Origin of the sequence: Corynebacterium sp. (assembly GCF_030152825.1) — a bacterium.
Classification (GTDB): domain Bacteria; phylum Actinomycetota; class Actinomycetes; order Mycobacteriales; family Mycobacteriaceae; genus Corynebacterium.
In genome coordinates this window covers 1-41,893 of the sequence record NZ_JASLIP010000079.1, presented here as the reverse complement: position 1 = coordinate 41,893, position 41,893 = coordinate 1, and the positions used below count along the sequence as shown (strand labels likewise).

The 41,893-nt window shown below is 66.5% G+C and carries 39 protein-coding genes and 1 tRNA gene; 22 read left to right on the top strand and 18 right to left on the bottom strand.

The annotated features are described in order from the left end of the window. The 3 genes from Q1V78_RS08395 to purD form a co-directional block, all read right to left on the bottom strand. Positions 1–845: lyase family protein (locus tag Q1V78_RS08395; RefSeq protein ID WP_300613545.1), on the bottom strand; the 845-nt coding region annotated here is incomplete at its 3' end. Between the two features lie 49 nt (positions 846–894). Further along, a complete protein-coding gene (locus Q1V78_RS08390; RefSeq protein ID WP_300613543.1) occupies positions 895–1,803 on the bottom strand; it encodes a DNA-formamidopyrimidine glycosylase family protein in 909 nt (302 codons plus the stop codon). Positions 1,804–1,827: 24 nt separating this feature from the next. Then, entirely contained in the window at positions 1,828–3,105 is a 1,278-nt protein-coding gene (gene purD / locus Q1V78_RS08385) for a phosphoribosylamine--glycine ligase (protein ID WP_300613541.1), read from the bottom strand. A 94-nt stretch (positions 3,106–3,199) separates the two neighbouring features. Between purD and Q1V78_RS08380 the strand changes: the two genes are divergently transcribed. Both Q1V78_RS08380 and Q1V78_RS08375 read left to right on the top strand, forming a co-directional pair. Next, positions 3,200–3,637 carry an HIT family protein gene (locus Q1V78_RS08380; RefSeq protein WP_300613539.1) on the top strand — a complete coding sequence of 146 codons (438 nt, stop codon included), beginning with the start codon at positions 3,200–3,202 and terminating at the stop codon, positions 3,635–3,637. Positions 3,638–3,659: 22 nt separating this feature from the next. Further along, entirely contained in the window at positions 3,660–4,523 is an 864-nt protein-coding gene (locus Q1V78_RS08375; protein ID WP_300613537.1) for an alpha/beta fold hydrolase, read from the top strand. Here the strand turns inward: Q1V78_RS08375 and Q1V78_RS08370 are convergent. Together Q1V78_RS08370 and Q1V78_RS08365 are read right to left on the bottom strand one after the other, a co-directional pair. Then, positions 4,462–6,051, bottom strand: a complete 1,590-nt coding sequence (locus Q1V78_RS08370; RefSeq protein ID WP_300613535.1) for a cell wall metabolism sensor histidine kinase WalK — start codon at positions 6,049–6,051, stop codon at positions 4,462–4,464. The two genes, Q1V78_RS08375 and Q1V78_RS08370, sit on opposite strands and share 62 nt — an antisense overlap. Before the next feature lie 13 nt (positions 6,052–6,064). Continuing rightward, positions 6,065–6,772 (bottom strand): response regulator transcription factor, encoded by a 708-nt coding sequence (locus Q1V78_RS08365; protein ID WP_300613532.1) that lies wholly within the window; start codon positions 6,770–6,772, stop codon positions 6,065–6,067. A gap of 284 nt (positions 6,773–7,056) precedes the next feature. Between Q1V78_RS08365 and Q1V78_RS08360 the strand changes: the two genes are divergently transcribed. After that, positions 7,057–7,851: a L,D-transpeptidase family protein gene (locus Q1V78_RS08360; RefSeq protein ID WP_300613530.1), complete on the top strand. Its 795-nt coding sequence runs from the start codon at positions 7,057–7,059 to the stop codon at positions 7,849–7,851. Positions 7,852–7,950: 99 nt separating this feature from the next. Beyond that, positions 7,951–8,481, top strand: coding sequence for a GNAT family N-acetyltransferase (locus Q1V78_RS08355; protein WP_300613527.1), 531 nt, complete (start codon positions 7,951–7,953; stop codon positions 8,479–8,481). A gap of 41 nt (positions 8,482–8,522) precedes the next feature. On the opposite strand, the gene Q1V78_RS08350 is transcribed toward Q1V78_RS08355, so the two are convergent. The 3 genes from Q1V78_RS08350 to Q1V78_RS08340 all read right to left on the bottom strand — a co-directional run bounded on the left by Q1V78_RS08350 (position 8,523) and on the right by Q1V78_RS08340 (position 12,101). Then, complete coding sequence (locus Q1V78_RS08350) at positions 8,523–10,286, bottom strand: alkaline phosphatase D family protein (protein ID WP_300613525.1); 1,764 nt, start codon at positions 10,284–10,286, stop codon at positions 8,523–8,525. Then, positions 10,286–11,626: a phosphatase PAP2 family protein gene (locus tag Q1V78_RS08345; RefSeq protein ID WP_300613522.1), complete on the bottom strand. Its 1,341-nt coding sequence runs from the start codon at positions 11,624–11,626 to the stop codon at positions 10,286–10,288. Before Q1V78_RS08345 ends, Q1V78_RS08350 begins: the two co-directional genes overlap by 1 nt. A 402-nt stretch (positions 11,627–12,028) precedes the next feature. Further along, positions 12,029–12,101: transfer RNA gene (locus Q1V78_RS08340), tRNA-Thr, on the bottom strand. Positions 12,102–12,207: 106 nt separating this feature from the next. Between Q1V78_RS08340 and Q1V78_RS08335 the strand changes: the two genes are divergently transcribed. The 5 genes from Q1V78_RS08335 (at position 12,208) to otsB (ending at position 17,505) form a co-directional block, all read left to right on the top strand. Continuing rightward, entirely contained in the window at positions 12,208–13,929 is a 1,722-nt protein-coding gene (locus Q1V78_RS08335) for a threonine/serine exporter family protein (protein ID WP_300613520.1), read from the top strand. Positions 13,930–14,023: 94 nt separating this feature from the next. Continuing rightward, positions 14,024–14,383, top strand: a complete 360-nt coding sequence (locus Q1V78_RS08330; RefSeq protein WP_300613550.1) for a hypothetical protein — start codon at positions 14,024–14,026, stop codon at positions 14,381–14,383. 54 nt (positions 14,384–14,437) lie between these two features. Continuing rightward, positions 14,438–16,000, top strand: coding sequence for a trehalose-6-phosphate synthase (locus tag Q1V78_RS08325; protein WP_300613518.1), 1,563 nt, complete (start codon positions 14,438–14,440; stop codon positions 15,998–16,000). Next, positions 16,000–16,512 carry a hypothetical protein gene (locus Q1V78_RS08320; protein ID WP_300613516.1) on the top strand — a complete coding sequence of 171 codons (513 nt, stop codon included), beginning with the start codon at positions 16,000–16,002 and terminating at the stop codon, positions 16,510–16,512. Before Q1V78_RS08325 ends, Q1V78_RS08320 begins: the two co-directional genes overlap by 1 nt. Before the next feature lie 63 nt (positions 16,513–16,575). Further along, complete coding sequence (gene otsB, locus Q1V78_RS08315; RefSeq protein ID WP_300613514.1) at positions 16,576–17,505, top strand: trehalose-phosphatase; 930 nt, start codon at positions 16,576–16,578, stop codon at positions 17,503–17,505. Positions 17,506–17,556: 51 nt separating this feature from the next. Here the strand turns inward: otsB and Q1V78_RS08310 are convergent, their stop codons facing one another. Continuing rightward, the gene (locus tag Q1V78_RS08310) at positions 17,557–18,687 is read right to left on the bottom strand and encodes a LacI family DNA-binding transcriptional regulator (RefSeq protein ID WP_300613512.1); all 1,131 of its coding nucleotides are present in this window, start codon (positions 18,685–18,687) and stop codon (positions 17,557–17,559) included. A gap of 106 nt (positions 18,688–18,793) precedes the next feature. Here Q1V78_RS08310 and Q1V78_RS08305 point away from each other — a divergent pair, with 106 nt between their 5' ends. From Q1V78_RS08305 to Q1V78_RS08295, 3 genes are read left to right on the top strand one after another with little or no spacing between them, the layout of a single operon-like run. Continuing rightward, on the top strand, positions 18,794–19,807 hold the full coding sequence (locus Q1V78_RS08305) for a zinc ABC transporter substrate-binding protein (protein ID WP_300613510.1): 1,014 nt from the start codon (positions 18,794–18,796) through the stop codon (positions 19,805–19,807). Then, positions 19,804–20,505, top strand: coding sequence for a metal ABC transporter ATP-binding protein (locus Q1V78_RS08300; protein WP_300613508.1), 702 nt, complete (start codon positions 19,804–19,806; stop codon positions 20,503–20,505). The genes Q1V78_RS08305 and Q1V78_RS08300 overlap by 4 nt, the downstream gene beginning before the upstream one ends. Beyond that, positions 20,502–21,509 (top strand): metal ABC transporter permease, encoded by a 1,008-nt coding sequence (locus tag Q1V78_RS08295; protein WP_300613506.1) that lies wholly within the window; start codon positions 20,502–20,504, stop codon positions 21,507–21,509. Before Q1V78_RS08300 ends, Q1V78_RS08295 begins: the two co-directional genes overlap by 4 nt. Before the next feature lie 88 nt (positions 21,510–21,597). Here Q1V78_RS08295 and rlmB read toward each other — a convergent pair whose 3' ends face one another. Further along, positions 21,598–22,551 (bottom strand): 23S rRNA (guanosine(2251)-2'-O)-methyltransferase RlmB, encoded by a 954-nt coding sequence (gene rlmB / locus Q1V78_RS08290; protein ID WP_300613504.1) that lies wholly within the window; start codon positions 22,549–22,551, stop codon positions 21,598–21,600. Positions 22,552–22,645: 94 nt separating this feature from the next. Next, positions 22,646–23,233 (bottom strand): neocarzinostatin apoprotein domain-containing protein, encoded by a 588-nt coding sequence (locus tag Q1V78_RS08285; RefSeq protein WP_300613502.1) that lies wholly within the window; start codon positions 23,231–23,233, stop codon positions 22,646–22,648. A 99-nt stretch (positions 23,234–23,332) separates the two neighbouring features. Between Q1V78_RS08285 and Q1V78_RS08280 the strand changes: the two genes are divergently transcribed. The 4 genes from Q1V78_RS08280 to Q1V78_RS08265 are packed head-to-tail and all read left to right on the top strand — an operon-like array spanning position 23,333 to position 27,022. Continuing rightward, positions 23,333–24,376 carry a hemin ABC transporter substrate-binding protein gene (locus Q1V78_RS08280; RefSeq protein WP_300613500.1) on the top strand — a complete coding sequence of 348 codons (1,044 nt, stop codon included), beginning with the start codon at positions 23,333–23,335 and terminating at the stop codon, positions 24,374–24,376. Further along, positions 24,366–25,553 carry an iron ABC transporter permease gene (locus tag Q1V78_RS08275; protein WP_300613498.1) on the top strand — a complete coding sequence of 396 codons (1,188 nt, stop codon included), beginning with the start codon at positions 24,366–24,368 and terminating at the stop codon, positions 25,551–25,553. The genes Q1V78_RS08280 and Q1V78_RS08275 overlap by 11 nt, the downstream gene beginning before the upstream one ends. Continuing rightward, entirely contained in the window at positions 25,553–26,329 is a 777-nt protein-coding gene (locus Q1V78_RS08270) for a heme ABC transporter ATP-binding protein (protein ID WP_300613496.1), read from the top strand. The genes Q1V78_RS08275 and Q1V78_RS08270 overlap by 1 nt, the downstream gene beginning before the upstream one ends. Positions 26,330–26,350: 21 nt before the next feature. After that, positions 26,351–27,022: a heme oxygenase (biliverdin-producing) gene (locus Q1V78_RS08265; protein ID WP_300613494.1), complete on the top strand. Its 672-nt coding sequence runs from the start codon at positions 26,351–26,353 to the stop codon at positions 27,020–27,022. Positions 27,023–27,077: 55 nt separating this feature from the next. Here the strand turns inward: Q1V78_RS08265 and cysS are convergent, their stop codons facing one another. Further along, positions 27,078–28,532 carry a cysteine--tRNA ligase gene (gene cysS, locus Q1V78_RS08260; RefSeq protein WP_300613547.1) on the bottom strand — a complete coding sequence of 485 codons (1,455 nt, stop codon included), beginning with the start codon at positions 28,530–28,532 and terminating at the stop codon, positions 27,078–27,080. Positions 28,533–28,729: 197 nt separating this feature from the next. Here cysS and Q1V78_RS08255 point away from each other — a divergent pair, with 197 nt between their 5' ends. Then, entirely contained in the window at positions 28,730–29,560 is an 831-nt protein-coding gene (locus Q1V78_RS08255; RefSeq protein ID WP_300613491.1) for a fumarylacetoacetate hydrolase family protein, read from the top strand. Positions 29,561–29,563: 3 nt separating this feature from the next. Here the strand turns inward: Q1V78_RS08255 and ispF are convergent, their stop codons facing one another. From ispF to Q1V78_RS08240, 3 genes are all read right to left on the bottom strand, one after another. Next, on the bottom strand, positions 29,564–30,052 hold the full coding sequence (gene ispF / locus Q1V78_RS08250; RefSeq protein ID WP_300613489.1) for a 2-C-methyl-D-erythritol 2,4-cyclodiphosphate synthase: 489 nt from the start codon (positions 30,050–30,052) through the stop codon (positions 29,564–29,566). A gap of 42 nt (positions 30,053–30,094) precedes the next feature. Beyond that, the gene (locus Q1V78_RS08245; RefSeq protein ID WP_300613487.1) at positions 30,095–30,895 is read right to left on the bottom strand and encodes a 2-C-methyl-D-erythritol 4-phosphate cytidylyltransferase; all 801 of its coding nucleotides are present in this window, start codon (positions 30,893–30,895) and stop codon (positions 30,095–30,097) included. 64 nt (positions 30,896–30,959) lie between these two features. Continuing rightward, positions 30,960–31,532 (bottom strand): CarD family transcriptional regulator, encoded by a 573-nt coding sequence (locus Q1V78_RS08240; RefSeq protein ID WP_300613485.1) that lies wholly within the window; start codon positions 31,530–31,532, stop codon positions 30,960–30,962. Positions 31,533–31,868: 336 nt separating this feature from the next. On the opposite strand from Q1V78_RS08240, the gene Q1V78_RS08235 reads away from it, so the two are divergent. Continuing rightward, positions 31,869–32,426 (top strand): hypothetical protein, encoded by a 558-nt coding sequence (locus Q1V78_RS08235; RefSeq protein WP_300613483.1) that lies wholly within the window; start codon positions 31,869–31,871, stop codon positions 32,424–32,426. A gap of 131 nt (positions 32,427–32,557) precedes the next feature. After that, positions 32,558–33,958: a DNA repair protein RadA gene (gene radA, locus Q1V78_RS08230; RefSeq protein WP_300613480.1), complete on the top strand. Its 1,401-nt coding sequence runs from the start codon at positions 32,558–32,560 to the stop codon at positions 33,956–33,958. A 105-nt stretch (positions 33,959–34,063) separates the two neighbouring features. On the opposite strand, the gene Q1V78_RS08225 is transcribed toward radA, so the two are convergent. Both Q1V78_RS08225 and Q1V78_RS08220 read right to left on the bottom strand, forming a co-directional pair. Beyond that, on the bottom strand, positions 34,064–34,831 hold the full coding sequence (locus Q1V78_RS08225) for a hypothetical protein (protein ID WP_300613478.1): 768 nt from the start codon (positions 34,829–34,831) through the stop codon (positions 34,064–34,066). A gap of 120 nt (positions 34,832–34,951) precedes the next feature. After that, on the bottom strand, positions 34,952–35,539 hold the full coding sequence (locus tag Q1V78_RS08220) for a carbonic anhydrase (protein WP_284758569.1): 588 nt from the start codon (positions 35,537–35,539) through the stop codon (positions 34,952–34,954). A gap of 302 nt (positions 35,540–35,841) precedes the next feature. On the opposite strand from Q1V78_RS08220, the gene Q1V78_RS08215 reads away from it, so the two are divergent. The 3 genes from Q1V78_RS08215 to Q1V78_RS08205 all read left to right on the top strand — a co-directional run bounded on the left by Q1V78_RS08215 (position 35,842) and on the right by Q1V78_RS08205 (position 39,864). Further along, the gene (locus tag Q1V78_RS08215) at positions 35,842–36,825 is read left to right on the top strand and encodes an A/G-specific adenine glycosylase (protein ID WP_300613476.1); all 984 of its coding nucleotides are present in this window, start codon (positions 35,842–35,844) and stop codon (positions 36,823–36,825) included. A 189-nt stretch (positions 36,826–37,014) separates the two neighbouring features. Continuing rightward, a complete protein-coding gene (gene brnQ / locus Q1V78_RS08210) occupies positions 37,015–38,406 on the top strand; it encodes a branched-chain amino acid transport system II carrier protein (RefSeq protein ID WP_300613474.1) in 1,392 nt (463 codons plus the stop codon). A gap of 84 nt (positions 38,407–38,490) precedes the next feature. Then, complete coding sequence (locus tag Q1V78_RS08205; RefSeq protein WP_300613472.1) at positions 38,491–39,864, top strand: lipase family protein; 1,374 nt, start codon at positions 38,491–38,493, stop codon at positions 39,862–39,864. Between the two features lie 192 nt (positions 39,865–40,056). On the opposite strand, the gene Q1V78_RS08200 is transcribed toward Q1V78_RS08205, so the two are convergent. Further along, positions 40,057–41,893 (bottom strand): ATP-dependent Clp protease ATP-binding subunit (locus Q1V78_RS08200; RefSeq protein ID WP_300613470.1); only part of this gene is annotated, 1,837 nt, incomplete at its 5' end.

The following is a 41,893-nucleotide window of genomic DNA, read 5'->3' as shown; positions in this document are numbered from 1 at the left end:
TGGCCCTCGGCGAACCCCTCGGTCACCAGCTCGTGGCCGGCCATCAGCCGGATCGTCGTGGCGAGGTTGGACGGCGCCGCAACCAGCTGGACCAGCGCGGAGACGACGTCGAAGTCGAGCGAGCGGGGATAGACCTGGCCGACGCTGGTCAGCACGTGGTCGAAGCCGAGGTGTCCGGCGACCCGCCGCTCGAGCTCGGCCAGCCCGGCGTCGTCGCCGTCGAGCAGGTCGAGCATGTCCTGGCTGGTGCCCATCGGGCCCTTGATGCCGCGCAGCGGGTAGCGGGCCAGCAGCTCGTCGGCGCGCGCCAGGCCCAGCAGCAGCTCATCGGCCGCGGAGGCGAAGCGCTTGCCCAGGGTGGTGGCCTGCGCTGCAACGTTGTGGGAGCGGCCTGCCATCACGAGACCCTGGTACTCGCCAGCCAGGCGGCCGATCCGGTTCAGGACGGCGATGGCCTTGTCGCGGGCCAGCACGAGGGAGCGGTAGATCTGCAGCTGCTCCACGTTCTCCGTGAGATCGCGGGAGGTCATGCCCTTGTGGATCTCCTCGAAGCCGGCGAGGTCGTTGAACTCCTCGATGCGAGCCTTCACGTCGTGGCGGGTGACCTTCTCCCGCTCGGCGATGGAGTTCAGGTCCACCTGGTCGAGGACCTTCTCATAGGCGGCCGGGGCCTCAGCCGGGATCTCGATGCCGAGGTCCTTCTGGGCCTTCATCACGGAGAGCCAGAGCTGGCGCTCCATCTTGATTTTCTCCTCCGGGGACCACAGATTGGTCATCTCCGGGGAGGCGTAGCGGGTGGCGAGGACGTTGGAAATATTCTTCTTTGCAGCAGTCACGCCCCTCATTATCCCACAGCGGCACGGGGCTGTGCCGCGGGGCTGGTGACCAGCGGTTTCACGGCCATGCCACGGGTTGGCAGCTAGGGCACCAGAAGAGGTTCCGGCCTTCCACCACGCGGTGGCTGATCTCCTCGCCGCAGACGTAGCAGGGCTGCCCGGCGCGCCGGTAGACGTAGACCTCGCCACCGTGGTCGTCCTTGCGGGGAGCCCGGCCCATCGCCTCCGGGGTGTGCTCGGGGCGCACGGTGTCGATCCGCCCGGTGGCCTCACCCTCGGCCATGAGTTCTACGAGGTCCTGCCAAATATTCTCGCGTTCCTCCGCCGCCAGGTCGCAGGCCCGGATGTCCGGGTGGATGCCCAGGCGGAAGAGGGTTTCGGCCCGGTAGATGTTTCCCACCCCGGCGTAGCGGGCCTGGTCCATGAGGATCGAGCCGATGGTGCGCCGGGATCGGGAGAGGAACTCATCGAGTTCCGCCAGCTTCGCAGCGTTCTCCGGGTCCACCTCCGGGTCGGTGGAGCGCAGCGGGTCGGCGCCGAGCTTGGCGACCGCGGCGTCCATCTCCTTGTCGGTGATGAGTCGGCACCACTGGGGGCCGCGCAGGTTCACCTCCACGGCGTTGCCCCAGGTGCACATGTCCTCCCCGCCCTCGGCGTCGATGCGGTGCAGGTGCAGGCGCACCTGGCCGCGGGGCTGGCCGCCGGCGAAGGGCTCGACGGCCATGGTGCCGATCAGCCCCAGGTGGATGTGGATGATGTGATCGGCCCGCCGGTGCGGGTTGCGGGGGTTGCCGAAGCTCAAGAACAGGTGCTTGCCCCAAGCCTCCGCCCGGTCCAGCATGTCGCCGGTCAGGGCGCCGGCCTCCTCGGCGAAGCGCCCCTGCGGGCTGGTTACGCGCAGGGCGTGGCCGGCGAACAGCTGGTTGAGCTGGGTCGCCAGCCGGTGAATCACGTGTCCTTCGGGCATCGGTTTTTAGCCTTTCATTAAGGCTTAGGCCTGCCCCTCGCCCGGGACGGTGATCGTGCCTTCGACGGCGGCCAGGGCGATGTCCTTGCGGAAGTGCCCGCCCGGCAGGTCGATGGTGGCAAGGGTGGCGTAGGCCTTCTCGCGAGCCTCCTCGAGGGTCGCGCCCTCGCCGACCACGTTGAGCACGCGGCCGCCAGAAGCGACGAGCGCACCGTCCTTCTCTGCCACACCAGCGGCGCGGACACCGCGTGCCTCGCTGCCCGCCTCGGCGCCCGTGATGACCGCGCCCTTCTTCGCGGACTCCGGGTAGCCCTCCGCAGCGAGCACGACGGTCAGCGCGTAGCCGTCCTTCCACTGGAGCGGTGGCAGCTCCGCGAGCGTGCCGGTAGCGACAGCGTTCAGCACACCCGCCAGCGGGGTTTCGAGCAGCTGCAGCACCGGCTGAGTTTCCGGATCACCGAAACGGCAGTTGAACTCGATGACCTCAGGGCCATTGGAGGTCCAGGCCAGACCCGCGTAAAGCAAACCGGAGTACGGCACCCCGTCCTCGGCCATCTGCTTGGCCACCGGGATGCAGACCTCGTCGACGATGCGCTGCACGCCGCCCTCCGGCAGCCACGGCAGCGGGGTGTAAGCACCCATGCCGCCGGTGTTCGGGCCGGTATCGCCCTCGCCGACGCGCTTGAAGTCCTGCGCCGGGATCAGCGGGACAACAGTCTCGCCGTCCACCAGGCAGAACAGGGAGACCTCTGGACCGTCCAGGAAGCTCTCCAGCAGCACCGGGTTGCCGGCGGCGTGGACGTCGTCGATGTGGGCGCGGGCGGCAGCAGGGTCGTCGGTGACCACAACGCCCTTACCGGCGGCCAGACCGTCGTCCTTCACGACGAAGCGGGGGCCGAAGCGGTCCAGAGTGGCCTCAATTTCGGCATCCGACGTACCCGGCTGCAGAGACTCCGCCGAGGCGGTGCGGACCCCGGCGCGCGCCATGACATCCTTCGCGAAAGCCTTGGAACCCTCGATCTGGGCCGCGGCCTTGGACGGGCCGAAGACCGCGAAGCCAGCCTCGCGCAGATCGTCGCCCACGCCCGCGACCAGCGGGATCTCCGGGCCGATCACGACCAGATCCACCCCGAGTTCCTGGGCCAGACCCACCGGATTCGAGTCATCCGGGTGGAGCGTGGCGATGGCCTTCATGCCCGGGTTGCCGGGACTGACGTGGACCTCAGAGACGGACTCACCGCGGGACAGGGAATAAGCCAATGCGTGCTCGCGGGCACCGCTGCCAAGTACAAGAATGCGCATAGTGTCCCAGTCTAGCGAGCCAGCCAGACAGCGCGGCGTGACGCTGCCCCAAAGCCGGTGTTCGTCGATGGTTTCGCGGGTAACATCGCGAGGTATGGCTACCGTTTTCACCAAAATCATGAACGGCGAACTTCCAGGTCGCTTCGTCTACCGCGACGCCGAGGTCGCCGCATTCCTCACCATCGAGCCGGTTGCTTACGGCCACGTGCTGGTCGTCCCGACCCAGGAGATCGACCGCTGGACCGACGTGCCGGCGGAGCTGTGGGGCAAGCTCAACGAGGTCGCCCAGGTGATCGGCAAGGCCATCTGCGAGGTCTTCGATGCCCCGCGGTGCGGCTACATGATCGCTGGTTTCGAGGTGCCACACACCCACATTCACTTGTTCCCGGCCTCCGACATGTCCGGCTATAGCTTGCAGAACATCATCCCGATGGACCAGACGGACCCGGAAAAAATGGACGATGCGGCGACGCGGATCCGCGCGGAGCTGCGCAGCCATGGTGTTGCTGGCGTACCGGAGGACGAGGCCTAAAACACCAGCGCTCTAGAACGATATGTCCCCCTCTACGCCCCGGGCCCCAGGCCGCAGCCCCATCCTGCACTCCGGTCTGGGCCAGGAGGCTACCCCGCGACGTTCGCTGCTGGCCCACATCCCGGATCTGGGAGAATGGGATGAATCCCCCACCTCCCGGGTGCTGCCTTCCGAGCCCCGCCCCATCGTGGTGGTCCACGGCACCGTGGGTGGCCGCGGGAACTTCGCGCGCATGGTTCCCTACCTGCGCAGCACCTTCGACGGGCGGGACCGGCGGGTGTTCTCCGTCAGCTATGGGGACAACGGAACCACGCCGCTGGCGCAATCCATCGCCCAAACGCGGGCGCAGATCGCCGCTCTCCAGGAGGCCACCGGTGCGGAGTCCTTCGACCTGGTCGCGCACTCCCAGGGAGGGCTGATCTCCCTGGCCGTGGCGAGCCGCGCCGGCGGGGATGCGATCAACCACATCGTGGGCCTGGGCGCGGACTTCCGCGGCGTGCACATGCCATGGTCCGGGACTACGCGGGAGGCCCTGGTCAACCGGGTGATCAGCACCGTCATGGCGCCCGCTTTCGCGGAGCAGGTCGTGGGCTCCCCCGCACTGGCCGACGCGCTCGCGCCAGCCGGGGAGTGCACCGTGCCGATCACGCAGATCGCCTCCGATTACGACCGCATGGTCCCCCTCAACGCGGCCTTCGCCCTGGGCGATGCTGAACCCACCGGTGGTATCCCGCAGCACCCGGGCCCGCTGCGGCTGGTGCGGGTGCAGGACTTCTACCCGCAGCTGCAGGTGGCGCACAATATGCTGCCCCGCAACCAAAAGGTCAGTCTTCTGGTGAAGTTCGCTCTGGAGAATCCTCCGGCGCCACGGGCAGCTGCACCCTGAACGTGGTGCCCTCCCCCACCGTGGAGTCCACGGTGATCGCCCCGCCGTGCGCCTTGACCAGGGACTGCACGATGGATAGGCCCAGCCCGGAGCCACCCGAGGCGCGGGAGCGGGAGCCGTCCGGACGGTAGAAACGCTCGAAGAGGTGCGGCAGCGCGTCGGCAGGAATGCCCTCACCGTCGTCCTGAACGTCGATGGTGACCAGCTCAGGGCTCGTCTTGAGCAGGCTGATCTTCACGTTGGCGTCCTCGCCCGCGTGCTTCAGCGCGTTCGTGAGCAGGTTGCTGATCACCTGGTGCAGGCGGTTGGAGTCGCCAGTCACGACCGGGATGGAGCCGTAGTGATTCTCGACGCTGATGTTGCGCCCTGGGAAGCCCGCCCGGGCACCGTCGGCGGCGCGCAGCGCCAGCTCCAGCACATCCACCCGCTGGTTTTGCAGCGGGCGGCCCTCATCCATGCGGACCAGAGCCAAAAGGTCCTCCACCAGCAGCCCCATCCGCTCGGCCTCGTCGGAGATTCGGCCGATGACCATGTCCGCATCGTCGGTGGCCCCGGAGCGGTAGAGCTCCGCGTAGCCACGCACGGAGGTCAGCGGGGTGCGCAGCTCGTGGGAGGCGTCCCCGATGAAGCGACGCATCGTGGCCTCGGACTTGCGGGCCTGGCGCTCGGAGGCACCCACCGCGAGGAACGCACCCTGGATCTGCGCGAGCATCCGGTTGAAGGCCTGCGCCAGGCGACCGACCTCGGTATCCGGCTCCCAGTTCGGGACGCGCTGGTCTAGGTGCCCCTGGGAAATCAGGGAGGCGGTCTCCTCCACCTGGTTCAGCGGTCGCAGCGCGCGGCGCACTAGGTACTGGGAGACGATCATGATGGACGCCACCACCAGGAAACCGATGATGATCTGCAGGTACACCAGCCTGCGGATGGTGTGCTCCTCACCCTCCAGGGGCAGGGCGACGATGGTGACGGTGCCGTCCTGGTTCTCGACGGAGGCCGCCCGCCACGGGGCGTGGGACGCGCTACCCGCGCGGGCGGGCACCGTCACGGGCTCCCTCGGCTGCTCCAATCCCCGCAGCTCCGGGGCGGAATCGAAGACCGAGTTCAGCGGTTCGATGGAGATCTCCCCGTCCACCACGCGGACGAAGAAATCCGTGGGCGGACGGTTGGGCTGCGGGATGCTGCTACCGGGCCTGTCCTGGTAGGAGCGTTCGTCGTCGGTGGTCCGGTAGGCCCAGCCATTGATCGCACTGTTGAGCTGGTCGTCCACGCGCGAGACCATGAAGTGCTGCAGCGTGGAGGTCGTCACCGCGCCGGAAAAGGACAGGCCGAGCGCGGCGAGGAAGGTCATGACGACGACGAGGCTGACGCGCAGCGGGAAGTTCGACAGGAAGCGCCCGGGACGCTGGAACTCACCGTGCTCGTCATCTACCGGCCAGCCAGCGGTGCCGGCATCGTCCGCGCCGGGGGAACCAGCGGGGTTCGCTGTACCGGCTGCGGAGACGTCCGAATGCTCAGAGAGGGAAACCATCGACCAGGGAAACCTAGGAGCGTGGCTTACGCAGCACGTAACCCACGCCGCGGACGGTGTGGATCAGGCGGGGCTCCTTCGTGTCGATCTTCCGGCGCAGGTAGGAGACGTAGGACTCGACGACGTTGCCGTCCCCGCCGAAGTCGTAGTTCCACACGTGATCCAGGATCTTGGACTTGGAGAGGACAACTTCTGCGTTGACCATCAGGTAGCGCAGCAGCTGGAACTCCGTCGGGGACAGGTCTACGACCTCCCCGGCCTTGGTGACCTCGTGCATGTCGTCGTCCAGGGTGATGTCCTCGTAGGTGATGAGGCTGGATTCCTCGGAGTCATCCTTTGCCACGCGGCGCAGGATCACACGCAGTCGGGTGATGACCTCCTCCAGAGAGAAGGGCTTGGTGACGTAGTCGTCCGCGCCGATGGTCAGGCCGTGGATGCGGTCCTCCACGCCGTCCTTGGCGGTAAGGAACAGTACCGGGGCGTCGTGGCCGGCCTCGCGGAGCTTGTTGAGCAGGGTGAAGCCGTCCATGCCGGGCATCATGACGTCCAGGATGAAGGCGTCGGGGCGGTAGGTATCCGCGATCTCCAGCGCGGTCTGCCCGTTGTCAGCGGTCTCCACGTCGAAGCCCTGGAACTTCAGGCTGACCTTGATCAGATCGGAGATGTTGTCCTCATCGTCGACGACGAGAACCTTAACGGGCTGCGTGTTTGGGGTAGTCATGGCTCTATCTTCACCGATCTGCTTCCACCGAGACTGGGAGCTTGCTGAATGCTTGCTGTACATATTTTAGCGCTTGACCGCTGGAGAATATTCCCGGCGCGAACGGTGCGGGCACCCGGAAACGTTGAGACGCGTTAGCGGCGGATCCGGGGACTGGCTCGCCCGCTGCCACCCCACGGGCAGCGTTGCCCGCTGAACGCAGCCAGCTAAACGCAGCATTAACAGGCGACTCACCCGGCGCGTTCAGCTTTCTCTCACGTACAAATGGGTTTATTCTGAAACGCATGACTCGTTACACCGGCAAGCACCGCAAGGCGTCCAACACCTCCAAGAAGCAGTTCGCGGGCGCTGCTGCCCTCGCGCTCGGCGCCTCCACCCTCGGCATCGGAGCATCCGTCGCCACCGCCTCCGAGGCCAGCGCTGCCCCGCAGCTCGGCTCCCCCGTGGCAGCCCCCTCCCTGCCGCCGCAGATCGCCCAGCTGCAGGCCGACTTCGACGCCCAGCTGCGCCAGGCTCAGGCCAACGGCGTGACCGCTCTGCTGAACGCCCGCGACGCGCTGGTAGCCCAGGCCAAGAACCTGCCGCCGCAGTTCCGCACCCCGGTGATCCAGGGCATCGATAACTTCGTCAACGCCGTCGCACCGGGTGCCCTGCAGCAGCGCGAGGTGGCCCGTGCACCGAAGCCAGCGCCAAAGAAGCAGGCCCCGAAGAAGCAGGCCCGCCCGGCGTCCAACCCGTGCCCGGCCTCCGCACACGCATGCGTGGACATCAAGGGACAGCGCGCCTGGCTGCAGAAGGGCGGCAAGCGCTCCTACGGCCCGGTCATCGTCTCCACCGGCCGCCCAGGCCAGGAGACCCCGCGTGGCATGTTCACGGTGACCCGCAAGGTCAAGGACGAGATCAGCTACGAGTTCGGTAACGCACCGATGCCGTACGCCGTTTACTTCACGAACAACGGTCACGCCTTCCACCAGGGCACGACCAATGTGCATTCCGCCGGCTGCGTTCGCATGAACGGCGAGGCTGCTCGGACTTTCTTCAACTACCTGCAGCCGGGCGACAAGGTCTACATCTACTAATTCCCGAGCTGTTGAGAGCTCCTTAAATATTTGAGCGCACCGGCGCCGCGCGCGGATCCCCGATCCCGCGGCTCGGCGCCGGTGTTCTATATTTGTGGCATGAGCGAGGATATTCAGGCAGAGTCAGCAGCCGAGCGCCCGTCCACCGGCGCGCTTACTTTTCGCGTCGCGAGCGAGGGCGACCGCGGATTCATCACGGAAATGTTCCGCGAAACTGATACCTGGGGTGATCCTGGAAAGGACGTCTCCGAGCACTTCCAGGACGATCTGGTCCGTTACGTGGACATGTGGACCGCGGAGCAGGGCGGAATCATCGCTGAGTACGAGGGCGCACCCGCGGGCGCTGCGTGGCTGCGTAACTTCACCGAATCCGAGCCCGGCGCGGGCTATATCTCCGATGACATCCCGGAGCTGGCCATCGCGCTCCGCCCGACGATGACCGGCCTTGGGCTGGGCCGCAGGCTACTGGCCGCGACCCTGGATCACGCCCGTGCGAAGGGCTACCACTCCGTCAGCCTGGCGGTGGACTTCGGCAATGACCGCGCCCGCCGCATGTACTCCAAGTTCGGCTTCGTCGACCATGTCGTGGCACCCCACGAGGAGTGCTACGTCATGGTCTACCGCTTCTAGCAGCACCCCAGCCCAGCTGCCCCGCCCCGCTCCCAGTCCGGTCAGTAGACCCGCTGGGCGCGATTCAGCCCCGCGGCAACGCTCCGGGCACCAGGAGACCCCACATCGGACCGGAAACTATTGCCCAGGCGGAATGGGGTGTCCTTACTCATCACGTGATCAACGAAGTGCCAGTCGCAGTGCGTCGCCTCCTGGCCGACCTCCACCGCCATGTAGCCGTGGTGGGTGAAGTTGATCCACTTGAACCACCGGTTAACTCCGGAGAGCAGGTTCTCACCTGTGTAGAGCAACTGCCGGGTGGCGGCGTCGAGGCTGCGGATGACGGCAATTGAGTCAAAGGCCCCGTTCGCCGTCACCGACGGGGTCACAAACTCGGTGGCCACCGCCTTCGTGTTCTGGCCCGTGCGGTAGCCGAAGACATCCCTCGGGATATCGTTCGCCCAGGAGCTGTGGATATCCCCGGTCAGGAAGACCACGTTCTTATCCGGCAGCCCGGCGATCATGTCAATGATCTTCTGTCGCTCCACCATGTAGCCGTCCCATTGGTCAGGGTTCAGCGGGATACCCTGCTCCGGCAAGCCGATCTTCTCCACCAGCCAGGTCTGCAGCCTCGGGTCCAGGGTCGCCGGGAGTGTCATCGGCGCGAACATCACAGAGTTTGCGATGACCTGCCACTTCGCGGTGGAGGACTTGACGGCGTTACCGAACCACTCGAACTGGCTGCGCCCCATCATGGTGCGCCCCTCACGACCAGCGGCGCGAATGAAGTCAGGGTCAGAGTCCAGCAAGTGGTCACCGGACTGGATCAGTTGTGCATCGCGGTAAGAGCGCAGGTCCGGAATGATGATCTCCATCAACGGCCCGTACTGCAGGGTACGGTAAAGGTGCTGGGCGCGCGCATCGGGACGCACCCGCACTGGCATCCACTCGAAGTACGCGCGAGAGGCAGCTGCCTTGAGGGCCTGGTAGTCGTCCCCCTTCTTAAAACTCGTTCCGGTCGCACCCTCGCGCCAGTTGTTATCCGCGAACTCGTGATCATCCCACACGCACACCATTGGCTTGGCGGCGTGCAGGTCGGCGAGGTCGTCGTCCTGGCGGTAGCAGCCCTGGCGAATGCGAAAGTCCGCGAGCGTCTTGGTGACGTGCGCAGGCTCCACGGTGCGAGCCTGCTGGCCGTACATCCCGGTGTAACCGCCCGTCTCGTATTCATAGGTGTAATCCCCCAGATGCAGGACGAACTCCAGGTCGTCGCGTTCGGCCATGTCCCGGTAGCTGCGGAAAAATCCGGCCTCGTAGTTCGAGCAGCTGCACACGCCGAAGCGGATCGCGCTGACATTATCGCCCGAGCCCGGGGCGGTTCGGGTGCGCCCCACCCGGGAGGTCGCCTTCCGATCACCCAGGTCGGCCGTGAAGCGATAAAAGTATGTGGTGGCCGACCCCAGGCCGGTGGCGTCGACCTTGACAGTGTGGTCGAACTCGGCGCTGGCGGTGACCTTCCCGGACGCAGCGACGTCCTTAAATTCGGGGTCGGTGGCGACCTCCCACGTCACGGGAACGTCCGGCCCCTTCCCCGATCCGGGCTGCGCCTCCTTCGTTGGGGTCACGCGGGTCCAGATAATGACGGAGCTGGCGGTCGGGTCCCCGGAGGCCACGGAATGAGCGAAAACCTCGCGGTCCCAGTTCTCCGCGCCCAGCACGGTGCGGGCGGGGGCCGCGTGAACGGCCGGCAGTAGGCTTCCAGCGGCGGCCACCCCACCGGTGGCCGCCATGCTCTGCAGGACGCGGCGACGAGTAAGCGTTGCCATTAGCCAACCACCTCCACGGAGCCGTCCTCGGAAACGGTGACCTTCGTGGCAAGCGCCTTGGCCAGGTTGAGTCGTTGCCAGGAGCCCTCAGCACCCTGCTTATCCAGCGGATAGCCGGCAGGGCCGGCGGTCTGGCGAAGGATCTCGGCGCGCTGCGCGTAGGAGAGGTTCGGGTACTTACCCAGCAGTAAGGCTGGCGCAGCCTGCGGGACCACCATCGGGGCAGACTCGGAGTAGACCGGGGTAAAGCCGTAGTTCATCAGCTCAGTGTAGCGATCCACGGCGGCCGGGTTGTATCCCTTGCCCGCCTCGGCCTGCTTCTGTGCGCAGTTGGCAAGGGTGTCCCCGCAGCGCCACTCGAGCTCGGCGCGGATCTCCTGGGCGGCGGCATCCAGGTTGGCGCGCATGCGGGGGTCATTTAGTCGGTCCGCAGCCGCGGCGGTACCGACCATGCGGCCACCAATGACATCCAGTGGGTAGTGAACGCCCAGAACCACGCGAGAGTAGCCGCCCTCGGCACCGCGGGCGAGCAGCTGTGGGGCGAACTCGGGGAGCATGTAGGACAGCAGTGTGGTGGTCCAGGTGGACTGGTTCGTGTGCCCTGAGGGGAAGGCCTTCGAGGTGCTGTAGAAGTCCTTGCCCGGCAGGTTGTGCTTTGTGATTTGCTCCGGGGCGACGACGAATGGGCGGTCGAAGTTGTAGTACTGCTTCTCGATGAAGGTGGAGGAGGCCACTCCCCCGGCGCGCGCGGTGGCGCCGCCGAAGAGCATCTGGGTCTTGGGAAGACGGTGCTCCTTCAGGGCCTGGCGGAAGTGCTCGCCGAGCTCCTCGCCGAAGGCGTCGGCGAAGATGCGGAGCACGCCCTCCTTGGAGGTCGCGGCATCCTCCTGAGCCTGAGCGATGCGGTCGGCGGGGGCGTTGTTGTTGATCTCGGCGACCTGGTCAAGGTTTGACTTCATGACGTCCGGGTGTTTGGCCCGCAGGTCATTGAAGCCGTCGATGAGGGTGACGTAGTTGCCATAAGGGTGGGAGCTGAGGTCCGACAGGTACCAGCCGTATTCGGAGGCCGGGAAGGCCTGTGGCTGCGGGGCACCGTTGTGGGGAACGGGGTCGTAGAGGCCGGGAAGTTGGACAGATCCGGTGGCGGAGCTTTCCGGCAGCAGGTTGCCGCGCGGTGCGGCGCCGGCCTGGGAGGGGCCGGCCGGGGCGGCGAGCGCCGCGGTGTTGGCTGCCGGGCTCGCGACGATGCCGCCGGCGAGGGTGGCGGCGAGGGCTGCTGCAGCCGCGCGGGCAGCCATCTTATTCGAGCGCGACGGGCGAATTGCGGTCAATTGAGGCATGAAAAGACTTTCACATTACGCGTGGGGTGAATTATTACTTCTGAAGAGAAGGCCGCGCCGGAAAAGTATCTAACGCCATTTCGCGACGCGAACACACAGCAGAAGAATAGCGCAAAAACAGCCTCGTGCCAGCGGAGATATAAATATCCCCCCATTTGGGCCTAATTAGAGAAACCCTTATCCAACCGCAGTTATATTTCGGGTTAATAGAGGACGAATCTGGAGTTAATTTTTATTTCGTCTGAAAAGTCACTATTCCCGATAATCCCCTCTTGCTCCGTCACCGAATACGCCGACTATCGCCACGATTCATACTCTCCACCCGCACGGCCTCCCGGGCGCACCCCGGAGCAAGAGTCAAGGCATAAAGAAAAGGCCCCAGTTTCCCGGGGCCTTTCACTGAGCCGAAGACGAGACTCGAACTCGCAACCTACGCATTACAAGTGCGTTGCGCTGCCAATTGCGCCACTTCGGCACACCCAACACCCCATACGAGGCATGAGCGCTTAAAGAGTAGCAGCCCACCACGAGAGCCCACGAATTTTAGACCCACCATCACCTCCAGTGCGGGAGGGGGCCTTGTGTACGGTGTGGTTGTGGCAAATTATCTAGCTCGGTTCGCCCGACGCGCCAGCGACATGCTCTTTACCGGCAATCGCGCGACCATCGACGGGATTCGGTTAGCGCCGCCGCCGACGCCGCTGGCCCCGGTGAACCTCACGGACCCGGAGGAAATCCACCGCGTACTGAACCTTGCCGCACGCATCGGGGATCAACTGCTGGCCGCCGGCACAGGCAACTCGGACGCGAAGGCGGAGATCAAGGCGATCGCCGCCGCGTATGGCCTGCACTACACGCACGTGGACATCACGCTGAACACCATCACCGTGTACGCCCACAACGACGAGTCCCGCAGCCCCGTGTCCGCCTTCCGAGTCGTGAAGACCCTGAGCACGAATTTCTCCCGCCTCACGGAGATCGACCGGCTGGTGCGTTCCATCATCGCGGGCGCCACCCCGCTGGATACCGCGGAACAGATTCTCGCCGAGATCGAGCGCAGCCCGCTGCCGTTCCGCACCCGCTGGGCTCTGCTCTCCTGGGGTGGATTCGCTTTCTCCATTGCCCTGCTGCTGGGCGGTGGCTATGCCGTCGCTTTCGTCGCGACGATCACGACCCTGTTCATCATGTTTTCGACGGCGTGGTTGGCGTCGAAGTCGCTGCCGGAGTTCTACCAGAACTTCCTGGGCGGCTTCATCGCGGTCTTGCCCGCCGCGGTGGTCACGCAATTCGCGACGGAGCGTGGCTGGTACTTCCCTCCCTCGCTGGTGGTGGCGTCCTGTATCGTCGCGCAGCTCGCGGGATTGACGCTGGTCCAGGCGCTCCAGGACGCGGTGACGGGGGCTCCGGTCACGGCCTCTGCTCGCTTCTTCGAGACCGTGTTGAATACGGGCGCGATCATCGCGGGCATCGGCGCGGCTCTGCAGTTCGTTCACATGGTGGGCATCGACATGACTCCACTGGACGTGTCCACCACCTCGGGCGTTCTCGGCGGGACGACGGTGCGCGTGCTCTCGGGCGCGGCGGCGACGGTCTTCTTCTGCCTGGCCTGTTTTACCGAGCGGCGCGCGACGGTGGTCGCCGCGGCCACGGCACTGGTCGCCTCCATCGCGCACAACATCGTCCAGGCGCTGGCCGAGAGCTCGACGATGATGCCGGCTGCGGCCGCCGCGATTCTGGTGGGCATGACCGGTGGTCTGCTCTCCCGCCGGTACATGGTGCCGCCGCAGATCACCGCCGCTGCCGGCATTACCCCGTTCCTGCCCGGCCTGGCCCTCTACCGGGGGATGTCCTCGATCCTGCAGGACAAGCTGGTCATCGGTATGTCGAACCTGGCGTTGGCTGCGGCGACGGCAACGACGCTGGCTGCCGGCGTGGTCTTCGGCGAGTGGGTGGCCCGCCGCCTGCGCCGCCCCCGCATCCTGCACCGGGAGTACGGCCTGCGCCGCCCCCGCATCGCGGTGCGCGAGCGCCGTCCGCGCCGCCGGCACGGCAACCATGCGGCACATCCCTTGGACCAGCACCCGATGGACCGCTCGGTGCCGCGGATGAGCCGCAAGCGGGAGGGCACCCGGTCCCTGTGGAGCATCGACTCCCTGCTGCGGACGAGGCAACGCCGCAAGCTCGCGAAGATCCGGGAGAGCGAGAAGCAGGCGCAGCAGCAGGAACAGGCCGACTCCCCGGCTCAGCAGGACCTCACCGGCGACGGCGGTCCAGCTGCGGGCTCCGAACACGGCCGGGACTGATTAGCGTAGAATAGGCCCGTTACCAGGCAACGAGTTTTTGATTCACCGTCAAAGCCCACCGCCAGTTCAAGAGTTTTCGTGAAAGAGGATGCCAGTGCCCCCAAAGGTCACAGACAATCGTCCAGCTAGCGCCGAGTCTCTGCACGCCGTACCGGTGGAAACCGCTCTCGCCGCCCAGCGGATCGTTGCCACCTATGCCGAGGACTTCCTGGACGGCGTGACCCTGATGAGCATGCTCGGCGTCGAGCCGGAGGGCCTGATCCACCGCAAGGTCGTCGAGGAGCTGGAGGCCAACGAGGCCGCGACGAAGAAGGCTAGCCGGAAGACCACGAAGAAGGCTGCGAAAAAGGCGACCAAGAAGGCTGCGAAAAAGGCGACCAAGAAGGCTGCGAAGAAGAGCACCAAGAAGGCCGCTAAGAAGGCGACGAAAAAGGCCACGAAGAAGGCCCAGTAGTCCGCGTACACTTGGTGCCATAACCGGCACTTAGGAAGCGCTTCAGGAGGCACGATGGCCACCGACGGTGGTTCGGATTTTCTTGTTATCGCCAACCGTCTGCCCGTCGACCGGATCGGCGATAAGTGGGTGGCCTCCCCGGGCGGGCTCGTCACGGCGCTCAAGCCAGTACTGCAGCACAATAACGGCGCGTGGATCGGCTGGCCGGGGACGACCAAGAAGGTCAAGGCCAAGGAGATGCCTCCGCGCAAGAAGACCGGCATCGACCTGATCCCGGTGAACCTCTCCGAGGCGGATTACGAGGAGTTCTACGAGGGCTTCTCCAATGCGGGACTGTGGCCGCTGTACCACGACCTGATTGTGCATCCGCGCTATAAGCGCTCCTGGTGGGCGAGCTACCACGCCGTCAACCGCCGCTTTGCGGATAAGGCGATCAAGGAGGCCACGCCCGGCGCGACGGTGTGGGTGCAGGATTATCAGCTGCACCTGGTGCCCGGCATGATCCGCGAGGCGCGCCCGGACCTGAGGATCGGCTTCTTCCTCCACATCCCCTTCCCCGCCCCGGAGTTGTTCCGCCAGCTCCCGTGGCGCCGCGAGGTGCTGGCCGGCACGCTCGGCGCGGACCTCATCGGTTTCCAGACCCAGGACAGCGCCCGGAACTTCCTGCATACGCTCCGCGCACTGGATTTCGACGTTCATTACGACGACCCCACGGACGCCGAGTTCGTCAATGGTGCCCGCCTTCCGGAGGAGAACTCCGTCATCGGCTGGTGCACCACGAATCCCGCGGCGACCAGTGCTGCCGCAGCCGATGCGCAGGCCGAGGTCGATGGGAAGGCTCAGCAGGCCCGAGAGCACGTCACCCGCATCGGGGTGTTCCCGATCTCCCTGGACTCCGCCGCCGTCGAACTACAGGCCCAGCAGCCGGAGACGCTGGCCAAGGCGCAGCACCTGAGCCAACAGCTGGGCTCGCCGAAGGTACTGATGGCCGGGGTGGACCGGCTGGATTATACGAAGGGCATCGTGCAGCGCTTGCTGGCTCTTGAGGAGCTGCTGGACTCCGGTGAGCTGAAGAAGCACGGGCTCAAGGCCAAGGACATCTCCATGGTGCAGGTGGCCACTCCCTCGCGGGAGCGGCTGGAGGACTACCAGGCCACCCGCAAGGACGTGGAGCGCATCGTCTCCCGGATCAACGGCAAGCACGGATCCATGGGCCGGCCGGTGGTCAGCTATGTGCACAGCCACCAGTCCTTCAAGAAGCTGGTGGCACTGTACCTGGCGGCGGACATCATGCTGGTCACCGCGCTGAAGGATGGGATGAACCTGGTGGCCAAGGAGTACGTGGCCTGCCACTCGGATGGCACCGGCGCCCTTGTGCTCTCGGAGTTCACGGGCGCGGCCACTCAGCTAACCAGCGCGTTCATGTGCAATCCTTACGATAAGACGCAGCTTTCGCAGATCATCCTCGCGGCGGCGACGTCCAAGCCTTCGGATCGCCGGGCGCGGATGCGGAAGATGTGGGAGAACGTCCGCGAGTTCGACGTCGACCACTGGGCGGACAGCTTCCTGGCCGAACTGCGCGCGGACGTGGCGTCCCCGGGTGGGGAGGAACGTTGATGGAACTCAGAAACCTGCGCGGAACTCACCGGGGCCGAACTGCGGCCCGGGCGGGTGCCGCCATCCTCGCTGCCGCCGGCCTGCTGGGGCTCAGTGCCTGCGGCGAGTCCGAATCCCCGGTGGGTTGGACGCAGTGGCAGGTCACCCGCATCTACCAGGACCCGGAGACTCCGGCGGATCTGCCGGAGACCCAGGAGGGCCGCGTGTTTCTGGTCATCGGCGAGGACTCCCTGACCGGGGCGAGCGGCTGCCTGAATCTCACGGCCGACGTGCAGTGGCGAGAGCAGGAATCCCAGCTTGAGGTCGGTCAGCTGAGCGTCGAGGAGATCGGCGGCGAGGCCCAGTGCGCGCCGAGCGATGAGCGCAACGCTGAGCGCCTTCGCGACGTCCTAGAGAACCAGACGCTGACCTATACCCGCGACGGTGGGCGCTCGCTGCGGCTGCAGCAATTCCACCCGGACGCCCCGGAGTGGGAGACCCCGAAGGCGCTGAGCATGGTCTCCCGCGCCTAGGCAGTACCCGTCCCCAGGGGCTGCCACGGGCCCCGCGAAGAGAACACTTTAAGGAGCTCGCCAATGCCCGCTAGCCTGCCCCCGAACCCGCAGGATCCCAAAAAGCTGGATCCTAATGCTCTGAGTCCTGACACTCTGGGCCCCGAAACGCTGGGCGCGCAGGACCTCTCCTACCTCGCGGCGTCGGAGAAGCTGCTGCTCGCGGTGGACTTCGACGGCACGCTGGCGGAGTTCTCAGACTCCCCCACCGACGTGCGCGCGGTCCCCGGCGCGCTGGAGGCGCTGCGTGAGCTCGCCGGACTCCCGGGGGTGACGGTACTCATCATCTCCGGCCGCCAGCTGCGCGAGCTCTCCGCGGTCACCGGCCTGCCGGTGCTCGAGAATCCAGGCCCGGATGACATCCGCCTGGTCGGTTCCCATGGCGCGGAGGACTCGCTCTCGGGCAGCGCGGGCACCGTGGACGAGGACGCCGCCGGCAGCGCCGCAGACGGAATCGTGAGCCCCTCCCCCTCGGCTCGGGCGCAGGTGTTGCAGAAGCTGGGCGAGCACGCCGAGCAGATCGCGGCCGAGGACCCCGGCATGTGGGTGGAGTACAAGCCATACTCGGTGGGGCTGCACACCCGGCAGGCCGCCAGCCGCGAGGCCGCGGAGCAGGCGAATCAGCGCTTGGCGGAGTTCGCTGCTACCTGCAGCAACCCGGCGGTTCCGGTGCAGGTCACCTGGGGCCGCGACATCCTGGAACTCAGCGTGGCCACCGCAACCAAGGGCAGCTACGTTGCGGGCCTACGCCCCCGGCTGCCGGAGCACGTGGTCTTCTTCCTGGGCGACGACGTCACCGACGAAACCGTCCTTTCCACCCTCACCCAGCCACGACCAGACGTCGGCGTCCACGTGGGCGGCCGACTCGCGGACACCACCGCGGCGACCCGTAGCCTGGGCAGCCCCTTCGACGTTCGGGACGCGCTCCAGCGGCTCGCAGCGCTGCGTAGGTAGTGCCCGCGGCGCAGTTGCCCGCGGAGCTGGTTTTTTTGGTCCACGGGCGTCCTAAGCCCGGGGTGGGGCGATGGAGGTGCCCTCCAGCACCGTGGTCTCCAGGTAGACCGCCGGCGGGGTCTCCGAGTGCGCCCGCGACGGCGCGGACTTCCGGTTCTTCGCCGCCTTCCGGCGCTCCCGGATCTCCTCTGCGAGGTGCTCACCGCTCAGCCGCCCCTTGGTGCGGGAGGGTTGGCGCACCGTGACCACGCCTGCGGCCTCCGCCTGCGGGATGCCGTCGAAACCGGTCACCGAGAGCTCGCCGGGCACGTCGATGCCCGCCGATTCGGCGTAGCGCAGCAGACCGAGCGCCATCGAGTCGGTCGTGCACACCACGGCGGTGAGATCCGGGTTATTTTTCAGCAGTTCGCGGGCCGCATCCTCGGTGGTTTCGGCGTCGTTGATGTGGCGCTCCACGAGGGGCACGCTGGCGGTGTCGATGCCCGCCTCGGCGAGGATCTCCAGCGCACCGGTCACGCGATCACGCTGCACGTTCATGCGCGCCCCGGCGAGCCGCTCCTGGCTGACGGGCCCGTTGTTGGGCTCCCGATCGAGCCGGATGCACAGAATGCCGATCTTGCGGTGACCTGCGTCGACGAGACGGCGGACGACCGGTTTGATGGCCTCGCGGTCGTCGATACCGACGAAGCGCACCCCCTCCCGGCCGGCGGGCTGGTCGCAGATGACGACCGGACGCCCCCGGCTGATGGCGGCCTCCAGGTAGGGGTCCTCGTCGGCGACGGAGTAGACGATGAAACCGTCGACGGCGGCCTGGTTGATCAGGGCGGTGGCGTCCTTCCCATCGGACTGCACCCCGGCGGGGATGAGCAGCATGGACACTCCCATCTCCCCGCAGGCCTGCGAGACGCCGGACATGAATTCGACGGAGGCCTGGTCGTCGAAGGCGTAGGTCAGCTCCTCGGTGAGGAGGACGCCGACGGCCCCCGTCCGCTGGATGCGCAGGGAGCGCGCGATGGGGTCGGGCCCCGGGTAGCCCATCTTCTCCGCGGTCTGCAGGATCTTGGTGCGCAGTTCCTCGGAGAGCTGCCCGGGCCGGTTATAGGCGTTGGAGACGGTGGTTCGGGATACGCCCAACTCGGCGGCGATGGAGGCGAGGGTGCCTCGGCGGGCGGGTTGATTCATGACTCTTACCGTAGGCGGTTGGCCAAAAAATTGCTGGGCGGAGGGGTGCTGCACTACATTGCTTATTGCAACCAGTTCCCATTACCAACAACCGTGAGAAGTTTTTATGAACTTTAGTGCAACCACCCGCAAGCGTGGCGCCGCCATCTTCGGCGCCCTCACCCTCACCACAGGCCTCGCCGCCTGCGCCGAGGGCGGCTCGCAGGACAACCCGGCCGAGAACACGGAGTTCAAGGTCGTCGCCTCCACCCCAGTCTGGGGAGACATCGCCAAGGCGGTCATCGAGAGCGTCGACGGCGCGGAGAAGACCTTCTCCGTCGAGACCATCATGGAAAACAAGGACGACGACCCGCACGGCTACGAGGCTACCGCCGCCGACATCGCGAAGGCGAAGAGCGCGGACCTCATCGCCGCCAATGGTGCGGGCTACGACAACTGGCTCACCGATAATGCGGACGATGCCCCGATCGTTTCCGCTCTCCCGCTGGCCGCGGCCCACACGCACGACCACGGCGAGGACGACCACGGCCGCGACCACGATCATGAGGGCCACGATCACGAGCATGATCATGAGGGGCACGATCACGGCGATGACGAGCACGCCCACGACCGCGGCAGCGGCCAGAACCCGCACGCCTGGCTGGACATGGACATCGTCAACGCCTTCGCCGATAACCTCGCAGCCCAGCTCCACGAGCTCGACGAGGACTTCACCGCCGAGCTGGACGAGGACGCCGAGATCAAGGAGAAGACCGCGTCCTACACCGAGCGCATGAAGAAGTTGCCGGCCAAGAAGGTCATGCTGACCGAGTCCGTCGCCGAGGCCATCGTCGAGGACTCCAGCCTCGGAAACATCACCCCAGAGTCCTTCGCCAAGGCCGTAGCCCGCGAGGCAGAGCCCTCCGCAGCAGACCTCGCCGCCGCGAAGAAGCTGATCACGGACGGCAAGCTGGACGTCCTGATCACCAACGAGCAGGCCCAGACCCCGGCCACCGAAGAACTGACGAAGGCCGCGAAGGATAAGAACGTTGCTACTGTAAACGTGAACGAAACCCCGGACCGGGGCACCACGTACTTCGACTACGTGGATGACATCCTCAAGCAGCTAGAGAACGCATGAGATTAGCGTTTCACAACGCCGCGATTGAACCCCTGTGGCGCGACCTCAATCTCGAGGTCGCCCCGGGGGAATTTCTCGCTATTTTGGGATCAAACGGGGTGGGCAAGTCCACCCTCTTCCAGACAGTCCTGGGGCAGCGCGCACTGACCCGCGGCACCGTCGAGGTAGCGGGCAGGATCGGCTACATCCCGCAGCAGCGGATGTTCCCCGCGAACCTGCCGATCAGGGCGCGCGACCTCGTGGGGCTTTCCACGGCCCACGGCGTGTTCCGCAACCGCCGCCCCCGCCGTGAGCAGGTCGACGCCGCGCTCGCCGAGGTGGGCGCGGCCGGGCTCGCGAACCGCCGCGTCGGGGAGATGTCCGGTGGCCAGCAGCAGCTGATCCGCCAGGCCCAGGCGCTCGCAGGGGACCCGGAGATCCTGCTGTGCGACGAGCCGCTGCTCTCCATGGACCTGCGCGCCCAGCGGGCCACCGTCGAGCTGCTGGAGCGCCAGCGGCGGGAACGCAATACAGCGGTGCTGTTCATCACGCACAACATCAACCCGATCCTCGAGGTCACCGACCGGGTTCTCTACATCACCCCGCACGGGCACCGGCAGGGCACGGTCGCGGAGGTCATGAACACCGAGACCCTCTCGGAGCTGTACCAAACCGAGGTGAAGGTCATCGAGGTAGATGGGAAGGTGATCGTTCTATGAGCGAGTTTCACACCGGCCAGTGGTGGGCGGACACCCTCGCCCTGCTGAACGTGGATTTCGTGCAGCAGTCCATCCTCGCGGCCCTGTTGCTGGGGGTGCTCTCCGGGGCGATCGCGCCGATCATCGTGATGCGCAACATGAGCTTCGCGGCACACAGCACCGGCGAGCTCGCGCTGATGGGCGCGGCCGCCGCCCTGCTCTTCGGCTTCAGCGTCTCCTGGGGCGCGCTCCTCGGCGCGGTCTGCGCGGCGGTGATTTTGGGGGTGGTGGGAGCCCGGGAGCAGGACTCCATCGTCGCCGTGGTCTTGAGCTTCGGCATGGGCCTTTCCGTGCTGTTTATCTACCTCTACCCGGGGCGCTCGTCGACCGCCTTTAGCCTGCTCACCGGGCAGATCGTGGGCGTGAGCTCGTCGAATATGAAGATGCTTGCGATCATGACGGTGATCGTGGTCGCGGTCATCGCCCTGCTGTGGCGACCCCTGCTCTTCGCCACCGCCGACCCGACGATGGCGGCGGCCAGCGGGGTGAAGGTGCGGTTGCTCTCCGTCCTCTTCGCCGCCGTGTTGGGCGCGGTGGCCAGCCAGGGTGTGCAGATCGTGGGCGCCCTGCTGCTGCTCGCCCTACTCATCACCCCGGGCGCGGCAGCGGTGAAGGTCACCGCCAATCCCCTGGTCGCCGTGGTCCTTTCCGCGGTGTTCTCGGTGACGGCCGCAGTGGGTGGCCTGGTGCTCTCCCTGGCTCCCGGCCTGCCGGTCTCCGTCTTCGTGACGACGCTGAGCTTCCTGATCTACCTGGTCTGCTGGTTCATCGAGTGGCTGCGGGGTCGCCGGATGGACGCCGACGAGGTGCGCGCCGCCTCTTATGCTGCGGGCCAGGGCTTAAGCGGGGTCGCCGGCCGTGCCGGCCAGTCGGGCGCGGCGGGCCTGAGCTCTCAGCCGGGTGCCGATAGTTCCGTGCCGCTGTGCGAGGCTGACTCCTGCGCTAACTCGGAGAACCACCACTAGACCCTCTTAACGGGCCACCCCTCCCGCTGAATCTCATAAATAGGCCGAGCTAGCGAGTGCTAGCGCGGCCTTTCGCTGTTGCCTGGCTCTACTTCTTCGCCACGCGACGCTGGCGGGCGAACTCGCTCAGCACCACGCCCGCAGCCACGGAGGCGTTGAGGGACTCGACCTTGTCGGCCATCGGGATCGAGAGGATCGTATCCGCGGTCTCCCCGACCAGGCGGGACAGCCCCTTGCCCTCGCTGCCGACGACGACCACCGTCGGCGTCGTGCCGTCGTAGGTATCCAGCGTGTGCTCCCCACCGGCGTCGAGACCGACGACCTGGTATCCGTTCTGCTGGAACTGCTTCAGCGCGCGCACCATGTTCGTTGCCTTCGCGACCGGCAGGCGCGCCGCCGTCCCCGCGGAGGTCCGCCAGGTCACGGCGGTGACAGACGCGCTGCGGCGCTCCGGGATCACCACGCCGTGGCCACCGAAGGCCGCCACGGAGCGGATCACCGCACCCAGGTTGCGCGGGTCGGTGATGTTATCCAGCGCCACGACCAGGCCGGGGGTCGCGGAGTCCGCGGCGCGCTCGATGAGGTCGTGCACATCCGCGTACTTATACGGCGGGATCTGCAGGCCAATGCCCTGGTGCAGCCCGTTGCCGGTCATGCGGTCCAGCTCCTGGCGGCTGACCTCCAGGACCGAGATGCCGCGGCTGGAGCAGATGTGGACGGCCTCGGAGAGGCGGTCGTCGTTGCCGGTGCCCTCCGCGACGTACAGGGCGGACGCCGGGACGTTGGCGTGCAGGCACTCCACCACGGGGTTGCGGCCGACGACCAGCTCGTTGCCACCGAAGGCATCGCGGCGGTCGTGCGCTCCGGATGCCCGGCGCTGCGCGGCCTTCTTGCGCTTGTGCGCCTGGTGGTAGACGCGGTCCTCCGCCTTCGGGGTCGGCCCCTTACCACGCAGGCCGCGGCGCTTCTCCCCGGCCGAACCCTTCGACGGGCCCTTCTTGTTCTTGCGTGCGCCGCCGTGGCGTCGCGAGTTGCCAGCCATCGTGCTCCCTAGTTTTGCGTGAATTATCGAGCACCAAGTCTATCGCCCCAGCGCCGATTCACACTATTGCTCGACCGTTGCGTCGCCGCTGTGGCTAGCTTGCGAAGGTGACTGGGATGTCCGCGACGTCCTCGAAGCCCTCGGTGTGGTCACCGAAAATCTTCAGAACGCATTCCTGCGTGGCGCAGTCGACGGCCTGACCCTTCTGCTTTGCGGTCAGCTCGAATTCAGTCTCGCCTGCCGGGGAGAGGCTCGCGGTGCCACCATCCTTCTGGGTGATCCACTGCTGGGTTCCGGCCTCGCCACGCTCGCCGGTGCAGTCTGGCATCGGCTTACCAGGGGTGCTTTCCGCAGCGCAGATGGCGCCGTAGTAGCCCGCCTCTGGGTCCAGGCCGGTGGCCTTGACGGAGATCTTCTGCCCATCTGCGAGGTTTTCAGCTGGGTCTGCGGTGATCTTCACATCGCCGTCGCCTGCAGCCTCTGCGTCATCGCTGGACTCGGTAGCAGACGTGCTCGGAGCCCCGCTCGCTGCCTCGCTGGCTGGCGCTTCTGTCGTGGAGCTGGCCGATGCCTGCTCCTCTGATCCATCGTCTGAGCAGGCTGCGAGCAGGGGCAGGCTCAGTGCCATGAGTGCGGCGATAGCGGTTGTTGCTCGGGGGCGTGCGGTGCGGATTGTCTTCATTCTGGAACCTCTTCCTGGGATATAGCTAGGTTATGCTAGCCTCACCGAGGTTAACCTAACCTATGTTCTTATAGTCAAGAACCCCTAAGGACACTCACCATGCGGACACCCCAACGGCGCGCACTTCTGCCGCTTTCCCTCGTGGCAGCGCTTGCCCTGAGCAGCTGCGGGGCACCAAATTCGGGACCTACCCCCGAGGCCGAACAGTCACAGGCAGCCCCGGCAGAAAAGACAGCAACTACTCGCCACGCCGAGGGTTCACACGTCCCTACCGGCCACGTCTCTGCGCACCTCCCCAGCCGCGACCCCGACGTCCTCGTCGACCGGAAAATGGTGGAGCATTCCCCGGCCCGCGACGCCCGCATCCTCACGCTGGACCGCGCCGGCGCGCTATCCCGGACGGTATGGGCGCTGGGCATGGGTGAAAACCTCATCGGGCGAGACACCGCATCTGATTTCCCCGGGGTCAAAGACCTCCCCCTGGTCACCCCCGGCGGCCACTCGATCAACGCCGAAACGGTGCTGAGCCTGCGCCCCGACATCGTCCTCACCGATGGTTCGATCGGCCCGAGCCGGGTCATGAAGAAGCTGCGGGCAACCGGGGTGAAGGTCATCGACATCACGGCGGAGCGCACCCCGGAGACCATCGGCACCCTCATCGAGGAAGTCGCCGCCGGGATCGGCCTGGAGCAAGCAGCGGAGCAGGTCACAGACCAGATCAACGAAAAGCTCGACGGGGCCACCGCATCCGCAAAGTCCCGCGCAGATGGCCGCGGAATGATGATTCTCTACGTGCGAGGTACCGGTGTGGCGATGATCGCCGGGCCGGAATCCGGTGGCCGGAGCGTCATCCAACGGCTCGGCGGTACGGACGCCGGCGAGAAGCTGGGCATCAACGGCAGCTTCACCCCGCTGACCCCCGAAGCGCTCATCGAGGCCGCCCCAGACACGCTCATCATCATGAGCAGTGGCTTGGAATCGGTCGGCGGGGTCGATGGCCTGCTGGAGGTTCCGGGCGTATCGCAGACCCCAGCGGGAAAGAACCGTTCCGTGCTCGATGTTCCCGATTCCGAACTACTCTCCTTCGGGCCGAACACCCCGGTTGTCATCGACGCGATGGCGGAGGCGCTTTATGGCGACTAGCTTGCTCAAAAAGCAATCGAAAGACCGCCGATCCGCTGCGGCCAAGGGCGGCCAACCCACCGGGCTCGTCTTCCAACGCGACCCGCGGCGGGCCATCCGGAGCCGATGGAACCGCCTGCGTGCCGCCAAAACCCCAGCGGTGATCACCGCCCTCGCGGTTGGGCTGGTTGCGGCCATCCTGTGGTCCGTCGCGGTCGGCCAATTCGGGGCCAGCGCTGGGCAGTCCCTCCGCTCCCTTGCGCACATCGTCACCGGCTTTGGGGAAGCAACATCCCTTGATGTGGTGCTGTGGGAGGTCCGCCTGCCCCGGGTATCCCTAGCCGCCATCGTCGGTGCGGGGCTAGCGATCTCCGGGTTGGCGCTGCAGGCCGTGTTCTCCAACCCGCTGGCCGAACCCGGATTGATCGGTGTTTCCTCTGGTGCCGCCGTCGGGGCGTCGCTGGCCACCGTGCTCAGCACAGCGAGCGCTGCCGGCGCTCTTGGGTTGAGCAGCGCAGGGCTGGCGGCGATCCTGGCTTCGAACTGGACCATCGCCGTCGCAGCCTTCGTCGGCGGAATCGCGGCCACCGCCGTCGTCGCAGCCAGCGCGCGTGGAAGCCGGGATATTGCGCGCATCATCCTCGTCGGCGTGGCCGTCAACGCCGTCTGTGGAGGCATCGTCGCTTTCCTGACCTACATCGCCAGCACCACGGCGCGGGATCGCATCGTCTTCTGGCAGATGGGCAGCTTCGCGAGCGCCGACTGGTCCCAGGTGGGGATCATCCTGGTGCTCACCACCCCAGCCGCCGCCCTGCTCTGGGCGCTGGCCCCCAAGCTCGACACCCTGAGCCTGGGGGAATCCCAGGCCCAGCACCTCGGAATCAACGTGGTCGCGCTCCGCCGCGTGGTCATCGCTATCGCAGCGCTTGTCGTGGCTGCAGGTGTGGCATTCTCCGGGATCATCGTGTTCATCGGGCTCGTGGTTCCGCATGCCCTGCGGCTACTCATCGGCCCCGGCCACCGCGCACTCGTTCCCGCGTGTTTCCTCGGCGGCGCGCTCGCGGCCACACTGGCGGATCTCGCTGCCCGCGCCCTCATCACCGGCACCGATCTGCCGCTGGGCATGCTGACTTCCATCGTGGGCGGCCCGATCTTCTTCTGGCTGCTGATTCGTTCCGATAGGTCGGTGAAGCACTAATGAGCATCACAGTAGAAAATCTGCATTTCAGCGTCGACGAGCACGAACTGTTGGACGCCGTCAGCTTCACCGCTGCCGCCGGCCAGGTCACCGCGTTGGTCGGGCCGAACGGTGCCGGAAAGTCCACCTTGCTCGCCGCGATCGCCGGCGACCTCGATATCGACTCCGGGCAGATCCTCATCTCGGGCGAGGACGTCAGCCAACTGAACAGCAAGCAGCTCGCGCGTCGGCGAGCGGTGCTCACCCAGCACCACCCCATCGGTGTGCCCTTCACGGCGGAGGAAGTCCTCGACTTCGGCCGGCACCCCTGGTCCACGCCGGATCCACAGCTTCGCCAGGAGGTCATCGCCACCTGCGAGATCGAGCATCTCCTCCCCCGGGCAGTCCCCACACTTTCCGGCGGCGAGCGCGCCCGAGTGCACTGCGCCCGGGTATTCTACCAGGACACTCCCGTGGTCCTGCTGGATGAGCCCACTGCGGCTTTGGACCTGGCGCACGCCGAGGACGTCCTCAAAGCGATGCGCCGCCTCGCCGACGAGGGAAAGACGGTCGTGGTGGTTCTCCATGACCTCGCAGCCGCGGCGGCCTACGCCGACCACATCGTGGTTCTCAGCAGTGGCTGTGTGATCGCCCAAGGCACCCCCACGGAGGTGCTCAGCTCGGGGCTCATCAGCGCCATTTACGACGCCGATGTGGAAATACTCCAAGACTCGGCGGGCAACCCGGTTGCGCTCCCCCGGCGCAGAACAAACCCCAGTTCACTCAAGAATCTTTAATCCCGTTACGGAAGGAAAACCATGACTACCGCCACTCAGAACACCTTCTACGCCGAAGGCCAACTCTCCGCCCTACTCAAGAGCGAAACCGCCCAGGCGCACCACGACGCTGAAAACTCGGTGTTCATGACCCAGCTGCTCGACGGGAAGCTGGATATCAACGCGGTTGCTGCCCTGACCGGCCAGCTCTACTTCGTCTACGAGGCCCTCGAGTCCGCGGTCCGGGCGAACCAGGACACAGCGGAGCTGGCGTCGATCTACGACCCGCGCCTGGAGCGGCTTTCTGCGCTGGAGTCCGACCTGGAGCAGCTTTACGGCGGCCAGTGGCGCGAGCACATTGCACCGCTGCCAGCGACCCAGAACTATGTCGAGGCCCTGCGGCAGATCGGCGCGGGGCAGGACGGCGCGGCAGCGCTGGCCCACCACTATGTCCGTTACCTGGGTGATATGTCGGGCGGTCAGGTCATCGCCCGCATGTTTGAGAAGTACTACGGCCTGGATGAGCGCAGCACGTCCTTCTATGATTTCGACGCCATCGGCCGGATCAAGCCCTACCGCGACCGCTACCGCATCACGCTCAACCAGCTCGAGCTCAGTGCCGAGGCCAAGGAAAAGATCATCGACTGCGCCAGCGCGGCCTTCGCTATGAACCAGGCAGTGTTCCAGTCCCTGGCCGAACAGCACGTCCGTTAAACCGCCCACCCCAGCCGGGGTGCCGCCGCCACGGGCGTGCCTCGGCGCAGAGGCGCTACTCCTTCAGGCTCCACTGGGCCCCATCAGGGGTATCGGTGACCTCGATACCGGCTGCCGTGAGCCGGTCGCGGACCTCATCCGCCACCGCCCAGTTCTTCTCCGCGCGAGCCTCCGCCCGGCGCTGCAGATCGTCCTGCACCAGGGAATCCAGGGCGGTCATCGCCGCCGAGGAACCCTGCCCGGCCATCGTCTGCTCCAGCCAGTGCTCGTCGAACGGGTCCACACCCAGGACGCCCATCATCGCCCGGATCTGCCCGGCGACCCGCATGACCGTCTCGGTGTCCTTAACCTCGAGGGCCTTATTTCCCTCGCGGACCGTGTCGTGGATGACGGCCAGGGCCTGCGGCACCGCGAGGTCATCGTTCATCTTCTCCGCGAAGGCTTCCGGCCACTGCCCCACGGCCACCAGCTGCTCCGGGCCGCGGGCAGCCTGCTCATCGGCCGCGTCGTCCTCAATGGCAGCGAGGTAGGCGGCCGCGCGCAGCAGGAACTTCTCAATCCTGCGGTAACCGGCGGCGGCCTCGGCCACCGCGGACTCGGAGTACTCCAGCATGGAGCGGTAGTGCCCGCTGCCCAGGTAGTAGCGCAGCTCCACCGGGCGGACCTTCTCCAGGATGTTCGGCACGCTCAGTACGTTGCCGAGCGACTTGGACATCTTCTCCCCACTCATGGTCACCCAGCCGTTGTGCATCCAGTACTGGGCGAAGCCATCGCCGGCGGCCGTGGCCTGAGCGGCCTCATTCTCGTGGTGCGGGAATTGCAGGTCCAGCCCGCCGGCGTGGATGTCGAACTCCCCGCCCAGGTAGTTCGTTGCCATCGCGGAGCACTCGATGTGCCAGCCCGGGCGTCCCCGGCCCCACGGCGTATCCCACGCGGGCTCGCCCGGCTTGGCGGCCTTCCACATCGTGAAGTCGCGGGGATCCTTCTTGCCCGTGCCCGCGGACTCGCCCTGGTCCAGCTCGTCGAGCTTCTGACCGGACAGGAAGCCGTAGTTCTCGATCGAGGCGGGCTGGGCGTAGACGTTGCCGTCGGCGGCGTAGCCGTGGCCGTTATCGATGATGCGCTGCATGTACTCGATCATCTGCGGGACGTGCCCGGTCGCCCGCGGCTCCACGGACGGCGGCAGCACGCCCAGCTGGTCATAAGCCCAGGTGAAGGCCCGCTCGTGGGTGGCTGCCCACTCCCACCAAGGGCGGTTGTTCTCCGCGGCCTTGGTGAGGATCTTGTCGTCGATGTCGGTGACGTTACGGACGAACGCGACGTCGTAGCCCTGGGCGAGCAACCAGCGGCGCAGGACATCGAAGGCCACACCGGAACGCACGTGCCCGATGTGCGGGATGGACTGCACGGTGGCGCCACACAGGTAGATGGAAACCTTGCCTTCGCGCAGCGGGGTGAACTCGCGGACCTTGCGGCTCGCGGTGTCGTAAATGCGCAGCTGGAGCGGCATCGGCTCCGAAGCGTCGGTGGGCAAAGAATCAACCATGGTTGGCCGCCTTCTTTTCTCTCGCAGGTTCTATTCTGGCGGGCCAGGGCGGATGCGCCCCGCGCCCCTCGTCACCGCAATTGTACTTCGGTGGCCGGTGGCTGCCGAGGGGAAGGCTATCCTCGGTAGGCAGTCACTAAAAGACCTGCCCGAGGAGGATCATGGCCCACCGCCTAGCAACCATCGAAACCGCCGGCCACCTGCGCACCATCCGCGTCGAGAGCTTCGACGGCACGCACGGCACCGGGACCGTCCTGGCCGACGGGGATCTCGGGGGTTTTCTTCAGGACGTCACCCTCTCGGCCTCCGCGGACGCCGAGGAGAGCATTGAGTTTTCGGCCCGTCAGTTGGCTCCGGTGATCCCGAACCCGCGGAAGGTGCTGTGCACCGGGTTGAACTTCCGGGAGCACATCGTAGAGATGGGGCATCCGGTGCCGGACCACCCCACGCTGTTCGCGAAGTTCGCCACGGCGCTGACCACGCCTTATGGGAACGTGCGGGTGCCACGTGCGATGGCGCAGAAGCTGGATTATGAGGGCGAGCTGGCGATCGTGATGGGCCACGGTGGCCAGATCGCGGGGTATGCGGTGATGAATGACTTCTCCCAGCGGGATTGGCAGTACCGCACCCAGCAGTGGCTGCAGGGTAAGAATCTGGACGAGTCCAGCGCGCTTGGGCCGTGGCTGACGATGGCCACGGATGAAAAGGGCCAGCCCTTCGACCCGGTGGCGGAAGGGGCGATGCTGCGGACCTGGGTGAATGGGGAGCTGCGCCAGGAGCACAGCCTCGCCGACCTGGTGTTCAAGCCGCAGGAGCTGGTGGAGTACGTGGAGAACTTCGCCACACTGGAGGCTGGCGACGTCATCGCTCTCGGCACGCCGGCGGGTGTTGGCCACGGGATGACACCGCCTCGCTACCTGGGGCACGGGGACACCGTCGAGGTTGAGATTGAGGGCCTGGGCCGGATCTCCAGCACCATCGACGTGCGCTAGCTCTTAGGCCTCGGCCTGCCACACAACCGCGGTAGCGAGAGCAGCCACACCCTCCCCGCGGCCGGTAAAGCCCATCTTGTCGGTGGTCGTCGCAGAAACGGACACCGGCGCCCCGACGAGCTCGGTAAGGCGGCTCTCGGCTTCCTCCCGGCGCGGCCCCATCTTCGGCCTGTTGCCGATCATCTGGGCGGCGACGTTGCCGATCGTGAAGCCGTTCTCTGCCAGCAGCTGGCGGCACTCTATGATGAGCCGCTCCCCCGAGACCCCGTCATACTCCTTTTGCCCCACTCCAACGAAGCTGCCCAGGTCCCCCAGTCCGGAGGCGCTCAGCAGGGCGTCGACGATGACGTGGCTGACCACGTCGCCGTCGGAGTGTCCCTCGCAGCCATCAGCGTCCTCGAAGAACAGCCCGGCCATCCAGCAGGGCTTGCCGGGCTCGACCTGGTGGGCGTCGGAGGCGATACCGACGCGGGGGATAATCGGCTGGGTCATGGGTGCTCTTTCCTTCCTTGGTCGACCATCATCGGTCGATCATCATCGCTCAACCATCATTTCAGCGATGGCGAAGTCCCGAGGGGTGGTGATTTTCATCGCCCGGTCGTCGCCGGCGGTGATTGCTACCGGATAGTCGGCGAGCTCCATGATGGAGGCATCGTCCGTGGCCAGCCGGGCGTGCCCCCGGCCGAGCTCCAGGCCGGCCTGGTACTTCCGGTTAGCGTCCATCAACGCGGAGAAGAGGAAGCCCTGCGGGGTCTGCACCGCCACCAGACCATCGCGGGCCGGGGTGCCCGTGACCATCCCGTCCTCGACGGTCTTGATCGTGTCCGTCACCGGCAGGGTGGGAACCACGCCTGCCGCGGTGCCCGCCTCCCCGTGGGCGCGAACCTGCTCGACGACCTGGGCGATCATCGCGGGCGGGGTGAGGCAGCGGGCGGCATCGTGCACCAGCACAATCGCCTCATCCACCTGCGCGCACTCCACGCAGTCCACGGGCGATCCGAGCTCGCCCTCCACGAGCTGTAGGCCGGCAAAAACGCTATCGGAGCGCTCGGAGCCCCCGGTGCCGGTGCTCACGCGCATTCCCGCCCATGCGGCCTGGTTGGCGGGGTCGTCGAGGATCTCCGCCATGCGCCCCTGCAAATCCGGGCTGATCATCACGAAGGTTCGCCCCACTACCCCGGAGCTGGCCAGCCCGTCCAGGGCTCGCTCCACGAGGGTGCGCCCCGCCAGCTCCACGAAGGCCTTGGGCTGATCGGCCCCCAACCGGGTTCCGCTGCCCGCCGCCGCGATAACGGCCACCACGGGCAGCGCTGCAGTATCAGTCTTGGAAAACACGTCTCACCCGGCGCTCTCTACTCGGCAGACCACCCCGCAAGGAGGCGGCTGGCAACCGTGGCTGTTACTTGTTGAGCTCGTCGTCGAGGTCGATGGCGCCGTCCCCCTCGGTATCCGCCGCACGGGCGGCAGCCGCCTGCTCGCGGTGGCGCTCGATGGTCTCGTGCATCTCGGCTAGCAGCGCGTCGGCCTTCTTATCGTCGACGCCCTCGGCCAGCGCGAGCTCGCCCACCAGGATCTGGCGGGCCTTGGCCAGCATGCGCTTCTCACCGGCGGACAGGCCACGGTCCTGGTCGCGGCGCCACAGGTCGCGAATCACCTCGGCGACCTTGTTCTGGTCACCGGAGGTCAGGCGCTCCTGATTCGCCTTGTAGCGGCGCGACCAGTTGCCCGCCTCCTCGACATCCGTCTCGCGCAGCACGGAGAAGACCTTGCGCAGACCCTCCTCACCGACGACGTCGCGCACGCCCACCTTCTCAGCGTTCGCGGCCGGGACGCGGACGGACAGGTCGCCCTGGTAGAGGCGCAGCACGAGGTAGTCCACCGTCTCACCCTTGAACTCGCGCTGCTCGATCCCCTCGATCTGAGCTGCGCCGTGGTGTGGGTATACGACCGTGTCGCCGACCTTGAAATCCATCCGTGACCTTCCTATTTACGCCCTCGTTGCGCTTTAAAAACCGTGTTCGAGCATACCCGATCGGCCCGCTGCCTGCAGAAAGACCCGGTCCCGCCGAAAAGCCGCAACGCTTTGGCCAGCGCGCACCGACGCTGGCGGGCGACGCCCCCAAACAATAGGGGTAACAACGGGGTGGAAATAGGGGAAAACAGTGCCTGAACTAGGAATCTGCCCACCCAAGGGGCTATTCTGTGAAGCAGCTATTAGTTTCCGGCCAATTTGCGCCGGGTACGATGACCACAACTGTTGAAAGGCCTTAACCGGCCTAGGCCTAGCCTCACAATGGAGGATCAGAACGTGAAGTCTCAGAAGTCGACCGTTGTCCGCGGTGCCCTCGCCATCGTTGCTGCAGGTGCCGCCCTGGGCATGACCGCTTGCTCCGCTGGTCAGATCACCCAGACCGCAGAGCAGGCACCGGCCGTGAACGGCCTGCACGCCAAGGAGGGCAACGTGGACGTCGCGGACGTCTCCGTGGTTCTGGGTGCCGACGGCAAGCCGTCTCTGAAGTTCACCGCTTCCAATGCGGAGGACAACGGCACGGACGTCAAGCTGGTCTCCGCTTCCGTGGACGGCCAGGCTGCAAACCTGAACGAGACCATCAAGCCGGGCTGCAACCTCGTCGTGGACCGCAAGGATGCCCTGGAGGACCTGCAGAAGGGGGCTAAGGATCAGAAGTGCCTCAGCTACGCCGCTGGTGACGTTTCCGGCGTGAAGGACCTCTACGTCGGCGGCCAGAAGCCGGTGGAGATCAAGTTCGACGGCGCTGAGTTCTCCCTGAACGCACCGGTCGTCGCTTACACCCCGGAGGCTGGCGCCTTCGACCGCGACAAGGACGGCCAGCCGACCGACAAGTAGTCGCTACTCGGCTTTAGGCCTGCCGCCGCTCCCCTTCGTGGGGCGGCGGTTTTTGTTTTCTGCGGGCGCTGACCTGGGATGTTCGATTATCCGTGTGCGCGGCGGAGGGGGTGTCTGCAGCTCTGCCTAGAATGACCGGCATGGCAACAAAGCGGAGCTCGAAAACCAGCTACGAATGCACCGAGTGCGGCTACGTCCTGTCCAAGTGGATGGGTCGCTGCCCCAGCTGCGGTGAGTGGGGCACGCTCGAGGAGCGCCGCCCCGCCGCCGCGAGCGCGGCCGGGCCCCGCTCCGGCTCCCGGCACCTCGCCGGGGCCACCAGCGATGCCCTGCCGGTCACGGAGATCGACCCGCAGATCGCCAACCACATCCCCACCGGCTCGGCGGAGCTGGACCGGGTGTTGGGCGGTGGCGTCGTCCCCGGTTCTGCGGTGCTGCTCGCGGGCGAACCGGGCGTGGGCAAGTCCACGCTGCTGCTGGAGGTCTCCGCAAACTGGGCCAAGGCCAACCGCTCGGTGCTGATCATCACCGCCGAGGAGTCCGTCGGCCAGGTACGCCACCGCGCGGAGCGCACCAATGCCCTCTCCGAGAAGCTCTACATCGCCGCCGAGCACGACCTGGAGCAGGCGCTGCACCACGTGGATACGGTCAAGCCCGAGCTGATCATCGTGGACTCCCTGCAGACCATGAACGCCAGCGGCGTGGAGGGCGTGCCGGGCGGGGTGACCCAAACCCGGGCCGTGACGTCCACCCTGACCACTCTGGCGAAGCAGTCCGGCACCCCGGTGCTGGCGGTGGGGCACGTGACGAAGGATGGCAACGTCGCGGGGCCGCGCACCATCGAGCACCTCGTGGACGTCGTCCTGCACTTCGAGGGCGATCAACACTCCTCCCTGCGTTTCCTCCGCGGCATCAAGAACCGCTTCGGCCCCACCGAGGAGGTCGGCTGCTTCGAGCAGACCGCGGAGGGGATCAAGGAGGTCACAGATCCCTCGGGGCTGTTCTTGAACCACCGCACCGAATCCGTGACGGGTACTGCGGTCACCGTGAAGATGGATGGCCGCCGAGCGCTCGTCGGGGAGATCCAAACGCTCGCGGTGGAGACCGAGCAGGGCAATCCGAAGCGCTTCGTCACCGGCATCGAGTCGGGCCGGGTGTCCATGATGCTCGCAGTGCTCGCCCAGCGCTGCGGGATGCAGCTGGGGCGGCGGGAGGTCTACGCCGCGACCGTGGGCGGGATGCGGATCAGCGAGCCGGCCGCGGACCTCGCGCTGGGGCTGGCGCTGGCCTCCACCGCCGAGGACGAGCCACTCCCCCTCGGCCTCTGCGCGATGGGAGAAGTGGGCCTGGGCGGCGAGGTGCGACGCATCCCGGAGATCAACCAGCGACTCTCCGAGGCCGCACGGCTGGGGATGAGGCATGCAATCATCCCGGCGGGCACCAGCCCGAGCGTGCCGAAGGGTTTAGAGGTGCACCAGGTCAAGAACATCGGCCAGGCACTCGGCGTGGTGCGGCGGCTGCGCGAGGGTTAACTGCGCGGGTGGCCGCCACGCGGGGTTGGTTGTGCGGGCCGCCGGGGCTAGTTATGTGGGGCGCCGGGGCTGATGCCGCGGGCGACCCAAGCACGGGGCTCGCCGCTAGCTCATGTTGAAGGTCGCGGGCTGGGAGACGTTATCCCCCAGGTGCGCGTAGAGCAGGTAGCTGCCCGGGCCCACCGGCTGGCGATCCTCGCACCGATCCGGGGCGGAGGTGGTCCGGGACCAGGAACCCATCTTGTAGTTCTGGCTCTTACCGGCCTCGATCGTCACTTCCCCGGTGATGGAAGGCTCGTTGCAGTCCAGGTCACCCCACACGCGGTGGTAGTCATCCATCGCGAAGACCTCGAAGAGCAGGTTGGCCTCGTCCACGTCGATCACGCAATCCGCCTTCGTGGGATTCGCGATCTTCGCGTAGAAGGTCGGCTCCTCGCCCGGGTCGAAGGTGGACTTACCCGGCACCGCGGTCACGCGCAGATCTGCGAGCTCGCAGCTGGTCTTCTCCGCGGCTGAGTCCTTCGGCTCGGCGTCCTTCTTTTCTTCCTCGCGCTTCTTCGCAGCCTTCTTCTCGGACTCTGCCTTCTTATCCTTCGCGTCCGGCTTTTTTTCTTTTCCGGACGTCGGCGCAGCACTGCTGCTCTGCGCGGTATCCGCCGCGGGCGTGCTGGCGTCCTCCTGGGAGCCGCCGAGGGAACTGAGCAGCCACCAGAGCAGGAGAATCACTACAACAACCGCGGCGATCGCGGCGATGCGCCTACGACGGTAAACCTCAGGCGGCAGCGGTGGCTGGGCATCACGAGGTGAGCGCTGGCCCCGTTCGGGGTCGCGGCGCCGGAAGCTGTCTCCTGTGTTCCCTGGTCCTGCGTTCACAGCCCCAGATTTTAGTTGGCTTACCTCGAATAATGGCGCTTAGACACACCCCACACGCCGGGTGGGCGGCAGCGGCGAGAACCGGCCGGAGCGCCGGGCGGCGCAGCAGTCCCGAGCGGCCTAGAGCTGGTCTTCGTCCAGACCGAAGGAGATCAGCGGCTCGGCCAGGCCGTCCTCCAGACGGTAGCGCAGGCCCACGACCGCGCAGCGTCCCTGCTCCACCTGCTGCTGGATCTCCGGGGAACGGTCCATGATGTGGCGGGTGATCTCCACGACGTGCTGCTTCTCGAAGTCCTGGGAGCCCTCCCGGCCCTCGCGGCGGGCGGCCAGCAGGGATGGGGTGACCTTCTCCACCAGCACGCGCTGGAAGCCGTTCGGAAGCTGGCCGGTATTCAGCGCGGTCTGCGCCGCTGCCACCGCACCGCAGGCCTCGTGGCCCAGCACCAACACCAGCGGCACGCCCAGCCCGTCCACGGCGAACTCCAGGGAGGCCAGCACGGATAGGTCCGTGATCTCCCCGGCGGTGCGGATCACAAAGACATCCCCCAGGCCCTGGTCGAAGACGATTTCCACCGGCACGCGAGAGTCAGAGCAGGCCAGGACCACCGCGTGCGGGCGCTGCCCTGCGGTGAGGACGTGGCGGCGGTTGACGTCCTGATTCGGGTGGGCAACGTCCTCGCTCATGAAGCGGCGGTTGCCATCGCGCATCGCAGCCCAGGCCTGCGCCGGAGTCATGGTTTGCTGCTGGGTGGGGGTCTCCGACGACTCTGTGTTGGCCTGCTGGCCGGGTACAGTATTCGAAGGGCTTTCAGGGCTGCGGGAGTCAGTCATGACTTCAATCTTGCTCTTAAAGCTTTCCCAGGACAATTTTGTAGGACAATCCGGCAGGTGGGGCCCACCCACCACCTTCGAACAACCGCAGTAATCCACTCTCCGATGCGCTTTCACCAGGCACCCCGCCCACACATCGCAGGGCAAGGTTCACCCCGACACCCCGGGGAGGTGGCCGCATGACACTCCCAACCGCAGAGGGTCAGCAGGAAACCACCTTCGACCTTGCCCTCATCAGCGCACTGAACCACTGGTTCGCACGCAACGCGCGCGACCTGCCCTGGCGCCACATCGGCACCAGCCCGTGGGCAATCCTGGTGAGCGAAGTGATGTCGCAGCAGACCCCCGTCGCCCGCGTCGCCCCGCGGTGGCAGGTTTGGCTGCAGCGCTGGCCCACCCCGGCCGCGCTCGCAACCGCTGCCACCGCGGACGTCATCCGCGAATGGGGAAACCTGGGCTATCCGCGCCGCGCCCTGCGGCTGCAGGAATGCGCCCAGGCCTGCGTGGAGCGCTTCGGCGGGGAACTACCCAGCAGCATCGCAGAACTGGAGAGCCTGCCCGGCGTGGGCAGCTACACCGCCCGCGCGGTGGCCGCCTACGCCTTCGAGCAGGCCGTTCCCGTGGTGGACACCAACGTCCGCCGCGTGTGCCACCGAGCAGCCCACGGCAACTTCCTGCAGGGACCGGCGCGCAGCCACGACCTCGCGGACGTCGCCGACATGATGCCGTGGGTGGACCACGACCCCGCCCTGGACCGTCGCGGCTACCGCAACGCCGGCCACGTCCGGGACCACCGGGACGCAGCGCTGCTCATGACCGCCTCCCTGATGGAGCTCGGCAGCCTGATCTGCCAGGCCCGCACCCCGCAGTGCGGGCTCTGCCCCATCGCCGCGCGCTGCGCGTGGGTGGCGGCAGGCAAGCCCGCGCCGACGGAAGAAGAGAAATCCGCCGCCGCCCGGCGCGTCCAGAAGTTCGAAGGCACGGACCGCCAGGTTCGCGGCCTGGTCCTCAAAACCCTGAGAGAATCTGCGACCACCCAAGTCGCAGTCAATGAAATCGAGCAACTGTGGCCCGATCGGGTTCAGCTTTCGCGAGCGGTGGATTCCCTCGTGGCTGACCGGCTGATCGAGCGCACCCACGCCGGGATCACCCTTCCCGACTAGTTGATTCTTACTGGGGCACCCTAACCTCTACTTAAATACGTTTATTCTGATCCGCCACTGGTTCAGCCTCGAGCGGCACCACCGCCACAACCGGCCGCGCTTGCTCACGCCACCCCACCCGGGGGTGTGGTTGAACCTGGTCCTAGGCCGCCACCGCGCGGATCATCGTTGTAGAAAGGCCCTCGTTTCATGAGTTCCGGAACCTCCACTCAGTCCGCGGTTGGCCGTGGCGCGGCGAAACCCGTCGCCTCGATTTTCGCCGTCGGGCTGATGCTGTTTTCGATGTTCTTCGGCGCCGGCAACCTGATCTTCCCACCCATGCTGGGGATCGAGTCCGGCGAGAACTTCACCCCCGCCATCATCGGCTTCATGCTGACCGGCGTGCTGCTGCCGACGATCACGATCATCGCGGTGGCCATCTCTGGCGCCGGGGTGCGCCAGCTGGCATCACGCGCGGGGGCCGTGTTCGGGCTGGTGTTCTCCATCGCCGCCTACCTGTCCATCGGCTCCTTCTACGCCATGCCGCGTGCCGCGGCGATTGGCTACGAACTGGGCATCGAGTCCACCTTCGGCTTCTCCGGCCAGGTGTGGCGCCTGGTGACCACCGCGGTCTTCTTCGCGGTGGCTTTCGCGATCGTCCTGTTCCCCGGCAAGGTCGCCGACACCCTGGGTAAGTACCTGACGCCGCTACTGCTGGCGCTCATCGCCATCCTCGCGGTGCTGGGCTTCATGAGGCTCAATGGCGAACCGGCCGCCGCAACCGGCGAGTACGCCAGCAGCCCGCTAACCGCGGGCATCCTGGAGGGCTACTTCACGATGGACTCCATCGCGGCGATGGCCTTCGCGATCATCGTGGTGAGCTCTTTCAACGCTCATGGCATCAAGGAGCGCAAGACGGTCGTCAAGTACTCCTCGATCTCCGCGGTACTGGCTGGTTTCTTCCTGCTGATCGTGTACCTCGCCCTGGGCGTGATGGGCACGAAGATGCCGGATAAGGGACAGTACTCGGACGGCGCGGAAGTGCTCTCGCAGGCGTCGAAGCTCTCCCTGGGAACGGCCGGTGACATGGTCTTCTCCGGCGTGGTGCTGCTCGCCTGCTTGACGACGGCGGTCGGCCTGATCGCGGCGTCAGCGTCCTTCTTCCACGAGCTGGTTCCCGTAATCAGCTACCGCTGGTGGTCCGTGGTCTTCACCCTGATTGGCTTCACGGTGGCCAACCTCGGCCTGGAGAAGATCCTGAGCTTCTCCGGCCCAATCATCGGCCTGATCTACCCGCCGGCGATCGCACTGATCGCGGTGACCTTCACGCAGCTGGCAGTGCGTGGCCGCCCGATTCCGCTGACCTACCGCGCTGCCGTGGCAGTCGCCCTGATGTTCTCCATCATCGACCTGCTGAGCGATCTGCTGGGCGACACGATGGACAGCATCACCGGCGCCCTGAGCGTGATCCCGCTGTACGCGGAGGGCCTGGGCTGGGTACTGCCCACCCTCATCGTCGGCGCTATCGCGCTGGTGGTGGACCTGAGCCGGAAGGATTCGGGCCACCAGGCTGACGCGCTGGCTGTCGCCGAACCGGAATAGTACTTTCCCCAACACAATAGTGTTCCAGCCGATAGGATCTAGCTGTTAACTGCCTGCCAGCCACGATCCTTCCAAGGAGCACCCATGTTCAGCCTTCGATCCCCCAATTCCCGACGCACCAGCCGCGCGGCGAGCCTTACCGCCGCCGCGGCCATCACCGCCGTCGCGCTGCCACTTTCTGTGTCCGGCGCGGCGGCGTCCCCGCTTTATGGCTCCGTCGAAGGCGCGTGGCGGGGCTCGTCGGAGATGGGCTCCGGAGCCGCGCTCGGCAGCTCCATGCCGAACTACGATCCGGATAACTTCTACAGCTCCCTCCCGGAGTACGTGGAGGGCAAGCCCGGCCAGGTGCTGAAGACCGGCCCAAGCAAGCTCGCACTGGGGCTGCCGTTCGTGGACCTGACGAACAGCAAGGCAACCCGCGTGGCCTACGTGTCCACCGACTCGAATGGCAAGACTATCCCGGTCACCGGCACCGTCTACGAGTCCTCGAAGCCGTGGCGGGGTAAGGGGCCGCGCCCGCTGATGCTGATCGCCCCGGGCACCCAGGGCTCCTCCAATGCCTGTGCGCCGGGCAAGCTCGCGCCGTGGGGGCTGGAGTACGAGGCGCTGCCCGCCCTGCAGGCACTGATGCGCGGCTGGGATGTCGCGCTGACCGACCTGCCGGGCCTGGGGACCCGCGCGCAGCACACGTACATGAACCGCGTGGCCCAGGGGAACGCGACGCTGGATATCGGACGCGCCGCGAAGAACATGGGCATCCGTGGGGTCAGCGACAAGACCCCGGTGGCGACCTGGGGCTACTCCCAGGGCGGTGGGGCAAGTGCTTCTGCCCTGGAGCTGGCTGATTCCTACGCCCCGGAGCTGAACCTCGTCGCAGGCTACGCGGGCGGCATCCCGGCGAACCTGGGAGTGGTGGCTGGCGCCATCGACAACGGCGCGCTCGCCGCTGCCCTCGGCTACGCCATCAACGGCCTGCTGTACTCCGACCCGGAGCTGCGCGAGCCGATCTACTCGAAGCTCAACGATAAGGGCCGGAAGCTGCTGGAGCAGACGAAGGACGAGTGTGTGCCAGAGTCGCTGATCCGCCATGCTTATACGGACACCCGCACGATCACCAAGGATGGCTCCTCCCTGACGGAGCTGATGCAGGAGGAGCCGATCGCCAGCGCGGTGCAGAAGCAGCTGATCGGCACGCTCTCCCCGTCCGTCCCGGTGTACATCGGGCAGGGTAAGAACGACGACACGATCCCGGCCTCCCAGGCCCGCGACCTGGCCCGCAGCTGGCTGGGCAAGGGAGCGAAGGTATACTACCGGGAGCAGGACGTGCCGAGCGTGGCCCCGCTGGTGGATCACGTGATCCCGATGATGGCGAACCTCTCCCCCGCGGTGCTGTGGCTGGAGAAGGTCATCAATGGCCAGCCCTATGAGCTGTCCACCGCAGATCAGATCCCGCGCTAGGCCGAGCTCGCGGGGTCGCTAACCCGACCCCGCAGCCCCTCCCGCACTCCCCTCAGCGCTGCCCTTCGGCACCGCGTCGGACTGCGCCGACGTATGCCCCCACGCATAACAAGATCCGCGGCCACCCGTACTGGGTGTGCCGCGGCTCTTTAGCTTTCACCGGTCTCCTGGCTGTGCCGGCCTGCGAAGGGATTAGTCCTCGGACTGCCCCTCGGAGCCGGTGCTTTCGCCAGTGTTCTCGCCGGTAGCGTCCTCCTCAGGCACGTCGCCGGCTGCCGCGGAGGCGACGGAGACCTTGGCTTCCTCGGACGGGCTGCGGTGCGCCGCTCCGTCCTCGACCTCGAAGTCAGCGGCGTCGAACTCCGGCAGCGGCTTCGGCTTGGAACCGAAGACGAACTTCGCGTCCTTGCCGGCGGACTCGCCGTCCCAGTTCTCCACGTCCACGGTGACGATCTCGCCTGCACCGAACTCGCCGAAAAGGATCTTCTCGGAGAGCTCGTCCTCGATCTCGCGCTGGATCGTGCGACGCAGCGGGCGGGCACCCAGGACCGGGTCGAAGCCGCGCTTGGCGAGCAGGTTCTTGGCCTTCTCGCTGACCTCGATGCCCATGTCCTTGTCCTCCAGGGCGCGGCGGACGCGGCCTATGAGCAGGTCCACCATCTGGACGATCTGCTCGCGGGTGAGCTGGTGGAAGACCACGATGTCGTCGATACGGTTCAGGAACTCCGGGCGGAAGTGCTTCTTCAGCTCGTCATCCACCTTGGACTTCATCCGCTCGTACTGCGCGGCCTCGTCCTGCTCGCCGGCGTTGGAGAAGCCCATGCCCACGGCCTTGGAGATATCCCTGGTGCCCAGGTTGGAGGTGAAGATCAGCACCGTGTTCTTGAAGTCCACGATGCGGCCCTGGCCATCGGTCAGGCGACCTTCCTCCAGCACCTGCAGCAGGGTGTTGTAGATGTCCTTATCGGCCTTCTCGATCTCGTCGAAGAGGACGACGGAGAACGGCTTGCGGCGGACCTTCTCGGTCAGCTGACCGCCCTCTTCGTAACCGACATAGCCAGGAGGCGAGCCGAACAGCCGCGAGATCGTGTGCTTCTCGGAGAACTCGCTCATGTCGAGCTGGATCAGGGCGTCCTCGTCGCCGAAGAGGAACTCCGCGAGCGTCTTGGACAGCCACGTCTTGCCGACGCCGGACGGGCCGGCGAAGATGAACGACCCACCAGGACGCTTCGGGTCCTTGAGGCCCGCGCGCGTGCGCCGGATCGCCCGCGACAGTGCGCGGATCGCCTCGTCCTGACCGATGACGCGCTTGTGGAGCTCGTCCTCCATCTTGAGCAGACGGGTGGACTCAGCCTCGCTGAGCTTGACGATCGGGATTCCGGTCGCGGTGGCGAGCACCTCAGCGATCAGCTCCTCGTCGACCTCGGCGACGACGTCCATGTCGCCGGCCTTCCACTGCTTCTCGCGTTCGGACTTCGCGACGATGAGCTTCTTCTCCTCGTCACGCAGCGACGCGGCCAGCTCGAAGTCCTGCGCGTCGATCGCGCCCTCCTTCTTGCGGCGGACCTCGGCGATCTTCTCGTCGAACTCGCGCAGGTCCGGCGGGGCGGTCATCCTGCGGATCCGCAGTCGCGACCCTGCCTCGTCGATCAGGTCGATCGCCTTGTCAGGCAGGAATCGATCGGAGATGTAGCGGTCGGCCAACGTCGCCGCCGACACCAGCGCCTCGTCGGTGATCGTCACCCGGTGGTGGGCTTCGTAACGGTCACGCAGACCTTTGAGCATCTCGATGGTATGGGCGATCGTCGGCTCGGCCACCTGGATCGGCTGGAAGCGTCGCTCGAGCGCCGCGTCCTTCTCGAGGTGCTTGCGGTACTCGTCGAGCGTCGTCGCGCCGATGGTCTGGAGCTCGCCGCGCGCCAGCATCGGCTTCAGGATGCTGGCCGCGTCAATCGCTCCCTCGGCAGCTCCGGCGCCGACGAGCGTGTGGATCTCGTCGATGAAGAGCACGATGTCGCCCCGCGTCCGA

Coding starts and splice junctions, on each gene's coding strand:
- Q1V78_RS08390 (WP_300613543.1), bottom strand. CDS start 1,803: ATGCCCGAAGGACACGTGATTCACCGGCTGGCGACCCAGCTCAACCAG.
- purD (WP_300613541.1), bottom strand. CDS start 3,105: ATGCGCATTCTTGTACTTGGCAGCGGTGCCCGCGAGCACGCATTGGCT.
- Q1V78_RS08380 (WP_300613539.1), top strand. CDS start 3,200: ATGGCTACCGTTTTCACCAAAATCATGAACGGCGAACTTCCAGGTCGC.
- Q1V78_RS08375 (WP_300613537.1), top strand. CDS start 3,660: ATGTCCCCCTCTACGCCCCGGGCCCCAGGCCGCAGCCCCATCCTGCAC.
- Q1V78_RS08370 (WP_300613535.1), bottom strand. CDS start 6,051: ATGGTTTCCCTCTCTGAGCATTCGGACGTCTCCGCAGCCGGTACAGCG.
- Q1V78_RS08365 (WP_300613532.1), bottom strand. CDS start 6,772: ATGACTACCCCAAACACGCAGCCCGTTAAGGTTCTCGTCGTCGACGAT.
- Q1V78_RS08360 (WP_300613530.1), top strand. CDS start 7,057: ATGACTCGTTACACCGGCAAGCACCGCAAGGCGTCCAACACCTCCAAG.
- Q1V78_RS08355 (WP_300613527.1), top strand. CDS start 7,951: ATGAGCGAGGATATTCAGGCAGAGTCAGCAGCCGAGCGCCCGTCCACC.
- Q1V78_RS08350 (WP_300613525.1), bottom strand. CDS start 10,286: ATGGCAACGCTTACTCGTCGCCGCGTCCTGCAGAGCATGGCGGCCACC.
- Q1V78_RS08345 (WP_300613522.1), bottom strand. CDS start 11,626: ATGCCTCAATTGACCGCAATTCGCCCGTCGCGCTCGAATAAGATGGCT.
- Q1V78_RS08325 (WP_300613518.1), top strand. CDS start 14,438: ATGGCCACCGACGGTGGTTCGGATTTTCTTGTTATCGCCAACCGTCTG.
- Q1V78_RS08320 (WP_300613516.1), top strand. CDS start 16,000: ATGGAACTCAGAAACCTGCGCGGAACTCACCGGGGCCGAACTGCGGCC.
- otsB (WP_300613514.1), top strand. CDS start 16,576: ATGCCCGCTAGCCTGCCCCCGAACCCGCAGGATCCCAAAAAGCTGGAT.
- Q1V78_RS08310 (WP_300613512.1), bottom strand. CDS start 18,687: ATGAATCAACCCGCCCGCCGAGGCACCCTCGCCTCCATCGCCGCCGAG.
- Q1V78_RS08305 (WP_300613510.1), top strand. CDS start 18,794: ATGAACTTTAGTGCAACCACCCGCAAGCGTGGCGCCGCCATCTTCGGC.
- Q1V78_RS08300 (WP_300613508.1), top strand. CDS start 19,804: ATGAGATTAGCGTTTCACAACGCCGCGATTGAACCCCTGTGGCGCGAC.
- Q1V78_RS08295 (WP_300613506.1), top strand. CDS start 20,502: ATGAGCGAGTTTCACACCGGCCAGTGGTGGGCGGACACCCTCGCCCTG.
- rlmB (WP_300613504.1), bottom strand. CDS start 22,551: ATGGCTGGCAACTCGCGACGCCACGGCGGCGCACGCAAGAACAAGAAG.
- Q1V78_RS08285 (WP_300613502.1), bottom strand. CDS start 23,233: ATGAAGACAATCCGCACCGCACGCCCCCGAGCAACAACCGCTATCGCC.
- Q1V78_RS08280 (WP_300613500.1), top strand. CDS start 23,333: ATGCGGACACCCCAACGGCGCGCACTTCTGCCGCTTTCCCTCGTGGCA.
- Q1V78_RS08275 (WP_300613498.1), top strand. CDS start 24,366: ATGGCGACTAGCTTGCTCAAAAAGCAATCGAAAGACCGCCGATCCGCT.
- Q1V78_RS08270 (WP_300613496.1), top strand. CDS start 25,553: ATGAGCATCACAGTAGAAAATCTGCATTTCAGCGTCGACGAGCACGAA.
- Q1V78_RS08265 (WP_300613494.1), top strand. CDS start 26,351: ATGACTACCGCCACTCAGAACACCTTCTACGCCGAAGGCCAACTCTCC.
- cysS (WP_300613547.1), bottom strand. CDS start 28,532: ATGCCGCTCCAGCTGCGCATTTACGACACCGCGAGCCGCAAGGTCCGC.
- Q1V78_RS08255 (WP_300613491.1), top strand. CDS start 28,730: ATGGCCCACCGCCTAGCAACCATCGAAACCGCCGGCCACCTGCGCACC.
- ispF (WP_300613489.1), bottom strand. CDS start 30,052: ATGACCCAGCCGATTATCCCCCGCGTCGGTATCGCCTCCGACGCCCAC.
- Q1V78_RS08240 (WP_300613485.1), bottom strand. CDS start 31,532: ATGGATTTCAAGGTCGGCGACACGGTCGTATACCCACACCACGGCGCA.
- radA (WP_300613480.1), top strand. CDS start 32,558: ATGACCGGCATGGCAACAAAGCGGAGCTCGAAAACCAGCTACGAATGC.
- Q1V78_RS08220 (WP_284758569.1), bottom strand. CDS start 35,539: ATGCGCGATGGCAACCGCCGCTTCATGAGCGAGGACGTTGCCCACCCG.
- Q1V78_RS08215 (WP_300613476.1), top strand. CDS start 35,842: ATGACACTCCCAACCGCAGAGGGTCAGCAGGAAACCACCTTCGACCTT.
- brnQ (WP_300613474.1), top strand. CDS start 37,015: ATGAGTTCCGGAACCTCCACTCAGTCCGCGGTTGGCCGTGGCGCGGCG.
- Q1V78_RS08205 (WP_300613472.1), top strand. CDS start 38,491: ATGTTCAGCCTTCGATCCCCCAATTCCCGACGCACCAGCCGCGCGGCG.